Here is a 57,246-nt window from a genome sequence, read left to right on the forward strand (position 1 = left end):
TTATGCCATCGGCCGCGCCATGCAGCGGCATCAGCGCCTGTTCGCGGTGCTTGAGACCATCGACAACGGCAAGCCGATCCGCGAAAGCCGCGATATCGACGTGCCGCTGGCGATCCGCCATTTCATCCACCATGCCGGCTGGGCGCAGGCGCTGGACAGGGATTTCCCCGGCCATAGGGGTGTCGGCGTCGTCGGCCAGATCATCCCGTGGAACTTTCCGTTGCTGATGCTGGCCTGGAAGATCGCGCCGGCGCTCGCCGCCGGCTGCACCGTGGTGCTGAAGCCGGCCGAGTTCACGCCGCTGACCGCCATCCTGTTCGCCGAGATTTGCGAGCGTGCCGGCGTGCCGAAGGGCGTCGTCAACATCGTCCAGGGCGGCCCTGAGGCCGGCGTCGCCATCGTCAACCATCCCGGCGTCCAGAAGATCGCCTTTACCGGCTCTTCCGAGGTCGGCAAGATCATCCGCAAGGCCACCGCCGGCTCGGGCAAGAAACTGTCGCTGGAGCTCGGCGGCAAATCGGCTTTCATCGTCTTCGAGGATGCCGATCTCGACAGCGCCGTCGAAGGCCTGGTCGACGGCATCTGGTTCAACCAGGGCCAGGTCTGCTGCGCCGGTTCGCGGCTCCTGGTGCAGGAAGGCATAGCCGACGCCCTGATCGCCAAGGTCAAGACGCGGATGAGCCGGCTGCGCGTCGGCAGCCCGCTGGACAAGAACACCGATATCGGTCCGCTCGTCGATCTGACCCAGCTTGACCGCGTCAAGGGCCTGGTTGCCGAAGGCGCCAGACAGGGCGCTGTCTGCTGGCAGCCGGATGCCGCGCTGCCGTCCTCCGGCTACTACCATCTGCCGACGCTCGCCACAGGTGTTTCGCCGGCTAACATATTGGCGCAAGAAGAGGTGTTCGGCCCTGTTCTGGCGACCATGACCTTCCGCAACACCGAGGAAGCGATCGAGCTCGCCAACAACACGCGCTATGGCCTCGCCGCCTCGGTGTGGAGCGAGAATGTCAACCTTGCCCTGCACGTCGCGCCGCAATTGAAGGCCGGCGTGGTCTGGGTCAACGGCACCAACATGTTCGACGCCGCCTGTGGCTTCGGCGGCTACCGCGAGAGTGGTTTCGGTCGTGAGGGCGGGCGCGAGGGCATGTTCGAATATCTCACGGCAAAATTGCCGCTCGGCCCGGTCATCAAGCCGGCGACGATGTCGGCGCAACCGGTCGAGCAGGCCGACGGCGCGGCAATCGACCGCACGGCAAAGCTGTTCATCGGCGGCAAGCAGGTACGGCCGGACGGCAATTATTCGCTCGCCATCGCCACCGCCAAGGGCAAGCTTGCCGGCGAAGTTGGGCTCGGTAGCCGCAAGGATATCCGCGATGCCGTCTCCGCCGCCCGCGGTGCCAAGGCCTGGCCGGAGGCGACCGCCTATAACAGGTCCCAGGTGCTCTATTATCTGGCCGAGAACCTTTCCGGCCGCGCCGGCGAGTTCGCCGCCCGTCTCACCGAATTGACCGGCGCTACGCCCAAGGCCGCGCGGGAAGAGGTAGAACAATCCATCGAGCGCCTGTTCCTCTATGCCGGTCTGGCTGACAAATTCGAGGGCCGCGTGCACCAACCGCCCGCGCGTGCCGTGACATTGGCGCTGCACGAGCCGGTCGGCGTCGTCGGCATCGTCGCGCCGGATGCCTCGCCGCTGCTCGGCCTGATCTCGCTGATTGCACCCGCACTCGCGATGGGCAACACCGTGGTCGCAGTGCCGTCGGAGCGCTACCCGCTGCTGGCGACCGATCTCTACCAGGTCATCGAATATTCCGACATTCCCTCAGGCGCCATCAACATCGTCACCGGTCGCAGCGCCGAACTCGCCGGCGTGCTGGCCAAGCATGACGATGTCGACGGGCTTTGGGTGTTCGCCGATGCCGAGACCTGCGCCAAGGCGGAGGCCGCGTCCATCGGCAACCTCAAGCGCGTCTGGAGCGGCAATGGCCGCGGCATCGACTGGGCATCCGACCAAGCCGCCGGCGACGCCTTCCTGCGCCGCGCCGTCGAGGTCAAGAATGTCTGGGTGCCTTACGGCGATTGATGGCCTGCCGGTACCGTTCAGATCGTGTTCGTGCTTGACGCCCGGACAGATGTTCTTTAACGAGAAAAAACATCTTTATCAGTGAACGGTCGACGGCGCAGGCTGCACGATCACGCGTGACTGGCACATGACGCCTTGGCCAGCCGCAGGTAGACCCGGACTATCCCAGCGGACGAGGAGAACAGCATGGCGGATCTGGCAGGCAAGGTCGTTGTCGTCACGGCAGCGGCGCAAGGGATCGGCAAGGCGAGCGCACTGGCCTTCGCAAAAGCCGGCGCCATCGTCTACGCCACCGACATCAACGAGACGCTGCTGGCGGAACTCGCCAAGACGCCAGGGATCAAGACCCGCAAGCTGGACGTGCTCAACGACGAAGCCGTCAACGCCGCCTTTGCCGAGATCGGTGTCGTCGACGTGCTGTTCAATTGCGCCGGTTTCGTCCATTCGGGCTCGATCCTGGAGATGAAGGACGGCGACCTCGATTTCGCGCTGAACCTCAATGTCCGCGCCATGATCCGCACCAGCCGGGCCGTGCTGCCCGGCATGCTGGAACGCGGCGACGGATCGATCATCAACATGGCCTCGCTGGCCAGTTCCACCAAGGGCGTGCCCAACCGCTTCGTCTATGGCCTGACCAAGGCCGCGGTCATCGGCCTGACCAAGGCGATAGCCGCCGACTATGTCGGCAAGGGCATACGCTGCAACGCCATCTGCCCCGGCACGGTCGAGAGCCCGTCGCTGCAGGACCGCATGCACGCGCAAGGCGACTATGATGCCGCCCGCGCCGCCTTCATCGCCCGCCAGCCGATGGGCCGGCTCGGCACGCCGGAGGAAATCGCCGATCTGGCCGTCTACCTGGCCGGCGCCACGTACACGTCCGGGCAGGCCTACAATATCGACGGCGGCTGGTCGATCTGACTGCGGAAATCTTGCGTGGGCCGGACGATCTGGCCCGTTGCCGACGTTTAACAGGGGATCGAACAGTCTGAAAATCCCGCGCGCCGGCTATCTTGTATGGCGATCGCGCTTGTCCGTAGTCAGGTCGATGGGTACGGTCCGCCGGTTCCTTGAAGGAGCAATCGCCTTGGCGGAAAGTTTGCAAAAGGCCACGAGGCCGCAATCAGGAGAAGGATTTAGATGAAACTGCTGCGCTATGGCGAGGTGGGAAGCGAACGTCCCGGCCTGCTCGATGCGGATGGAACGATCCGTGATCTCTCCGCTCACGTCACCGATATCGGCGGCAAGGCACTCGATCCGGCATCGCTGGCAGCACTCGCCAAGCTAGATCCGAAGTCGCTGCCGGCGGTTTCCGGCAGCCCGCGCCTCGGCGCCTGCGTTGCCGGCACGGGCAAGTTCATCTGTATCGGCCTGAACTATTCCGACCACGCCGCCGAGACCGGCGCCACCGTGCCGCCGGAGCCGATCATCTTCATGAAGGCGAGCTCGGCCATTGTCGGGCCGGATGACGACGTGCTGATCCCTCGCGGCTCGGAGAAGACCGACTGGGAAGTCGAGCTGGCCGTGATCATCGGCAAAACCGCCAAATATGTCAGCGAGGCCGATGCGCTCGACTATGTCGCCGGTTATAGTGTTGCCCACGACGTCTCCGAACGCGCCTTCCAGGCCGAGCGGCAGGGCCAGTGGACCAAGGGCAAGAGCTGCGACACATTCGGCCCGACCGGCCCATGGCTGGTGACCAAAGACGAAGTGGCCGACCCGCAGAACCTCAAAATGTGGCTGACCGTCAACGGCAAGACGATGCAGAACGGCTCGACCAAGACCATGGTCTATGGCGTCAAATATCTGGTGTCCTATCTCAGCCAGTTCATGTCGCTGCACCCCGGCGACATCATCTCCACCGGCACGCCGCCCGGCGTCGGGCTGGGCATGAAGCCGCCGGTGTTCTTGAAGGCCGGCGATGTGGTTGAACTGGGCATTGAAGGCCTGGGGCAGCAGAAGCAGACGTTCAAGGCGGACGTTTAGGCAGTACATTTCGGGGTCGGCGCTGCCCCCTCATCCGGCCGCTTCGCGGCCACCTTCTCCCCGCTGGGGAGAAGAGACTGGCGTCGGCGCTGACAATCTCCTCTCCCCTCGGGGAGAGGTCAGCCGAGCGAAGCGGAGGCTGGGTGAGGGGGCTGCGCCGGCGTATCTACTTCAGCACCTTCCCATCCGCACCAAACCGATACGTCTTCGCCGGATCCGGCGTCGCATACAGCGTGGCACCCGGCTCGGCATCGTAAACACCAAAAATCCGCACGGTGATCAGCCCGGCCTTCTCGCAGTCGAGATAGAGGTTGGTGTCGGCGCCGAGATGCTCGGCGTGCACCACCGTTCCCTTCCAGGAGCCGGATTTCGGATCGACGGTCAGATGTTCCGGCCGCACGCCGATTGTCTTGGCGGTTTCGCCGAGACGGGCGCCGTCGACGAAATTCATCTTCGGTGAGCCGATGAAGCCGGCGACGAACTCATTTGCCGGCGAATTGTAGAGCTCCATCGGGCCACCGATCTGCTCGATTTTCCCTGCGTTGAGCACTACGATCTTGTCGGCCAGGGTCATCGCCTCGACCTGGTCGTGGGTGACGTAGATCATCGTTGCCTTCAGCCGGCGATGCAGCTGCGCGATCTCCAGCCTTGTGTTGACGCGCAGTGCGGCATCGAGGTTGGACAATGGCTCATCGAAGAGAAAAAGCTTCGGCTCGCGCACCACGGCGCGGCCGATGGCGACACGCTGGCGCTGGCCGCCGGAGAGTTCGGCCGGCCGCCTTTCGAGATAGGGCTCCAGCGACAGCATCGACGAGGCTATGCCGGTGCGGCGCTCGATCTCGGCCGCCGGCGTGCCGGCCTGCTTGAGGCCGAGGCCCATATTGTTCTTCACCGTCAGATGCGGATAGAGCGCATAGGTCTGGAACACCATGGCGATGCCGCGCTTGGCCGGCGGCGTGGCCGAAACGTCCGCGCCGTCAATGACGACGCGGCCCGAGGTCGAATCCTCCAGCCCGGCAATGACCCTGAGCAGGGTCGACTTGCCGCAGCCGGACGGCCCGACGAAGACAACGAACTCGCCGTCGTTCACTTCGAGGTTGATGCCCTTCAGCACCTCGACCGGCCCAAAGGCCTTCTTCACGTTCTCGATGTTCAGCGAGCCCACGGCTTCGTCCCTGTTCTAGAGTTTGACGGCGGCGCCGCTGCGCACGCTCTCGTCGGCTGCAAGGCAGACGGCGAGCGATTTGACCGCGTCGTCCATGTGTTTGGCGAGGTCCAGATCCTCGCGGATTGCCTTCAGCACGAAGGCCTGTTCGAGGTCGCAGAGGTCCTGATGGCCGGGTTCGCCTGCCATCGACAGCATTTCGTCGGCCTTGAGAAACTTGCCGTCCGCGTCGGTCGCCGCATTGTGCAGGCGGATGGTCGAGGTCTTGGTGTGGGTGTCGATGTCATCGGACTTCACACCTTCCTTCATGACGATCGACACGCAGCCATTGGGCGAGATGACGTCCTTCACGAAGAAGGCGGTTTCCGAAATCATCGGCCCCCAGCCGGCCTCATACCAGCCGACCGAACCGTCATCGAACAGCACCTGCAAGTGGCCGTAATTGTACATCGAGGGCGCGACCTCGTCGGTCAGCCGCACGCCCATGCCGCGCACTTCCACGGGCTTCGCATCGGTAATCTGCAGCATGACGTCGAGATAGTGCACGCCGCAGTCGACGATCGGCGAGGTCGTCTGCATCAACTGCTTGTGCGTCTCCCAGGTATGGCCCGAGGATTGCTGGTTGAGGTTCATGCGGAAGACGTAGGGGCCGCCGAGCTTGCGCGCTTCGGCGATGAGCCTGATCCAGGACGGGTGATGGCGCAGGATGTAGCCGATCACCAGCTTCCTGCCGTTGGCCTTGGCCGCCGCGACGACGCGCCTGGCATCGGCCACCGTCGTTGCCAGCGGCTTTTCGACGAAGACGTGGCAACCGGCCTCGAACGCCTTCACCGCATAGTCGGCATGGCTGTCGGAATAGGTGGCGATGCAGGCGACATCGGGCTTTTCGTCACGCAATGCCTCGTCGAAGGAGCGCCTGATGCCGTAACCCGACAGCCCGTCCGGCAGCGGCACGTCGGAGCGATTGATCAGCGCCGCGATCTGGAAACCTGGATTGGTATGGTAGGCCAGCGCATGGCTGCGGCCCATATTGCCGAGGCCGGCGACGACGACACGCAGGGGTTGGGCCATTTCAATTCGCCTTTTCTTGACTGCGGGCTGCGAGAGCCACCATCACCTGTGGCTCACATTCATCTGCGACCCGCAGGGCTGCTTCTTCGCTGTCACACCGGGACAAAAGTCGAAAGCCATAGGCATCAACTCCGTCCTTGATCAGTGAAAGCCTCTGATCATCAGGCAAGGGATGCTCAAGGTTGAGCGCCTGCTCGAACGCTTTCGACTGCTCGTCTTCCATCTGGGAATTGACGCGCCAACGAATGTGACAATTGTATTCCTTCGGCCGGCGCTCCGGCCCAAGCCGTGCAAACCAGACAGCAGCGTTGATATAGAATTGCGGACCCCAGGAAGACTTCTGAAGGTTCAGCACACAGATCGTCTCCGGCCACTCTCGGTAGAAATTTTTGGCGCGAACGCCCCGGAATCCATAGTGGCTCGCTGTCTCGACGAGGGCCTGTACGATAGCTTCTTCCCCGCCGCTCACTTCACCGCTCCGGAGGTGATGCCGCGGATCAACTGCCGCGAGAAGATGACGTAGAGGATCAGCACCGGCATGATCGCCAGCGACAGCGCCGCCAGGATAGCGTTCCAGTTGGTGACGAACTGGCCGAGGAACAGCTGGGCGCCGAGCGTCACCGTCTTGGTTTCTTCCGACGGCGCCAGGATCAGCGGGAACCACAGGTCATTCCAGATCGGGATCATGGTGAAGACGGCGACGGTTGCCATCGACGGCCTGACCAGCGGCAGCACCAGGCGGAAGAAGATGGTGTATTCCGACAGGCCGTCGATGCGGCCGGCATTCTTCAGATCGTCGGACACCTGCTTCATGAACTCCGACAGGATGAACACGGCAAGCGGCAGGCCTTGCGCGGTGTAGACCAGGATCAGCGCCGTCAGCGTGTTGACCAGCCCGCTCGCCACCATCAATTGCAGGATGGCGACGGTGCCCAGCCGGATCGGGATCATGATGCCGAGCGCCAGATAGAGCCCCATCAGCGAATTGCCGCGGAAGCGGTATTCCGACAGCGCAAACGCTGCCATGGCGCCGAACAGGAGCACGAAGAACAGCGAGGCGACAGTGACGACGAGGCTGTTCTGGAAATAGTGGAAGAAGTCGCCCTGGCCGATGACGGTGGTGTAGCCGATCAGGTCGAAGGTCTTTGGCGTCGGCGGCGTCAGCGGCGCGCCGAAGATGCCGGCGCGGGACTTGAACGAGTTCATGATCACCAGGATCACCGGAAACAGCGCGATCACCGTGTAGGTCAACAGGATCGCATGGGCGCCGATGGTGCGGGGCACGGAACGGGTGGCGGTGCTCATCTCTCGGCCCCTCAGAACTGGTAGCGACGCAGGCGCGTCTGGACGAGGAAGAGATAGACGCAGACGCCGCCGAGGATGATCAGGAACATCATCGTGGCGATCGCCGCGCCCATATTGGGGTCGCCGACCTGCAGCTGGAAGCCGAAGAAGGCGCGGTAGAGGAAGGTACCGAGAATGTCGGTCGAATAGTTCGGCCCGGCGAGCGCGCCTTGCGCGGTGTAGATCAGGTCGAAGGCGTTGAAATTGCCGACGAAGGTGAGGATCGAGATGATGCCGATCGACGGCAGGATCAGCGGCAGCTTGATCTTCCAGAACTGCGCCAGGCCGGTGATGCCATCGCATTCGGCGGCCTCGATCACCTCTTCGGGGATCGACAGCAGGGCAGCGTAGATCAGCATCATCGGGATGCCGACGAACTGCCACACCGAAATCAGGCTGAGTGCGGTGAGCGCATATTGCTCCTTGCCGAGCCATGGCGTGAACAGGCTTTTCAGGCCGACGAGATCCATCAGATGCGGCGCTACGCCCCACAACGGGGACAGGATCAGCTTCCAGGCGAAACCGACGATGACGAAGGACAGGATGGTCGGCACGAAGATCGCCGTGCGGTAGAAGGCCGCGAACCTCAGTCTCGGGCTGGACAGAAGCGCGGCCAGCATGACGCCGATCGGGTTCTGCACCAGCATGTGGATGATAAAGAACCAGGTGTTGTTCCTCAGCGCGTTCCAGAAACCCACCGACCAGTTGGGATCGCCGAACAGCATGCGGAAGTTTTCCAGCCCGACGAAGACCTGCTGCTGCTCGATGTTGCGGAACAGCGAGAGCTGCAGCGTGCCGGCGAGCGGCAGGATCATGATTGCCGTGTAGACAAGCACCGCCGGCGCCAGGAAGACGCCTATATGCCAGCGGAACGGTCTTTTCGCTCTGATATCTGCGGCCATGAGTTCGGTCCCCGCCGTCTCTCGGTTCCAAAGGGTATCGATCTAGATGATGCCTCGATGCACGGCCCGACCATTCCTGCCGATGCGGCAGGAACAAAGGCCTGCGACTGATCAGCTAGCCTTCCCCGAAGAGAGGGTAAGGCCGGGAGGCGGTGCCGACAATCGCAATCTGAATAGGCGCACTTTGAATGAGGTGGTCCGGAACCGGCCAGGCGTCAGCCGGCCGGTTCCATTACCTGAGCTCTTACTTGGCCGGATGGTACCAGCTGTCGAGGCCGGTCTGCAGCTTCTTGGCCGCCGCTTCCGGCGTATCGGTGCCGTTGATGACGTTGGCCGATTCAACCCAGGTCTCGTTCTCGAGGTTCGGCGTGCCGCGCGACAGGATCTGGTAGGTCGAGCGGATCGTCGACTTGCACTTGCCGCGCCAGGAGACGAATTCCTGCGCCAGCGGGTCTTCCATCTTCACCGGCGAGGAGTTCAGGCTGAAGAAGCCCGGCAGTGCGTTGGCGTAGATGGTGGCGAAATCCGGCGAGGCGACCCAGGACAGGAAGGTCTTGGCCGCATCGGCGTTCTTCGAAGCCGCATTCAGGCCCATGCCGATATCGGTATGGTCGGAGATGTAGCAGGTGTCACCGGCCTTCTCGACCGGCGGCGGGAAGGCGCCCATCTTGAACTGCGCCTGGGTGTTGAACAGGCCGATCTCCCACGAGCCGGCCGGGTAGATGGCGGCGCGGCCGAGCGTGAACAGGTTCTGGCTGTCCGGATAGGTCTGCGCCTCGAAGCCATCGCCGAGATAAGGCTTCCACTTGGCCAGTTCCTCATACGGCGCGACCCAGTCCTTGTCGGTCAGCTTCTGATCGCCCTTGATCAGCGCCGCGCGGCCGTCCTCGCCCTTCCAGTAGTTGGGGCCGATGTTCTGGTAGCCCATGGTCGCGGCTTCCCAGAGATCCTTGGTGCCCATCGCCATCGGGATGTAGGTGCCGTCGGCCTTGATCTTGTCGAGCGCGGCGAAGAACTCGTCGCGGGTCTCCGGCACCTTGATGCCGAGCTTGTCGAAGGCGTCCTTGTTGTAGATGAAGCCGTGGATGACCGAGGCCATCGGCACGCAGAAGCTCGCCTTGCCGTCGTCGGTCTGCCAGGCGGACTTGGCCACCGGCGAAAAGTTCTCCATGCCAGGCAGCGCCGAGAGATCGGCAAGGTTGCCCTTCTTGAACAGCTCAAGCGACTTGTCGAACGGGCGGCAGGTGATCAGGTCGCCCGCCGAGCCGGCGGCGAGCTTGGCGCCGAGCGCGGCGTCATATTCGGTCGGAGCCGAGGGTGCGAACACCACCTTGATGCCCGGGTTCTTGGCTTCGAAAGCCGGGATCAGCTTGTCCTTCCAGATGGCAAGGTCGTCGCCGCGCCAGCTTTCGATGTTGAGCGTTACGTCGTCGGCGTGAGCCAACCCGGCCGAGCCGAGAATGCTGGTGCCCAAAAGCAGTGCCGTCAGTAGTTTCGTTGTCATGCTCAGTCTCCCTGTTGACCTTTTTCAGGTTCGGTTTTGATGAGAACAGAGGCTTTTGAGCCCTTGCTCCCCTCTATAGCGGAAAGGGCCGGCCGCAACTTCTGGCCGGCCTCTTCCAGTATCTTCTGCGCCGCGTCAGTGCTGTCGGCGCCGGCGGCGAGCAGAATGGCGGTCTTGACCGCGCCGCCGCTCTTTTCGAGCAGGCGGGCCGCTTCGTCCGTGCCGCGGCCGCTCACGGCGGCGACGATGCGCGCCGCGCGGTCGCGCAGCTTGATGTTGTCGGCCATGAGATTGACCATGTAGCCGTCATGCACATGGCCGAGATGGATGGCGGTCAGCGTCGACAGCATGTTGAGCGCGATCTTCTGGGCAGTGCCGGCGCCCATGCGCGTGGAGCCGGCGATCAGTTCCGGCGGCGTTTCGAGCAGGATGGCGGTTTGTGCCTGGCGCAGCAGCGCAGAGTCCCTGTTGTTGGCGATGCCGATGGTGGCAGCGCCGCGGCGGGCAGCCTCCTGGATGGCCCGCACGGCATAGGGCGTCGTGCCGCTGGCGGAAATGGCGATCAGGCAGTCGCCCTTGCCGAGGCTGGCCTCGGCGACCGCTGCCGCGGCTTCCTCGGTATCGTCTTCCGGCCCGCCGGCCAGCGTGCGGAAAGCGTCGTCGCCGCCGGCGATCAGGATGGCGATGCGGTCGCGGTGAATGCCGAAGGTGCCCGGCAGCTCCAGCGCATCGGCCAGTGCCATCAGGCCTGAGCTGCCGGCCGCGGCGTAGGCAAGCTTGCCCCCGCTCTTCAGCCTGCCGGCGATGATCTCGGCGGCCCTGGCGATGGATGGAATGGCATGGCGCACCACCTTGGCGGCTTCGATCTGCGCATCGGCCAAATAGGAAAGGATGGCGTCCGGAGGCTGGATATCCAGCCCCTCGGCATTTTTGTGAAGCGCTTCGGTGCGCGTTTCGGCCATCCCGGTTCCTCCAATACCAGAACAATACCAAAAAAATACCACTTGTCCACACGCATTAACGAATTCGCGGGCCGGAAATCGCTGAGCCGCCGAAATACGCAGATTTTTCAATAAAATACGGCTTAAACTTTTTGAAACGGAAATTAACCCTTGGCTATTGGTATTTTATTGGTATTATCCGCCCGGAGGAGAAATCAACGTGAATTTCGTGCTCGGAATCGATGGCGGCGGCACCAGCTGCAGGGCCGCCCTGGCAACGGCGGACGGCACGGTGATCGGCCGCGCCAAAAGCGGCGCCGCCAACATCCGCACCGACCTGACCGGCGCCCGCTCGAACATCGTCGAGGCCGCCAGGCAGGCGTTCCTCGTCGCCGGGCAGGATCCGGAACTGATCCCGCGAACGCCCGCAATTCTCGGCCTTGCCGGCGCCAATGTCGGCACCTACCGGCAGCAGCTCGAGGCGATCCTGCCATTCAGCATCAGCCGCGTCGAGACCGACGCCGAAATCGCGCTGGAAGGCGCTGTCGGCTCCGGTGACGGCGCCATGGCGATCCTCGGCACCGGCACCGCCTATATGGCGCGCATACAAGGCAAATCGCGCGCCATCGGCGGCTGGGGCTTCCAGGTTGGCGACCAGGGCAGCGGCGCCCGTATCGGCCGCGACCTGCTCGAACAGACACTGCTTGCCTATGACGGCGTCCGCGCGGGCTCGCCGCTGACGCAGAGCATGCTGGCCGTCTTCCGCAACAACCCGGAGGATGTCGTCGAATTCACCACCAATGCCAAGCCCGGCGATTTCGGCGGCTTCGCACCCAAGGTGTTCGAACACGCCGAGAAGGGCGACAGCGTCGCCAACTGGATCCTCGACAGGGTGGTTGCCGATGTCGAAGCCTCGCTCGGCGCGCTCGATCTCGCCGACGACGCGCCGCTGTGCCTCCTCGGCGGGCTGGCGCCGCTCTACGCGCCGCGCCTGTCTGCCCGCTACCGGGCGCTGCTGAAGCCGCCGCTCGACGACGCGCTGGGCGGCGCGGTGCAGATGGCGGTTCGCCTTTTCGCCGGACACGCGGAGGCAACTCGATGAGCGAGGCCGCCGACCAGATCTTCGCCACGCTGAAACATCAGGCGCAAAGCGGCGCGCCGCTTTATCTGCAGCTGCGCAAGAGCATCGAGGACGCGGTCAATCGCGGCCTGATCGGGCCGGGCGACGCGCTGCCCTCCGAGCGCGACATCGCCACCAAGGCCGATATTTCGCGGGTCACCGTGCGCAAGGCGGTGCAGGACCTGGTCAAGGGCGGCATCCTGGTGCAGCGCCACGGCTCCGGCACCTTCGTGGCGCCGCGCATGGAGCGTGTCGAACAGTCGCTGTCGCGGCTGACCTCGTTTACCGAAGACATGGCGCGGCGCGGCATGGTGGTGCGTTCGGCATGGCTCGACCGCGGCCTTTACGCACCTTCGCCCGATGAAATGATGGTGCTCGGCCTGTCGTCGAACGAACTGGTGGCGCGCGTGGCGCGCCTGCGCATTGCCAACGACACGACGCTGGCGATCGAGCGGGCCTCGCTGTCGGCCAGCGTGTTGCCCGACCCGGCCGATATAGGCTCCTCGCTCTATGCCGCGCTGGAATTGACCGGCAATCGGCCGGTGCGGGCGGTGCAGCGCATTTCCGCCGCCAATCTCGGCGACAGCGACGCGCGCCTGCTCGAAGTGCCGCCAGGCATTGCCGGCCTGCACATCGAACGCATTTCCTATCTGGCGAGCGGCAAGGTGATCGAATTCACCCGCTCTATCTACCGGGGCGACGCCTATGATTTCGTCGCCGAACTGCGGCTGACAGGGCCGAGCGAAGAGGGCCGACCATGAGCACGACAGAGCCGACCATGTCGACAGAGATGACCCATATGCGGCGCGAGATCGAGGAGGTCCCGCAGGCCGTCGCCCGCCTGCTCGACGGCTCCGGCGCCGTGCTGACCGAAGCCGGGCGCGGCATCCGTGAACGTGACCCGCAGTTCGTCGTCACCGTGGCGCGCGGCTCGTCCGACCATGCCGCCACCTTCATGAAATACGCCGTCGAGCTGACCGCGGGCCTGGCCGTCGCATCGGTCGGGCCGTCGATCGCCTCGATCTATGGCCGCAAGCTCAGGCTCGCCGGCTCGGCCTGCCTGGCGATCTCGCAGTCGGGCAAGAGCCCCGACATCGTCGCCATGGCCGAAACCGCGCGGGCGGGAGGCGCGCTGACCGTCGCCATCACCAACACCGCCGATTCGCCGCTGGCGCGTGCCTCGGACTATGCGATCGACATCCTGGCCGGCCCCGAGCGCAGCGTCGCGGCCACCAAGACCTTCATCAATTCGGCCGTCGCCGGCCTCGCTCTGATGGCGCATGCCACCGGCGACGATGCGCTGCTGGCGGCGCTTGCCCGCCTGCCGGAGCATTTCGGCAAGGCGATCGCCTGCGACTGGATGAGCGTGCTCTCTGAGACGATCGAGAAGCAGAAGTCGTTGTTCATCCTCGGCCGCGGACCGTCGGCGGCGATGGCCAATGAGGCTGCGCTGAAATTCAAGGAGACCTGCGGCATGCATGCGGAAGCCTACAGCGCCGCCGAGGTCATGCATGGCCCGCTGGCGCTGGTCGGCCCCGATTTTCCGGTGCTGGCGCTGGCCGCGCGCGACGCGTCCGAACCGTCGATTGCCGAGGCCGCCGACAGCCTGGCGGCCAAGGGCGCGCCGGTGTTCGTCACCTCGGCACTTGCCCAACGCGCCGTGCGCCTGCCGCATGTCGCCACCGGCCATCCGCTGACCGATCCGCTGACGCTGATCGTCTCCTTCTACATGTTCGTCGAGGCGTTTGCCCGCCATCGCGGTCTCGACCCGGACACGCCGCGCAATCTTCGCAAGGTGACGGAGACCGTATGAGCAATCGCTTTGCCCTGACTGGCGCCCGGATTTTCGACGGCGACGATTGGCATGAAGGCCACGCGCTGGTCGTGCGCGACGGTCTCGTCGAGGCCATTTTGCCCACGGGCGCCGTCCCCTCGGACATCGCCCTCGTCGACGCCGGTGACGGCCTGCTGGTGCCGGGCTTCGTGGACCTGCAGGTCAATGGCGGCGGCGGCGTCATGCTCAACGACCATCCCGATGTCGCTTCCATCGAGACCATCTGCCGCGCGCACGCGCCCTTCGGCACGACGGCGCTGCTGCCGACGCTGATCACCGACACGCCTGCAATCACGGCCGCCGCTGTCGCCGCCGGTGAGGCAGCGGCGCGCCAGAAGGTGCCTGGCTTTCTCGGGCTGCATCTCGAAGGCCCGCATTTGTCGGTCGCCCGCAAGGGTGCGCATGATCCGGCGCTGATCCGGCCGATGACCGATGCCGATCAGGCGATGCTGATCGCGGCGCGGCAAAAGCTGCCGGTGCTGCTGACCACCATCGCGCCCGAATCCGTCGAGCCGGCTCGCGTCGCGGCGCTGACTAAGGCCGGCGTCATCGTCAGCCTTGGCCATTCCGACACCGGCTACGCCACCGCCAGCGCCTTTGCCGCGGCGGGTGCCTCGATGGTTACCCACCTGTTCAATGCGATGAGCCAGATCGGCAATCGCGAGCCTGGCCTGGCTGGCGCCGCCATCGACATCGGCACCTTGTCGGCCGGTCTCATCGCCGACGGCATCCATGTCGATCCGGCCACCATCAAGATCGCACTGCGCGCCAAGCAGGGGCCGGCCAGGATTGTTCTGGTCACCGACGCCATGGCGACAATCGGCACCGACATGACGTCGTTCACGCTCAACGGCCGTACCATCTATCGCAGGCATGGCAGCCTGCGGCTCGGCGACGGAACGCTGGCGGGCGCCGATCTCGACATGATCTCGGCCATTCGTTTCACCCACCGCGTCATCGGGGTCGAGCTTTCCGAGGCCTTGCGCATGGCTTCGCTCTATCCGGCGCAAGCAATCGGCCAGTCGCACCGGCTTGGCCGATTCGCCAACGGCACGGCTGCGGATATTGTCGCGCTGTCGGACGATCTCGACCCGAAGGGCGTCTGGATCGGCGGCGAAAAGGTTTTTGGAGCCGGCTACGGCACTGCGCATTGATATCGGCTGTCGTCGTGAAACCTTTTGATTTTGAGGTCGTTGTCGGAGCGTATGTCCGAGGCGAAACCCAAATTGAAACAGGCCGACGGCATCAAACCGCGCGGTGCCTTGAAGCCGCGACAGCAAGCGCCGCGTGACCACAGGCCGCGCCACGAGGATCTGCGCGAAAAAAAACCGCCGACTGCCGAAGCTGCCCCCGAGGTCGACGGCCAGCCGGGACCGCCACCGGAGGCTGTCGAGCCGGACCCGCAACTGACGCCCGAAGAAGCCGAGCAGGCGCGCCGGAAATACCTGCTGCGGCGTTTCTGGATCAGCGGGCGCGGCTACTGGGCCAGGCGGGGCGATGGGCTTGCCTGGCCGCTCACGATCGGGCTGTTGATCCTGATCTGCGTCAATGTCGGCTTTCAGTACGGGATCAACGTCTGGAACCGCTCCTTCTTCGACGCCATCGAGCAACGCAACGTCCACACCGTCTATGTGCTTAGCGCCATATTCCTGCCGCTCGTCGCTGGAAGCGCGGGCCTTGTGGTCGCGCAGGTCTATCTGCGCATGACGATCCAGCGCCGCTGGCGTTCCTGGCTGACCACCGCCGTCATCGCACGCTGGCTTGCCAATGGCCGCTACTACCAGTTGAACCTCGTCGCCGGCGACCACTCGAACCCCGAAGCCCGCCTCACGGAGGATCTGCGGATCGCCACCGAGTCACCCGTCGATTTCATCTCCGGCGTCCTCAATGCGTTCCTGTCGGCCTCGACCTTCATCGTGGTGCTGTGGACGATCGGCGGCGCGCTCACTTTGCCGATCGGTGGCGAAAACCTGACCATTCCCGGCTTCCTCGTCATCACCGCGGTCATCTATGCCGCCATCACCTCCACGTCGATGGTGGTCATCGGCCGGCATTTCGTCCGCCTCTCCGAGCAGAAGAACCAGGCGGAAGCCGAATTCCGCTACACGCTGACGCGGGTACGCGAAAACGGCGAGAGCATCGCATTGCTCGGCGGCGAGGAGGAGGAGCGTAGCGGCATCGACAGGAATTTCGGTCATGTGCTCAGGCAATGGGCGCTGCTGACGGGCCAGCACATGCGCACGGCGCTGGTGTCGCAGGGATCGAGCCTGTTTGCGCCGGTCGTGCCGGTCCTGCTTTGCGCGCCGAAATTCCTCGAAGGCTCGATGTCGCTCGGACAGGTGATGCAGGCTGCCTCCGCCTTCGCCATCGTGCAGGGCGCGTTCGGATGGCTGGTCGACAACTACCCGCGTCTTGCCGACTGGAACGCCTCGGCGCGACGCATCGCCTCGCTGATGATGTCGCTCGACGGGCTCGAGCGTGCGGAGCAGAGCGACGCGCTCGGACGCATCCAGCACGGCGAAACCGAAGACGGTGCGATGCTCAGCCTCGACGATCTCTCCGTCACGCTCGACGACGGCACCTCCGTGGTCAAGGAAACCGAGGTTGCGATCGAACCTGGCGAGCGTGTGCTGGTGGCTGGCGAATCCGGCTCGGGCAAGTCGACGCTGGTGCGGGCCGTTGCCGGCCTGTGGCCGTGGGGCGGCGGCAGCGTCAATTTTCATGCCGACAGGCGACTGTTCATGCTGCCGCAACGTCCCTACATCCCCTCGGGCACGCTTCGCCGCGCGGTCGCCTATCCCGCGGCCGCGGACAAGTGGACGATCAAACAGATCAAGGCCGCCCTGGACAAGGTCGGCTTGGCCTATCTTGCCGAAAGGATCAAGGAAGAAGCGCCATGGGACCAGACGCTGTCGGGCGGCGAAAAGCAGCGTCTCGCTTTCGCGCGCCTGCTGCTGCACCGCCCCGATATCGTCGTGCTGGATGAAGCAACCTCGGCGCTCGACGAGAAGAGCCAGGACGCCATGATGGCGACGGTGATCCGCGAATTGCCCGATGTCACCATCATCAGCGTGGCGCACCGTGCCGAGCTGGAAGCCTTCCACAGCCGCAAGATCACCCTCGAACGGCGCGAGGGCGGCGCCAAGCTTGTCAGCGACATCAACCTCGTGCCGCGCAAGCGCAACCTGCTGAAGCGCGCCTTGTGGGGCTCCGGCAGTCGGGTCGAAAGGGCGCGCAAGGAGTAAGGCGCCGCTGCCCCGGGCACCGCGCAACTATGATGCGTATATGTCCTTGTAGGTGTCGCGCAGCAGGTTCTTCTGTACCTTGCCCATGGTGTTGCGCGGCAGTTCATCGACGAAGATCACCCGCTTCGGATGCTTGTATTTCGCCACCCGTCCGGCGATGGCGCCGAGAATTTCGGCACCGGTGATCCGCGATGACGGCGCCCGCACGACGACGGCGGTGACGCCTTCGCCGAAATCCGGATGGGCAACGCCGATGACGGCGCTTTCGCTAACCCCGTCGAGCGCATCGATCTCGCTTTCGAGCTCCTTCGGGTAGATGTTGTAGCCGCCCGATATGATCAGGTCCTTGCCGCGGCCGACGATGTGGACATAACCGTCGGCGTCGATCGTACCGAGATCGCCGGTGATGAAAAAACCGCCGGCGCGGAATTCCGCCTTGGTCTTCTCCGGCATGCGCCAATAGCCGCCGAAAACATTTGGGCCCTTCACCTCGATCATGCCGACCTCGCCCTGCGCAAGCGCTGCGCCGCTGTCTGGATCGGTGATGCAAAGCGTGACGCCGGGCAAGGGGAAACCGACGGTGCCGGCGCGCCGCTCGCCCTCATAGGGGTTCGAGGTGTTCATGTTGGTCTCGGTCATGCCGTAGCGTTCGAGGATCGCGTGGCCGGTGCGCTCGCGCCAGGCCTTGTGCGTCTCGGCCAGCAGCGGCGCCGACCCGGAAATGAACACACGGATGTTTTTCGCCGCCTCATGGTCCAGCCCCTCATGCTGCAGCAGGCGCACGTAGAAGGTCGGCACCCCCATCAGGGCCGTGGCACGCGGCAGCAGCGAGGCGATGCGGGCCGGATCGAACTTCTGCTCGAACAGCATCGAGGCGCCGGCCATCAGGACGACGTTGGTGGCGACGAACAGGCCGTGCGTGTGGAAGATCGGCAATGCGTGGATCAGCACGTCGTCTCCGGTGAAACGCCAGTGCTCGACCAGCACGCGCGCGTTCGAAGCAAGGTTCTCGTGGCTGAGCATGGCGCCTTTCGAACGGCCGGTGGTCCCCGACGTGTAGAGGATTGCCGCGAGGTCATCCGGCCCGCGCGCCACGTCATGAAAATCCGTCGGCAGCCGCGAGGCCTGGTCGGTCAGCGATCCCCGGCCATCGCGGCCGAGCGTGACGGTGACGGCGCCCGTCTTTTCCGCCAGCGCGCCGATGTCGGCCGCTCTTGCCGGATCGCAGACGACCAGGCGTGGTTCTGCGTCGCCGAAGAAATACTCCAGCTCAGCCAGCGTGTAGGCGGTGTTGAGCAGCAGGAAGACGGCGCCGGCGCGCAGGCATGCGAGATAGAGCATGACCGCTTCCGGGCTCTTCTCGACCTGCACGGCAACGCGGTCACCGGGCTCGACATCCAGTTGCAGGAGCGCATGCGCAAACTGCGCCGAGCGGGCCAGCATATCGCCATAGGTGATCGAGCGGCCATCATCGGTTTCCATCAGCAAGCGCGCTGGCGCCGGCATCCGGAACCGGAACGCATCGAACAGATGATTGCTCATGAAGACTTCCCTGGGGTGCTGCGGCGCTGAGCATGCGCCTGTCGCGGCATGCCTCGGCGGCGAGAGTTCGCGGTTCTTGGCCGCGCCGTCAAGCCCGCCGACAGCGGTTCACGCCGGCCGCGCCGACGCAGGTTGCGTGCAAGAAACGAGCACAAGAGACCCGCCAGGAAACGACTGCTATCGCCGAGCGCGTTTGCCGGCGATTTCTTTCGTTTCCTCGTCCTGCTCGAAGCGCTTCATGCACATGGCCGCAGTCAACCGGTAGTGGTTGAGCAGGGCCTCGACGGCACCGTCGGCATTGCCGTCGAGGGCACATTCGGCGATCAGACGATGCTCGCCGAAATCGTCGCGCTGGACGCCTTCGCCATCATTGGCCATTTGCCGGTAGCGATAGGCGTGATCGGAGAGCTGGTCGCAAAAGCCCACCAGCCATTGCGACCGGCAGGCCGAAATCAGCACCCTGTGGAAGATGCGATGCAGCCTCTCCCAATCGGGATTGAGCGAGAAGAGATTCTGCGGTGCCAGACGTGACGCGCGTCCCAGGCGATGCAGCGCCAGCACGAGCTGTTCTTCCCATTCGGCGGTGCGGTGGGTGATGGATTCGCGAAGCGCTCGCTCCTCGAGCCAGCAGCGGGTGCGCGTCAGCTCCTCGAGTTCCGAGGCGCTGACCGGCATGATGAAGAAGCCGCGCTGGTCGTGCCGGCCGAGAAGCCCTTCCGAGGCGAGGCGATTGAGGGCTTCGCGGACAGGCGAGGCGCCGGCCCCATATTTGGAGACCACCCACTCGACCCGCAGCTTGCTCTCGGCTTCAAGGACACCGCCGAGAAGATCGTCCCGCAATTGCTGATAGACCGTAGTGGCAAGCGTGCTCTTCGGTCCGGCAGCGTCGTCGTTCAGATTGGCAGCTCCGTATGTCAAAGCGACTCCTTGTCCCCAGGACTTGTCCCGGGCGATTCGAGTCCGAAAGCATTCGCCTTCTCGTACTTGTACCATACAGCGCGAAGATTCGCCTGCTCAAGCAGAAGATCACGTTATTGTACTTTAGCACAAAGGAATATGCGGCATTTGGGAGTTCAATGCTGTAATTCCGTGCATTTTCACAACCTGCGGGCACTTAACATGTTTTGTATGCACGCAGGAGAACCTGTTCTTTTTGTTCTTTTGTATTCGTGCGAGATCAACTGTCTGCTTTGGGCATAGACGACGGAGCTGAAAACCGAATCAGGCAATCGCTCACACCCGATGCCGTTGCCCCAAAAGCTTCACAAACCCGCCCGGCACCAGAACCTTAGCCGGCATGCAGGGCTGACGCGGGAACACTGCTGGTCAACCGGCTGCCTTATCGGCTGCCGTCCTGATCGCCTGGATGTTCTGCCGATAAGCCTCGACGCTGCCGCCTTTGAAGATGGCGGCGCCCGCCACCAGCACGTCGGCGCCGGCAGCGGTGACCAGCGGCGCGGTTTCGGCTGAAACACCGCCGTCGATCTCGATTCGGATCGGCCGGCCTCCGATGAGGGCCTTGACCCGCTTCACCTTGTCGACGATCGCTGGGATGAAGGCCTGGCCGCCGAAGCCCGGATTGACGGTCATGATCAGGATCAGGTCGAGCCGGTCGAGCACGTATTCGACCACGCTTTCCGGCGTCGCCGGATTGAGCGACACACCGGCCTTCTTGCCAAGGTTCCTGATGGTCTGCAGCGAGCGGTCAAGATGCGGGCCGGCCTCGGCATGGACGGTCAAACCGTCGCAGCCGGCCTCGGCGAAAGCGGCCAGATAGGGGTCGGCCGGGGCAATCATCAGATGGCAGTCGAAGAAGGCCTTGGTGCGGTTGCGGATCGCCTTGATCACTGGCGGGCCAAAGGTGATGTTGGGCACGAAATGCCCGTCCATAACATCGAGATGTATCCAGTCGGCGCCGGCTGCCGCTACCGCTTCGACCTCATCGCCGAGTTTGGAAAAATCCGATGCCAGCACCGATGGTGCAATCAGGGTCTTTCTGCTCATGGATGCGGCCTTTCCGAGTGTCCTTCTCGTTGGCCACCCTATCGACTGCCTAATGCGCCGCAGCCGACTTGTCGAGGGTGCAGGCGCGGTCGACGCGCAGGCTGGGACGCGTGCCGTTATCCGCGATCATGGTGCGGCCAATTCCCGCTTGTCCCCACAGCTGCGAAGAAAACCCCGCCGGATTGCTCCGGCGGGGTTTCTGGTCTCGTGTCGAGCAGGTGGTTATTGCTGCTGGAGCTTCAGGATTCTGTCTGGAACCTGGTCCTGCCGCTGTTCGACTTGCGGCCTGCGCCGTGGCAGCACCTGCTGCAGCAGCAGGCCGGGGTTCAGCTCCAGCGACGGTTGTCCGCGGACCGCCCGGCAGTTCGGGTAGCGCCCGATCGTGCCTTCCGGGCAGCGCCTCCTGATGATCGGCTGGCACTGGCCATCGATCATCTGCGAGCCCGGTGCGCATTCCACCTCCTGCCTGCGGCATGCGCCGTTGATCACCTCGGTGCCGCGCGGGCAGACACACTCGCCGCGCTTGTTGTGGACCTGGCCGCGTATGTCGCATTGCTCCTGCGTCGGCTGCTTGCGCCGGCAGGCATTGCCCCGCACCTCGGTACCCCTCGGGCAGACACAATTGCCGTCGGCGTCGTGGACCTGGCCACGGATGGTGCACTGGTCAGGCCTTGGCCGGATCGGGCGGCAGGCGCCGTTTCTGACCTCGTTGCCTTGCGGGCAGACGCAGTCTCCGTCCGCGTCGTGGACCTGGCCACGGATGATGCACTGCTCAGGCTTCGGCCGGATCGGACGGCAGGCGCCATTGCGCACCTCGGTCCCTCGCGGGCAGACACAGTCTCCATCGGCATCGTGGACCTGGCCACGGATCGTGCACTGCTCCGGCTTTGGCTGGATCGGGCGGCAGCCATTGCCCCTGATCTCGGTTCCCCTGGGGCAAACACAATCGCCATCCGCATTGTGGACCTGGCCACGGATAGTGCACTGCTCGGGCTTGTCGGTCCTGACGCACCTGCCGTTCTCGAGCCCGGTTCCGCGTGGGCAGACGCAGCGTCCGTCCTCGGTGCGGATCTGGCCCTCGAGCAGCACACAGCGTTTCGGCTGTTCCGGCTTCGGCACGATACCACCGCCCGGCGAGCACTGGCCGTTGCGGTAGGTGGTGCCTTCGGGGCAAACGCAGCGGCCGGCATCGTTCATGACGAAGCCTTGCGAGCATTCCTTCCTCGTCTCCTGGCTAATGGTGAAGGGATGGCAGGCATAGGCCTTGCCGCGATCGCCCTGCACATTGATCTGATCGCCGCCAAGCACGTCGCCACCGCCCTGCACCCGTGTGTCGGGAGACAGCACGCCGACGCAATTCTGGCCGCTGACATTGCCCTGCAGATTGGCCAGGCGGCCGTCGTCGGGAATGACCACGGTGACATGGTGTACCCGGCTTTCGCCGGCGCCGAGCGTCAGGTTGGCAATGCAGGACGCAGGCAAGGTTGCCGGTTCCGGCGAGCAGCCGAAGGGCGGATCGATCGAGGTGATCTCAACGCCTTCCAGCCTGCCGAGCCCCTCCACGCCGATCGCATCGCCGATGCGGACCGGCCCGGAGAAGGCGGTCGCTCCGTCATTGGTGATGGTGATCTCGAACGAGCAGGGTTGGCCGAGCCTGCATTCGCGGTCGCCGGTCTTTTCGACACGGATGGTCGAAGAACCGCCGCCCTTGGCGCAGGCCTGGCCAAAGGGATAGACGACGTCGTCGCTCGGCGCAGGCCCATAGGAGCCGCGCGCGCAGTTTTCGAACGCGCCATTCGCCGAGACCGTCACGTCGAAGTGGCGGCTGGTTCCAGGTGTCATGACGGCACCGGGAATCTGGCACGACAGCGCATTGGCCGGAACCGGTCCGCACGCCCATTCCGCGCCGTCGGGGGTGACGGTCTGGATCTGGACGGGCGCGCCGCCGGCCACCAGCGTGGCGGCATCGTTGACCCGCACCGGACCGTTGGGGGCAGCGGTGCCAAGGCTGATGACGGTGATGCGGCAAGAGACGACCGCGGCACCGGCGAGCGAGCCGTTGCACACCTTGGTGATGCGCAGGGTCGGCTTGCCGCCATTGGGATGACGGAAGCGTTCCTTGGCGCAGGCCTTGTTGTTGGTGAGGTCGTTTTCACCGGGGATGGGCTTCACCTCAGCGCAATTCTCGACAGTGTCCGACTGGTAGCCGGCCGGCATGACCGCCTTCACGAAGATCGGCGTCGAGGCGCCCGCAGGCAGCGAGATGCCGGCATTGTCGCAACGGAACTGGCCGGGGCCGTTCGGTCCGCATGTCCAGGGCGGGCTCGGCCCGAAGGTCGAGGAGGACGGCGCGCCGCCCGGATAGCTGTCGATCACCGTCAGCGGTCCGTTATAGGTCGATGTGCCGTTGTTGATGATGTCGATCACGAAGGTGCAGATGCCGTCGGCCGAGCAGACCGGGACGCGGGCACGCTTCTTCAGGATCAGGTCGACCTTCTTCTCCACCAGCGGCCGGCAGTCGCGGTCACGGTCGCCGCGCCGGCAGATCGGGATCGAGGCACAGCCGCGATCGTTCGACTGGCTGCCGAACAGCGGCTTGCCGCTGGCGCCATAATTGTAGGTGGCGCAGTTGCGTAAAGCACCGCCTTGCCAGCCTCCGGCCGGCTTGAAGCCGAGTTTGAGGTCGACGGAGGCCCCCGGATTGAGCGTGGTCACCGGATAGGTGCAGGTCATCGGGGTGGTTCCGGGTACGCAGACCCAAGGTGGATTTGGCCCTGAATCGAGCGTCGAGCCGGCCGGCAGCGTCACCTCGTCGAGCACGATCTTGCCGTGGTAGGCTCCGGTGCCGACATTGGTGACCCTGATGGTGAAGTCGCAGCCGCCGCCCATCGTGCAACGCGTCACGTCGGCGCGTTTCTCGACCTTGAGGTCCGGCTCCTTGTCCCTGGGCGGGCACCTCTGGTCACGCGGGATGACGATGTCGATCGTCTGCGTGCAGCACAGGCCCCAGCCTTCCTTCGGACCGGCATAGGTTTCGATGCCGGTGACGATGAGGTGGATGACGTCGCCGGGCGAGGCACCGACGATCTTCCAGTTGAGCACACCGCCGCCCGCCGGCACCAATTGGGTATCGGGGATGATGTTGATGCCGGGCGTGCTCGTCGACACCTGCACCCACTTGCCGCCCATCTCCGGGCCGACCGGCATGTGATAGATGAAGGCGCCGCCGCCGGGCACGCAGTCGACCGTACCGCGTTCCACCTTGAAGCATTCCTTGCCGGGAGGTGGCGGTGGCGGATTGCACTTGGTGACGTCGATCTTGATCGAGGTCTTCACGCCGGTCTTGAAGTCACCGTCGTCGGGCTTGCTCGGATCCTGCGATGGGATGATGGTCCCGGTGCCCGGTCCGGCCGTCACCTTGATCATGCCCTGGTTGTCGACGATCGTCGGCGCGGGAAATGCCGCACGATCGATCTTGGCCGTGATCGCGAAGTTGATCACACGCTCGTTGGCAGCGCCGACGCCGTCGACATCGGACGTGGAGATGCGGAAATCGGAAACCGTGGCAGTATCGTTCGGATTTGCCGAAGTGCTGATCGTTGCACCCGGCAGTGGTCCGCCGGACGAATCCGTGCCGTCGCCGGACACGTTGACGTTGATGATCGCAAGGCCGTGCGGAAGCTGGTCCTTGAAGTCGATCCTGACCTTCTTCAGCCTGGCCTCGAGGCTCGGGTCGGCAAGGCCCTGCGGATCGCCGCGCAAGCCGAAGCTCAGCGAGTAGACGACGTAATCGCAGCCTCTTTGAACGCCTGTCTTGGTGAAGAAAGGCACCACCTGGTCAGGCCTCGGAGTGACGACGCGCGAACTGTCGAGATCGAGCTTCAGCTCCGGGGTGATCGAGGCAGCGTCTTCTGCAAAGCCTTGCACCGGGGTGAACATGGCGACCGCGATACCGGCCGCCATCAGCCAGCGCGCGCCGCGCCTGGCGTATGACAGGGGTTTCATGATCGTCTCCATGACGGTTGTTTGGGCGTTCGTTGCGAGCGGGGAGAGTGCGAGATTTTTCATCTTCCCCTCCTCAACGTTCGCAGCTGGCGGCTGGGGTTCTGAGCGGCAAAGTCATCTTGCAGCAAGGGTAATAGCCACCCTTGTCCTTGTCGGACTTCCTGTAGAAGCAGAGCCCGACATCGACTGTGTCGCCCGGATAGTGGCCGGTGATGTCGATCGTGTAGGGCTTGCCGGGCGCATGCGACTGGGATGATGTCACCCCGACGCCTGGCGTCCTGGACTGGACCTTGATCGAATCGCCGCCGAAGCCGGCATGGTCATGGAGATAGAGATCGGCCTCGAGGCCGGAAGGCGTGCAGTAATACTGGACGTCGTCGACGTCGAGACATGGAGGCAGGTTGCCGGGTGGTGGGAAATCCGGCGGGTAGAAGGGGGGCAGGTAGCCGCCCGGGATTTCCTCGTAATAGCCGGCGCGGCCCTCGCAAGGGTGCCAGACGGCAACATCGCCGACATGGCCCTCGACCTCCGGGTCTTCGAAATAACCGTCGAAGTCGACGAACCATGAGCCGAAGGGCGGCACATTGGCCGGCTTGACCAGCTCTTTCGGCGTGATCTGCACACCGTGTACGGCCAGCGGCCCGCCGGCTGCGAGCTGTTCGGCGAGTGAAGGATTGTCGCGCAGCTTGTCGCCCGTGTTGACCAGCGTCTGCGTGCAGACGGAGCTGTCGAGATTGCCGTCGGCATCATAGCCATATTGCAGATCAAGACCGCCGGCCGACTGCCGGTTGCCTTGGGGGAAGCCGACCGCATATTCCTGCGGCACTTCGACCCAGAGCGATTCCGTTTCCGGATCGTCCGGGTTCTCCCGGAAGTAGCGGATGACCTCGCCTTTACCGGAATCGGCGAACTGGCTGTAATCGTAACGGTTCTCGACCGGACCGCGCTGGGCCAGGTACATGAAGCCGCTATTGTCGAAGGCGATATCGGTGACGGCGTAGTCCTTGTCGGCCCTGACCGTCAGTTCCCAGCGCGCGTCACCGGCAAAACTGCCGTCGCGAGCGATGCCCACCGACCAGATTTCCGACTTTTCGCCGACCGAATAGTAGAGCCGGCCGCCATGGTAGGAGACACCCCAGACGCGGCGCTCGTCCTGCGTGTAGCCCCAGCTGTCGGGGTCTTCGCTATCGAAGGCGGCACCTTGTATGTCCATCACCGAACCATCGTCGGCGACGGGAGCGAGCCCATGCGTGGGCCGGCCGGCAACGCCGTGATCGAAGCTGTCGATCAGTCTGCCTTCGGCGTCGATGCGATGGATCAGGCCGGTGTCGAGATCGGACGCGAAGAACTCGCGGTGAGTGGCGTCGAAAGTGAGATTGCCGATGCCGGGACCGCTGTTGGTGTCGATGTCGGCGAATTTGGAGACCTGGCCGGTGATGCCGTCGATCTTCCAGACGGTGCCCGGCCCACCACCGTTTTCGGTGCCGAACTGGCCATCCATGAAGGTGGCGCCGGCAACGCCGCGGCGCTGCCTCTCGGGGCGGCCGTCATCGTCGGCATCCGGGGTGACGATACGGATGCCGTGCAGCGAGGTGGCGCCGGCATAGAGATTGGGAATGCCCGATGGAACGCCGTCGCGCACGCCGTCATCATAGGTGACGCCGAACACCTGGCCGATCTGCTCCGCCGTCACCTCGAAGGGCGGCGGCGTGTTGACCAGCTGGCCGGAGGCTGGGCCGCCCAGATGCGAAACGTCGAACACGCGCAAGGTGGCGCGCGTGGGGTCGATGAAGGTTTCGTCGACCGGATCGACGCCGGGCGGCAGGCCCTCTTTTTCGGAATCAGGGGGGTCGAAATTGGGAATGATGGTGCCGGAGAATCCGGTCACCGCCATCGAGCCGGGATAGATGATCCGGGTTTCCTGCGCCTGCGCGGCGCCCAGCCACAGGCCGAGTGCCAGCGCCAGCAACCCGCCTGGATGCACAGCACGGCGCAAGCCGCCATCAAGAGACGACACGAACGAGCCGCGGATGCGAGACATGACACTACCCCCCGTAGTCGACGGGAGAACGTCGGGGCTGGCCGCGCAAATCAGGGCAAGGCGCGGCGGTCCGGCTCGTTCTTCCCTGATCGAATTGTCTGCTTTCCTCAAGACGACGATACGCCTGGTCTTACGCAGGGTCAACGGAATCAGCGGAAAGCCCAGCGCATCGACCCCGTCCCGAAGGCGGTGGTCGCGCCGAGCTCCTGTTGTTCCCGGAGACCTCAGAGCCTCTGGGTTATTGGTCATGGGGGCTTCCTTTCCGGGCCGCACCATGCGGCACCTGGAGATCAGTCGCGGGCGGAGATGGAAAGGTTCATGGAAGGCCTGCGCAGAATGCTTGCGCGCGATGCCGCCTGTTCTTATATACGCGCCAAGCCGTTCGGCGCCGGAATGCCGGTTGCCGGAACGGGATTTCTTGTGAACAGGGGCTTTCGTCGGAACGCCTGTACGGGTCCTGAGAGCCTGCTTAGCGGAGAGACTAGAGAAATGGCAAAAGTAATCGGTATCGATCTCGGCACCACCAACTCCTGCATCGCCATCATGGATGGCAAGGAGCCCAAGGTAATCGAGAATGCGGAAGGCGCGCGCACGACGCCTTCCATCGTCGCCATCTCGGGCGACGACGAACGTCTGGTCGGCCAGCCGGCCAAGCGCCAGGCGGTCACCAATCCTGAAAACACCATCTTCGCGGTCAAGCGCCTGATCGGCCGCCGCTATGACGATCCGGTGACGGAGAAGGACAAGAAGCTTGTCCCCTACAAGATCGTCAAGGGCGACAATGGCGATGCCTGGGTCGAAGCCGGCGGCAGGAAGCAGTCGCCCTCGCAGATTTCGGCCATGATCCTGCAGAAGATGAAGGAGACGGCGGAAGCCTATCTCGGCGAAAAGGTCGAGAAGGCGGTCATCACCGTTCCGGCCTATTTCAACGACGCCCAGCGCCAGGCGACCAAGGATGCCGGCAAGATCGCCGGCCTTGAAGTGCTGCGCATCATCAACGAGCCGACCGCGGCAGCGCTTGCCTATGGCCTCGACAAGAAGGAAGGCAAGACCATTGCCGTCTATGACCTTGGCGGCGGCACGTTCGACATTTCGGTGCTCGAAATCGGCGATGGCGTGTTCGAGGTCAAGTCGACCAATGGCGACACCTTCCTCGGCGGCGAGGATTTCGACATGCGCCTGGTCGAATACCTGGCGGCCGAGTTCAAGAAGGAACAGGGCATCGACCTGAAGAACGACAAGCTTGCCCTGCAGCGCCTCAAGGAGGCGGCTGAAAAGGCCAAGATCGAGCTGTCGTCGACCACCCAGACCGAAATCAACCTGCCCTTCATCACCGCCGACGCGACCGGGCCGAAGCACCTGACGCTGAAGCTGACGCGCGCCAAGTTCGAGCAGCTGGTCGACGACCTCGTCCAGCGCACGATTGCCCCTTGCAAGGCGGCGTTGAAGGATGCCGGCCTGAAGGCGGGCGAGATCGACGAAGTCGTCCTGGTCGGCGGCATGACCCGCATGCCCAAGATCCAGGAAATCGTGAAGCAGTTCTTCGGCAAGGAGCCGCACAAGGGCGTCAATCCGGATGAGGTCGTCGCTCTCGGCGCCGCCATCCAGGCCGGCGTGCTGCAGGGCGACGTCAAGGACGTGCTGTTGCTCGACGTGACGCCGCTGTCGCTCGGCATCGAGACGCTGGGTGGCGTGTTCACCCGCCTGATCGAACGCAACACGACGATCCCGACCAAGAAGAGCCAGGTGTTCTCGACGGCCGAGGACTCACAGTCGGCAGTGACCATCCGGGTCTTCCAGGGTGAGCGCGAAATGGCCGCCGACAACAAGGCGCTCGGCCAGTTCGACCTGGTCGGCATTCCGCCGGCGCCGCGCGGCGTACCGCAGATCGAGGTCACCTTCGACATCGACGCCAACGGCATCGTCAACGTTTCGGCCAAGGACAAGGGGACCGGCAAGGAGCACCAGATCCGCATCCAGGCATCGGGTGGTCTTTCGGACGCCGACATCGAGAAGATGGTCAAGGACGCCGAGGCCAATGCCGAGACCGACAAGAAGCGGCGTGCGCTGGTCGAGGCCCGCAACCAGGCCGAAGCGCTGCTGCATTCCTCGGAGAAGTCGCTGAAGGAATATGGCGACAAGGTTTCGGAAGGCGAGCGCACGGCGATCTCCGACGCGATCGCGGCGCTGAAGACCGCGACCGAAGGCGACGACGCGGCCGACATCGAAGCCAAGAGCCAGGCGCTGGCCGAGGCTTCTATGAAGCTTGGCCAGGCCATGTACGAGGCTTCGCAGAAGGAAGCGGCGGAAGCCGACGCCAAGGCGGACGCCGCCAAGGACAGTGACGTTGTCGACGCCGATTTCGAGGAAATCGACGAGGACGACGACAAGAAGAAGTCGGCCTGAACCGTTTGACGGCAAGATAAAGCGAAAAGCCCGGCGAAGGCCGGGCTTTTTTGCAACCCCTTGCAGAAAAACAGCGGGCCTTGCTGAAAAAATGCAGGCAAAGCCGCGTCGACACTGGCATCCCCCTTCCATCGCACCTAAATCGAAGCGTCAGTGCCGGCAAGAGACGCAACAATGCTTCAAGACGTTGAGCATCCGGACAGCGGGAAAAAATGAAAGCTGATTTCTACGAGACGCTGGGCGTGCAAAAAGGCGCCGATGAGAAGGAGCTCAAGAGCGCTTTCCGCAAGCTCGCCATGCAATTCCATCCCGATCGCAACCCCGGCGACCATTCCTGCGAGCACAAGTTCAAGGAAATCAACGAAGCCTACGAGACGCTGAAAGACCCGCAGAAGCGCGCGGCCTATGACCGCTTCGGCCACGCCGCCTTCGAACAGGGCGGCATGAATGGCGGGGCCCAGGGCTTTGGCGCCGGCGGCTTCGCCGACATTTTTGAGGACATTTTCGGCGACATGATGGGCGGGCGCCAGCGCCGCTCGTCGGGCGGCCGCGAGCGCGGCGCCGACCTGCGCTACAACATGGAAATCACCCTGGAAGAGGCTTTTGCCGGCAAGACCGCACAGATCCGGGTGCCGGCGTCGATCTCGTGCTCTGAATGTTCGGGCAGCGGCGCCAAGCCCGGCACCCAGCCCGTCACCTGCTCGATGTGCAACGGCCACGGCAAGGTGCGCGCCACGCAAGGTTTCTTCTCGATCGAGCGGACCTGCCCGCAATGCCAGGGGCGCGGCCAGACGATCAAGGATCCGTGCCCGAAATGCGCCGGCCAGGGCCGCGTCACCGAGGAGCGTTCGCTGTCGGTCAACATCCCGGCCGGCATCGAGGACGGCACCCGCATCCGCCTTGCCAATGAGGGCGAAGCCGGCCTGCGCGGCGGGCCCTCGGGTGACCTCTATATTTTCCTGGCGGTCAAACCGCACGAGTTCTTCCAACGCGACGGCGCCGATCTCTATTGCAAGGTGCCGATCTCGATGACGACGGCAGCCCTTGGCGGCTCCTTCGAGGTGACGACGCTGGACGGCACGCAGACCAAGGTCAAGGTGACCGAAGGCACACAGAACGGGCGCCAGTTCCGCCTCAAGGGCAAGGGCATGCCTGTGCTGCGCCAGCCCAATGTCGGCGACCTCTACATCCAGACCGCGGTGGAGACGCCGCAGAACCTGACCCGGCGCCAGCGCGAACTTCTGGAGGAGTTCGAACAGCTCTCCTCGCAGGACAATTCGCCTCAATCGAGCGGCTTTTTCGCCCGTATGAAGGATTTCTTCGAGTCTTTCGGCGAGCGTTGATGCACTTTGGCCCGCGTAAGCCGATTTGCCACGCGTAAATCCTTGAATCGCGTCACCCCTTGAGACGCGACGAAAATTATCTTATCCACGACATGCGTCCGGCCGCGCCTTGCCTAGCACCGCTCAGGTGCTAAGTAACTTTGCGGGGAGCGCTGAGGAGAGCTTGCATGACACGTGGCCCTGGACTGCGGAAGGCGCTTGTCGAAAAGTTCGACGACGAACTCAAATTCTTCAAGGGCTGGATCGACAAGCCGAAGACGGTTGGCTCGATCGTGCCGACCAGTTCGATCACCGCGCGCAAGATGGCCTCGATCGTCAATCCTAAATCCGGCCTGCCAGTGCTCGAGGTCGGTCCCGGTACCGGCGTCATCACCCGCGCTATCCTCGCCCAGGGCGTACGCCCCGAAAACCTTTACGCTGTCGAATATTCCACGGATTTCGTTCGTCACCTGCGGCGGCTCTATCCCGGCGTCAACGTCATCGAGGGCGACGCCTTCAACCTCAACGCCACGCTTGGCGACAAGAGCGGGATGATCTTCGACTCCGTCGTTTCGGGCGTGCCGCTGCTCAACTTTCCGGTCGCCCAGCGCATCGCCTATATCGAGAGCCTGCTCGACCGCATCCCGGCCGGACGGCCGATCGTGCAGCTGACCTACGGACCGATGTCGCCGATCCCGGCCGGCCGCGGTGACTACACGGTCAAGCATTTCGATTTCATCCTCCGCAACATTCCGCCGACGCAGCTGTGGATCTATCGCCGCGAAGCGCACTAGTGAGAAGGGAATAAGGCAATAGGGGAGTAAGAGAGTAGGGATGAAGGGTTCCATTTCCAGGCTATTTTCTACTCCCATATTCCCTACTGCCCTATTCCCCTATCCAGCCGTTGATTTGAGCCGTCCTTGGCTGTACCTGTCCGGGAACAAGGGTGGCCAATGGCAGTGATCCCGAAAATCCTCGTCTTCGCCGGCTCGGTGCGCAGCGGCGCCTATAGCGGCAGGGCCGCCGACGTGGCGCAAAAGGAACTCGCCATGCAAGGTGCCGAGGTGACCCGCATCTCGCTCGCCGAATACCCCCTGCCGATCATGGACGAGGATCTGGAAAAGGAAAAAGGCGTTCCCGAAAACGCCCAGAAACTCGGCCGTCTCATCATGGCCCATGACGGGCTGCTGATCGCCACGCCCGAATATAACGGCTCCATTCCGCCGCTGCTCAAGAACACGATCGACTGGGTGAGCCGGGTGCGCAGGGATGGTGGCCGGCCAGTCAGGCCGCTGGCCGGCAAGGTCGTTGGCCTTTGCTCGTCCTCCAACGGGCACTTTGCCGGTATCCGCTGCATCAACCATCTGCGCGCGGTGCTGGTGCGTTGCCAGATGGAGGTGGTGACGCCGGAATGCTCGGTGCCCGACGGCGGTGACGCCTTCGACGAGGATGGAAATTTCCGTGACGAAAGACTGCACAAATCGATGGAGCACCTATGCCGCACGCTGATCGAGACCTCGCGCCTGCTGTCCACCCGGATCGAGGCATGATCGCCAATAGCATGCGCGACCGGCTCATCGTCGGCCTCGACGTGCCGACAGTGAAGCAAGCCGAGCAGGCAGTGCGCGAACTCGACGGCATCGTCTCCTTCTACAAGATCGGCTACCAGCTTGCCTTCGCCGGCGGGCTCGACTTCGCCAGGGAGCTGGCCAGCGGCGGCACCAACGTCTTCCTGGACATGAAGCTGCTCGACATCGACCACACGGTGGCCAAGGGTGTCGAGAACATCGTCAAGATGGGCGTGACCATGCTGACCATCCACGCCTATCCCAAGGCTATGCAGGCCGCCGTAGAGGCGGCCAGAGGCAGCGACCTTTGCCTGCTTGCCGTTAGCGTTCTGACCTCGATGGACGAGCAGGACATGATCGACGTCGGCTATGAGTACGATCCGCATACGCTGGTGCTTAGGCGCTCGGAACAGGCGCTGCATGCCGGCATGGGCGGCATCGTCTGCTCGGCCGCGGAGGCCGAGGCGGTGCGCCGGATCGTGGGACCCGACATGGCGGTGGTGACGCCCGGCATCCGGCCGGCGGGCAGCGACCATGGCGACCAGAAGCGCGTGGTGACGCCAGGCCAGGCGATTCGCAACGGCGCCAGCCACCTCGTCGTCGGCCGTCCGATCATTGCTGCGGCCAACAAGCGGGAAGCGGCCGAAGCCATCCTCGACGAGATGCGCTCGGCCTGAGATTTCCAGGAACAAGTTCGGAGGCCAAGAAAATGCCCAAGGGATACTGGATCGCTCGTGTCGATGTGCGCGACGCGGAAGGCTACAAGGACTATGTCGCCGCCGCCAAACCTGCCTTCGAGCGCTTCGGGGCGAAGTTCCTGGCGCGCGGCGGCGAGTACGAAAAGGCCGAAGGCCCCGGCCGCGCACGCAATGTCATCATCGAGTTCGAATCGCTGGCTGCCGCACACGATTGCTACCATTCGCCGGAATACCAGCGCGCCGCCGCCATTCGCCAGAAGGTTGCCGATGGCGAGATCGTCCTGGTCGAGGGCGCCTGAGGTCCCCTGCATGCATAGTTCCGGTTTTAGCCGGAGACGTGCTCAAAATCGGATAGAGCCTGGCGGCGTTTGAAGCCTCGCAGGCTCATTTTACATATCTTTGCTCCGCGATTTCACGGTGATCTGCCTGGCGCAGTTGCCAGGTGCGGAGCCGTGCCGACGAGCGGTCATTCAACGCCGGTCGGATTGCCGATTGACATGCAGGTATTTACCTGCATATTATGCCTTACAACAGAGTGAGGCAGATGGACGCCGACAAGGTTTTCAAAGCGCTGGGCGACCCGACACGCAGAAGGCTGCTTGACCTTCTGTGCGAGCAGAACGGGCAGACGCTCAGTCAGCTTTGCGATCATCTGGACATGGCCAGGCAATCCGCCACCCAGCACCTCGACCTGCTGGAGGCGGCCAACCTGGTGAGCACGGTCAAGCGCGGCCGCGAAAAGCTGCATTTCATCAATCCCGTGCCGCTGCACGAAGTCTACGAGCGCTGGGTACGGAAATTCGAACGGCAGCGGCTCAGCCTGCTGCACGACCTGAAGCAAGAACTCGAAGGAGAAGACCAATGACCAGGGAAACGACCAGCTTTGTCTACGTGACCTATATCCGCTCGACGCCGCAGAAGGTGTTCGAGGCCATAATCAAGCCCGAGATCGCAAAGCGCTACTGGGGCCACGAGAACGTCTCCGAATGGACGCCGGGCTCGAAATGGGAGCACATCCGCGCCAATGACGAACGGACCGTCGAACTCGTCGGCAAGGTCGTCGAGATTTCGCCGCCGACCCGCCTCGTCATCACCTGGGCGAACGCTTCGCAGGCGGACGATCCGTCAAAAACCAGCCGCGTGACGTTCGCCATCGAGGAATACGACACCATGGTGCGGCTGACCGTCAGCCATGACGAGCTCGAGGCCGGCAGCGGCATGGCGAAGGGCGTCAGCCAGGGTTGGCCGGCGGTGCTGTCCAGCCTGAAATCCTTCCTCGAAACCGGCAGCGGCATCGATATTTTCGCCAAGCCGAAGTCGGCCTGATGTTGCGACCTCGAGCAGACTCAGACCCGTGGAGAATAACGATGACCAAGCGCTATACCGGCGGCTGCGCATGCGGCGCGATCCGTTACGAAACCAACGACGAGCCGATCTTCCAGAACCACTGCCAGTGCAGCGATTGCCAGAAGCGCTCAGGCACCGGCCACGGATCCTACCTGACCTTCGGCCAGCGTGCCGATATGGCCATTACCGGGGAGGTGAGCACCTGGCGCGTGGCGGGCGCCAGCGGCAATGAAAAAATCCACACCTTCTGTCCAACCTGCGGAACGCCGGTCTTTCTGATATCCGTCGCCATGCCGGAATTCATAGCGGTCCATGCGGCCAGCCTCGACGATCCGGAACAGTTCAGCCCACAGATGGTGACTTACACGAGCCACGGCCATGCCTGGGACAAGATGGATCCCGCCTTGCAGGCGGTCGAGCGAATGCCGTAGTGAAACGCGTCCGCCGGTCGGCCCGCGATCTGCCGTGGCGCCTTCAGGCGCGATGCTCTTGGCCGATCAGCCGGCTCGCCGCTGTCTCGGCTATGGCATCGGCAAGCTCGAGGCTCCATTGCTGGCGGCAATAGGCGCGGAAATCGAAGCAGGGCAGGCCGGGGCAGACCTCGAACTCGATGAGGTGGACGGTGTTGTCGGCCTCGACCCTGAGATCGATGGAAAACACGTCGCGCAGGCCGAGCCCGCTCATCAGCCGCCCGGCGATCGCACGAATCCTGGCGTCGGCGGCCGGCTGGCTGTCGGCGACCGCGACGAGCTCCGGCTCGGCGTAATGTCCCGCCGCTTTCGCTGCCTCGCCAGTGTCGCCGTAGAGCGCCAGGCTGTCGGCCATGGTCTGGAAATCGGCGCCTGAATCGACAAAGGCCACGCCAAGCACTTCGACTCCCGCGCCCGGCATCAGGCTAAGGAAACTGGCGCGCACGTTGCGGCCGGCGACGTAGGGCTGGACGACGACATCGTCGCGATAGGCCGAAAAGACGCGCCGGCTGAGCTCCAAAGCGTGGGCGAGATCGCTGCAGCGCGACTCCGGCCAGATGCCGATCTTGGCGCCGAGCCGGTTGGGCTTGACGAACCAGCCGGCGGGCGAGGCCGGCGGCTCGACCAGCCATTGGCCGTCACGCGCGAGCCCAGCCTGTGGCACCGGCAGGCCGAGCGCGCCGAGCACGGCGCCGGAGCGGAACTTGTCCTGGCAGAGCGCGAACAACGCATCGTCGGCGCCGATTGTCTTGAAACCGCCCAGTCGCGCCAAAGCGGGCGCCGCGCCGCCGCGGAAATAGGCGATGCCGTCGGTCAGCGTCCAGACCAGCGTTGTGCTGGGATGCTCGCCGGCGAGCACGCTGGCAGCGTCGTCGAGCGCCACCGGCGCGAACGACAGGCCGCGTGCCTGGCAGGCACGGCCAAGCACGTCGAATTCAGGAGCGAGATCGGTCGACTGCGCCAGATAGGACGCGATTTCGGTTGCGCGCTGCGGCGCATGGCCGTCGGCGACCAGACGGTCGAAACAAGCCTTTTCCGGCTCATGGACGAGTATCAGTTTCGGCTTACGGCTTGGCATGAGATGAACGATCCCCGGCGGTACGATCACCTACCATCGCATGGTCGAGACGTCAGGCTCTCGCGAAACCGACACGGTGCGGGCGGTGGCGTGACAACGCACCGTCCGACCGTAGAATCCAGTTCGATCAGGCGATCAGCACGCGCGGCTCGAAGCGGCCGTTGACGGGAATATCGAGCAGAAAGGTCATGCCGCCCTGCAGATCCAGCAGACGCTGCTTCTCATCCTTGCCCGACCAGGCGGAGGTGACCGCCAGCCGGTCGGCCTTGGCGCCGACGAAGGCTGGGCAGGATGGCTGCGTCACCGGCATGGCGACCGTGCGGACGAGCTTGCCGTCGGGTCCGTAGGCTTCGATGACACTGCCGCCCCAGACGGCGTTCCACAGGATGCCGTCGCGGTCGAGCACCGACCCGTCGACATAGCCCTTGGCCGAGCGGTGGTCGACGAACAGCTTGGGCTCACCGGCAGGCAGACCGGTCGCCGGGTCGCAGGCGACGCGCATCAGCAGCCCGGTCGAGGTGTCGGTGTAGTAAGCGATCGCGCCATCCTCGGTAAAACAGATCGAATTGGAGACGGTGATGTCCGAAAACAGGCGGCGCAGTTCGCCCTTGAAAAACCAGTAGATCGAACCCGCGCCTTTTTCCTCGCCCTTGCCCATGGTGCCCATCCACAGGGCACCACAGGGATGGACGCGGGAATCGTTGGAGCGCGTGACCGGATTGTCGGCCTCGACAGGCGTGTGCAGCGTCAGCTTGCCGGTCGCGACATCGCGGACATAAAAGCCGGTCTCGGCGGCGATCAGCTGGCGCTTGTCGTCGATGACGGCGATGGCGCTCGCCATTTGGCCAAGCTCATGGACGGTGGTCGCGCCGCCGGACAGCCGCTTTTCCAGAAGCTGGCTGTTGACGATGTCAAACCAGTAGAGCGTATCGGTGGCGGGATCGTAGCTCGGCCCCTCGCCGAGCTGGCAGACGTGATCGGAAAAAACCGAAACGATCGCTTCGCTCATCCTGCTTCTCCGAACACCGCATCCCAGGCCGCGACGGCAGCTTGCGCACGCGCGGCCACCTCGTCGACGCTCATGCCCGGCTTGAACAGGCTGGAGCCCAGACCAAAGGCGGTCACGCCGGCAGCCTTGTAGCCGGCAAAATCTTTTTCAGAGACACCGCCGACGGCGCCGACCAATGTCTGCGCCGGCAACACCGCGCGCATCGCGGAAATGCCGCCGGCGCCCAGCACGCTCGCCGGGAAGAATTTCAGGGCCGAGGCGCCGAGCTTGATCGCCAGGAAGGCTTCGGTCGGCGTGAACACGCCGGGCATCGTAACCATGCCGTAATGCATGGCGCGCGCCATCACCTCGGCATCGATATTGGGACTGACCAGCAGCCGCCCTCCGGCCTGGTGCAAGCCATCGACATCGGCCGGCGTCAGCACCGTGCCGGCGCCGACCAGCGCCGTTTTCGGCAGCACTTGGACGATGCGGGCGATCGACGAGAACGGTTGCGGCGAGTTGAGCGGCACTTCGATCGCCTCGATGCCGGCGTCGAACAGCGCCTGGCCCATGGCCATCGCCTCGGTGGGCTTGAGCCCGCGAAGGATGGCAACCAGGCCGCGCTTGAGTTTTGGAAACGGTGCGGTCTGGCTCATCGGGCAACTCCAATTCTGGCGATCATGCCGTTCTCGCGCGCCGCCTCGACGAGACCGGCACGCACTGCCTCGTCGGCGTCGACGGCCCGGACCTCAAGCCCAGCAAGACCAAGTGCGGCCTGGTAGAGTGCGGCCAGCGCGCCGGAGGCAATCAGCACCACGGGTTCGGCACCGGCGCCATGCCGGCGGCTGGCGGAGGCGATCTCGCCGCCGATCAAAAGGCCGGACAGGCAGGCGGCGGCATCGTCGGCTTTCAGATCCTGCAGCAGGCCGGCGGCGCGGATGGAAAACAGCCGCGAGGTGACATCGCCGCCTTCGCCCAATGCGGTTTCGCACCAGCGGCGGAAGAACGGATTGTCCGATGTGACCGGCTTGGGGTGCTCGCCGAGCGAGTGGCGCAGGATCGAATGCGCGGCAAGCACGGAAAACAGCTCACCGGTCGGCCAGGTGCCGAAGCCGGTAACGGCGCCATCCTCGACCAGCACCCATTTCGAATGGGTGCCGGGCATGCAGACCAACTGGCGCCCCCTGGCCGGCAGGCCGGCGCCGGCAAGCTGGGTTTCCTCGCCGCGCATGACGTCGGGCGCGTCAGTCAGCCGCTGGGCCAGACCCGGAACGATGCGGATGTCACGGCTCTGTCCGGGCACGCTGGCGGCGCCCGCAAGGATGGCGGTAAGCGGCGCCGGCACGGTGACATAGGGCGCTTCGAGCCAGCCCTGGCGGGACCCGGCCATGCCGCAGATGATGACGGGCAGCGCCGCTGGTGCTCCCATCGCCGCCAGATGCCCTTCGAGGATGGTCGAAAAGCCCTTTTGCTGCGCGGTGATCAGGCCGTCATCGCCGCGGCGTTCGGCAAGCATCTTGCCTTGCCCGTCGATCAGCCAGACCCGCATGCGGGTCGTGCCCCAGTCGACGGCGGCGACCGCCGGTGCGTTGCCGGCTTGGCTCACAGGAAACCTCCATCGACGATCAGCATCTGCGCCGTCAGCATGCGCGAAGCGTCCGAGGCCAGGAACAGCACCGTGCCGACGATGTCGTCGGGCTGCATCACCTGTTTTATGCACTGCTTGGCGACATGGGCGGCAAGCCCCTGTTCGGTCACCCAGAGCTCCTTCTGCCGCTCGGTGATCACCCAGCCGGGCGCGATGGCGTTGACGCGGATGCCGTCCACACCGAGCTTGCCGGCCAGCCCCTTGGTCAGACCGAGGATACCGGCCTTGGCGGCCGTGTAGGACGGCATGTCGGGGTGGTTGATCAGATAGGACGTCGAGGTGAAGTTGATGATCGAGCCGCCGCCGGCCCGCTTCATGCCCGGCGCCACCGCTTGCGCGGTGAAGAAATGCGGCCTCAGATTAATGGCTTGGTTGTTGTCCCAGAACTCGACCGTCACGTCTTCGACGGCGTGGCGTTCGTCCCAGGCCGCATTGTTGACCAGCACGGTGACATCGCCGTGCGCCTCGGCAGCCTTCGCGGCGGACGCCCGCAGGGCCTCGACATCGCGCAAATCGGTCTTGAGGTAGAGCGGCCGGCGGCCGAATTCTTTCTCGATGCGGTCGGCAAGAGCTGTGCTTGGGCCGTCGGCGATGTCGATGAAGGCGACATTGGCGCCCTGGCGCACAAAACCCTCGGTCAGTGCCGCGCCAATTCCGGAGCCGCCGCCGGTGATCAGCACCGAGGCTCCTTCGAGGTCGGCAAAATGCGCCGATGGCATCATCGTTGTTGTCTCCCAGCGCATGACCCCGAAAATCGGATCGATTTTCGGAAAGGGATCATGCGCAAATGTTAAATGCTACAGCGTCCTTTGCGCGTCTTGAAAGACGCGCGGCGCTGTAGCGTGATCGGCGCGCATCCTAGCCGCGCAAGGCGCGCGGGCAAGGGCGAACCGCCGAATTTCAGGGCTTATGTCAGACAAAACGACAATGCGCCGCACCGGATGCGCACGGCAGCACCGTCGGGGTTGGGGATTGCGGAGGGTCGCCGATCAGATCGCCTTGGCGCGCAGGGCGCCGCGGAAGGAATCGCGGAGATAGCCGAGCGTGGCGTCGGCATCGACCGGCTTGCCGAACAGATAGCCCTGTCCGCCGGCGCAGCCAAACTGGACCAGGCGATCGGCCTGCGCTTCCTGCTCGATTCCTTCGGCGACGACGTCCATGCCGAGCCCTTCGCACATTGCGAGGATAGCGCGGATGATGTGTTCCGACGGCCTGTCGTCGAGAATGGAGGAGACGAAGGCGCGATCGATCTTGAGCTTGTCGAAATGGAATTCGCGCAAGCGGCCGAGCGAGGACTGGCCGGTGCCGAAATCGTCGAGCGAGACGCGGATGCCGACGCGGCGCAGATCCTCGACGATCTGAGCGGCCGAGGCCGGGTCGTTCATCAGGCCGGTCTCGGTGATCTCGATCTCCAGCCGGCGCGGATCGAAGCCGGTGCGGTCGAGGATCGCCAATATGTGCAGGCCGGTGTTCTGGTCGACGAGCTGCGAGGGTGACAGGTTGAACGACAGGAACAGGTCCTTCGGCCAGCTTCTGGCGGCCTCCGTCGCCTTGCGCAGCACCAGCTGCGACAACGGGCCGATGATGCCGCGCTCCTCGGCGATGGGAATGAAGACGGTCGGCGGCACGGAACCCAGGTCGCGGTCGGTCCAGCGCGCCAGCGTCTCGAAGCCGATGGTGCGGCGCGTGGCGAGATCGACGATGGGTTGGAAATGCGGCTCCACTTCGCCGGCCGAGACAGCCCGGCGCAGCGCCTGTTCGATGCGGGTGACGCGCTTGGCCGCTTCTTCCATCTCACGGGTGTAGACGACGACGCGGCCACGGCCGGAACGCTTGGCGTGGTAGAGTGCCGTCTCTGCCTTGTTGATGAGGATTTCCGTGGTCTCGTCGCCCGAATAGAACAACGAGCAGCCGACCGAGGCCGAAAGCCTGGCGGTGCGTTCGCCGACATCGTAGGGCGCCGACAGGATCTCGATCAGCATGCGCGACTTTTCGGCCGCAGCGTCCTCGCTGAATACCATCGGATAGAGAAAAGCGAATTCGTCGGCGCCGATGCGGCAGACCGTGGAATAGCCGTCCATAGAGGCGCGCAGCCGCATCGCGACCTGGATCAGGATGTCGTCGCCGGCCTTGTGGCCGAACAGATCGTTGATCGGCTTGAAGCCGTCGAGGTCGAGAATCCCGACGGTAAAGGGCGCGGGATCGTCGGCTCGGTCGGCGATCAGCCGATCGACCTTGTCGAAGAAGCGGCGATGGTTGCCAAGCCCGGTCAACGGATCGGTGAATGCCAGATCCGTGCTCTCCCTGTTTGCCTGACCGGTGCCAAACGAAGTTTGCATCGGTGTCCCTGTTTTGTGACTTCGGAATTTATTTTCAGACTGGCAGCAAACCCTTTAGGAAACGTATCGCGAAATCGATTTTCCATGGGCAACCGCGACCTGTTTCGAAGGATCGATGTGAGGTGTGCATTCGGGCTCAAGGAACAACGAGGACGCGCAGCCTGGCTCCTGTCACGGAATGACCGGCAGGGCCGAGCTTGCGACTTGCTGATGCCAATCTTCAAAAGGTCGCGATTGGCAGACGGGCAGTGAGCCTGTACAGGCAGGACAGTCGCCCATCCGAGCCGCCGGAGACCCGCCATGAAGCTGAAAATCGCCGTCCAGATGGACCACATCTCCACCGTGTCGATCGCCGGCGACACCTCGTTCGCGCTGTCGCTGGAAGCGCAGCGGCGTGGCCATGAGCTGTTCCACTACACGCCGGATCGGCTGTCGTTGCGCGACGGCAAGGTGTTTGCCCGCATTGAGGAGATGCAGGTGCGCGACGAGAAAGGCAGCCACTATTCGCTGGGCGAGAAGGTGCGCACCGATTTGTCGGAGATGGACGTCGTCCTGCTGCGCCAGGATCCGCCCTTCGACATGAACTACATCACCACCACGCACATCCTGGAGCGCATCCACCCGAAGACGCTCGTGGTCAACGACCCGGCCTGGGTGCGCAACAGCCCGGAAAAGATCTTCGTCACCGAATTTGCCGACCTGATGCCGGACACGCTGATCACCAAGGATCCACTCGAAGTTGCCGCCTTCCGCAAGGAGTTCGGCGACATCATCGTCAAGCCGCTCTACGGCAATGGCGGCGCCGGCATCTTCCATCTGCTGGAGGGCGACCGCAACCTGGCCTCGCTGCTGGAAATGTTCGGCCAGATGTTTCGCGAACCCTATATCGTGCAGCGCTATCTCAAGGACGTGCGCAAGGGCGACAAGCGCATCATCCTGATCGACGGCGAGCCGGTCGGCGCCATCAACCGGGTGCCCGCCGAACATGATTCCCGCTCCAATATGCATGTCGGCGGCCGCGCCGAAAAGACCGAGCTGACCGAACGCGAACGCGAGATCTGCGCCCGCATCGGGCCTTCGCTGAAGGAGCGTGGCTTCATCCTGGTCGGCATCGACGTCATCGGTGACTACATGACCGAGATCAACGTGACCTCGCCGACCGGCGTGCGCGAGGTCAAGCGCTTCGGCGGCGCCGACATCGCCAGCCTGTTCTGGGACGCGGTCGAGGGGAAGCGGCGCAAGTAAGCCGCTTTCATTTCGTATTAACCATGTTCCGCTTTTGCAACCGGGCGCAATCCGGCTGCAACTTACACGCTTGCTTGTTCCTGTAATGTTCTTGATTTGACCGGAGAATTGTGATTGTCTCCCCGAAGGGCCATTCTTGGCCAATCGCAGGGGTTGCGGCCGGGGGCATAAAAATGGTGGCGCGGGTTCGCACGGTCGCTTTCCAGGGTATCGAGGCCGTGCCGGTCGACGTGCAGGTGATGATCGCGCCCGGCAAGGTCAACATGCACATCGTCGGCCTGGGCGACAAGGCGGTGGCCGAAAGCCGCGAGCGGGTGCAGGCGGCACTGCATGCTTCCGGCCTGTCGATGCCGTCGAAGAAGGTCACGGTCAATCTGGCGCCCGCCGACCTGCCCAAGGAGGGCAGCCATTACGATCTGCCGATCGCGCTTGGCCTGATGGCGGCATTGGGCGCCATTCCGGGCGACATGCTGGCTGGCTATGTCGTGCTTGGAGAATTGTCGCTCGACGGCACGATCGCCGCGGTCGCCGGCGCCTTGCCGGCGGCGATCGGCGCCAATGCCGAGGGCAAGGGCCTGATCTGCCCGTTCGCCTGCGGGCCGGAAGCGGCCTGGGCGGGCAAGGATTTTGACATTCTGGCGCCGCGCAGCCTGATTGCCATCGCCAATCATTTTCGCGGCACGCAGGTGCTGTCGCGCCCCGAGGCCGGCATCCACGCCGCCGCGCTGGATTTGCCCGACCTCGCCGACATCAAGGGCCAGGAGACCGCCAAGCGGGCGCTGGAAGTGGCGGCCGCCGGCGGGCATAATCTTCTCATGATCGGCCCGCCGGGCTCGGGCAAATCGATGCTGGCGCAGCGGCTGCCGTCGATCCTGCCGCCGCTGGCGCCGAAGGAATTGCTCGAAGTCTCGATGATCGCCTCGGTGGCGGGAGAGCTCGGCGAAGGCAAATTGACCGATCGGCGGCCGTTCCGCGCGCCGCACCATTCGGCCTCGATGGCGGCAATGGTTGGCGGCGGCATCCGCGCCCGGCCGGGCGAGGTGTCGCTGGCCCATCACGGCGTGCTGTTCCTCGACGAGTTTCCCGAGTTCACGCCGCAGACGCTCGATGCGCTGCGCCAGCCGTTGGAGACCGGCGACTGCATGATCGCGCGGGCCAACCATCGCGTCACCTATCCAGCGCGTATCCAGCTGGTGGCGGCGATGAACCCGTGCCGCTGCGGCATGGCCGGCGAGCCTGGTTATCGCTGCCTGCGCGGCGAGCGCTGCCGCACCGACTATCAGGCGCGCATTTCGGGCCCGCTGCTCGACCGCATCGATCTCAGGATCGAGGTGCCGGCGGTCTCGGCCAGCGACCTGATCCGGCCCGACCGGGCGGAGAAAAGTGCCGATGTGGCGATGCGCGTGGCACGCGCCCGCACCATCCAGCGCGAGCGCTTCGAGCGGCTCGGCGCCACCCGCGCCACCACCAACGCGCATTGCGCGCCCTCGGTCATCGAGGAGATCGCCATGCCGGACGCCGCCGGCCTGTCGCTGCTCAAGGACGCCAGCGAAAAGCTCGCCTTTTCGGCGCGAGCCTATCACCGGGTGCTGAAGGTGGCGCGGACACTCGCCGATCTCGACGCCAGCGAAACCGTCGGCCGCATCCATCTGGCCGAAGCGATTTCCTACCGCATGAGTTCGGAGCGGGTGGCACAGGCGGCGTAGGTCTCGCCGCCCGACAAGCCCACCTCGCCAAATTGCCTTCCGCGATCACGCCATAACCGTCATCCGACGAATCGGCCATCTCCGCACTGCGGCGGACCTGATTGTCCGCTTGGTCGACGTCCTCACCACCCAACGGCCCCCACCGACCGGGCGCCGGCCGTTTCTCCGTCTTCGGGGGCGTGGACGTCATCGCATCGGACCAAAGTCTTGGTCTCCGCATTGGGAATTCCTTATTTAGATAATGTGAATATGATTGCGGTCGGGGAGCCCGCTATGTTCGTTGACTACTACGAAGTTTTGGAAGTCAGCCCGAACGCCAACTCGGAAACGCTGGAGCGCATATTTCGCTATTTTGCGATGCGCTATCATCCCGACAATCGCGAAACCGGCGATGAAGCCCGCTTCAGTGAAATCGTGGAAGCCCACAACACGCTCAAGGATCCGGTCAAACGCGCTCAATACGACATCGCGTATAGGGACCATGCCGGCCTTCGCCGCGAATTGACCGAGGAAGCCAGCAACAGCAAAGGCATCGAGCGGGATGTCGTGATCCAGGCCAGGCTGCTGTCGCTGCTTTACGCGAAGCGCCGGCACGACGTCAGCAATCCCGGGATCGGGGATGTGGAGCTCGAACGCCTGTCAGACTGTCCGCGAGAGCATCTCGAGTTTCATCTCTGGTATCTAAAAGCGAAGGGCTGGATAGCAAGAGTGGAAAACGGGACGATCGCGATTACGGTGGAAGGCGTCGATAGGGTCAACTCCGAACACCGTCGCGATCCCACCATCCGGCTCCTGGACCATACAGCTTCCTGACGCCTCACCTCCGGAGGAAGTCAGGCCGAAGACCTGCCGCCCCATTCACGGCAGGGACTGGCCTCTTCAGCCCTGCTGCGCCTTCAGTTCCAGCCGCCGCGCGTGCAACACCGGCTCGGTGTAGCCGTTGGGCTGGGCGCGGCCCTTGAATACCAGGTCGCAGGCGGCGAGGAAGGCTATCGACTTGTCAAAGTCGGCCGCCATCGGCTCGTAGAGCGGGTCGCCCTCGTTCTGGCGGTCGACGATGTCAGCCATGCGCTTCATCGTCGCCATCACCTGGTCCTCGCTGCACACGCCGTGGTGCAGCCAGTTGGCGATGTGCTGTGAGGAAATCCGCAGCGTGGCGCGGTCTTCCATCAGGCCGACATCGTTGATGTCAGGCACTTTCGAGCAGCCGACGCCCTGGTCGATCCAGCGCACGACATAGCCAAGAATGCCCTGCGCGTTGTTGTCGAGTTCTTTCTGGATATCCTCGGGCGACCAGTTCGGTCGCACGGCAACGGGCACCGACAGGATGTCGTCGAGCCTGGCCTTGGGCCGGTTCTTCAGCGCCGCCTGCACGGCGTGAACATCGACCTTGTGATAGTGCGTGGCATGCAGTGTCGCCGCCGTCGGCGACGGCACCCAGGCGGTGTTGGCGCCGGCCTTGGGGTGGACGATCTTCTCCACCAGCATCGCAGCCATCAGATCCGGCATCGCCCACATGCCCTTGCCGATCTGGGCGTGGCCGGCCAAGCCGCATTCCAGCCCGATGTCGACATTCCACGCCTCGTAGGCGGAAATCCAGGCGGCCTGCTTCATGTCGCCCTTGCGGATCATCGGGCCGGCTTCCATCGAGGTGTGGATCTCGTCGCCGGTGCGGTCGAGAAAGCCGGTGTTGATGAACACGACGCGCTCCTTTGCGGCGCGGATTGCCTCCTTGAGGTTGACGGTGGTGCGCCGCTCCTCGTCCATGATGCCCATCTTGATGGTATTTTTCGCCATGCCGAGCAGCGCTTCGACGCGGTCGAAGATCTCGACGGCGAAAGCGACTTCCTCCGGCCCATGCATCTTGGGTTTCACGACATACATCGAGCCGGCTCGGGAATTGGCGCGGCGGCCGTTCGGCCCGACATCGTGCAGCGCGATCAGCGCCGTCATCGCCGCATCCATGATGCCTTCCGGAACCTCATTGCCGTCGCGGTCGAGGATCGCCGGGCTGGTCATCAGGTGGCCGACATTCCTGACCAGCATCAGCGAGCGGCCGGGCACGGTCAGCGTGCCACCGGCGGGCGCGGTGTAGGCGCGGTCGGGATTGAGCTTGCGGACAAAACTCTTGCCGCCCTTGGTGATCTCTTCCGCCAGGTCACCCTTCATCAGGCCGAGCCAGTTGCGGTAGACGACGACCTTGTCTGGCGCATCCACCGCCGCGACTGAATCCTCGCAGTCCTGGATGGTGGTCAGCGCCGATTCCAGGATCACATCGGCGATGCCCGCCGGATCGGTGCGGCCGATCTGGTTGTTGCGGTCGATCACGATCTCGATGTGCAGGCCGTTGCGCACAAGCAGCACGGCATCGGGATTGGCGGCATCGCCGCGATAGCCGACGAATTGCCTGGGGTCGGCCAGCGTCGTCGAGCCGGCGCCGGCGCTCAGCCGCAAGGCACCTTGCGCCAGCGACAGGCCATTGACGCCGGCCCATTTGCCGGACGTGAGCGGGGCAGCCTCGTCGAGAAAGGTCTTCGTCCAGGCGACGACCTTGGCGCCGCGTGCCGGATTGAAGGCTTTGCCCTTTTCGGCGCCATCCGTTTCGGGGATGGCATCGGTGCCGTAGAGCGCATCGTAGAGCGAACCCCAGCGAGCATTGGCAGCGTTGAGCGCATAGCGCGCATTCATCACCGGCACGACCAGCTGCGGTCCGGCAACATCAGCAATTTCCGAGTCGACATTGTCGGTCGACACGCTGAAGGCCGGGCCTTCGGGAACGAGGTAGCCGATCTCTTTCAGGAAGCCCTTGTAGGCCTCCATGTCGACCGGCGCGCCGTGATCGCGATACCAGCCATCTATCTGTTCCTGGATGGCGTCACGCTTTGCCAGCAGCGCCCGGTTCTTCGGCGCCAGATCATGGACGATGGCCGAAAAACCGTTCCAGAAGGCGTCCGCTTCGATCCCCGTGCCCGGCAGCGCTTCCGTGGCCACGAACTCATGCAGCTCGCGGGCAATCCGCAATCCGGCGATCTCGATGCGGTCGGTCATCAGGCTACTCCAGATGAAAGGCTTTGCGGGCCTTTGGCATGTCAGGTTTGCCGGGTCAATTCAGCTTAGGGTGAAGGTGGCGTATTTCGCCGCGTCGCTCAAACCGCAATCCTTGGCCTACCCGAGGCCACGGCCACGACATGCGCCTCGATGAACATGCGCTGGGCCTCGACGGTCGAGACCCGGAATTCGGTGGCGACGTCGATCTCGGCGCTGTCGGTGCCGGCATCCCTGGCGCGCTCCGCGACGATGGCGCGGACATCGGCCTCGGCCGCCGCGATCGCCGCTGCCTCGTCGAGGAAATCGCGTACGGTCTCGCCCGAGGCGAGACGAAACAGCCCTTCTATGGGCTGGCTGACCCGCGCCTCGGCCGAAACCCTGACCTGGCCGACGACGGCGCCGAGCGCGTTGGCGACATCGGTATCCCTGGGCACCACGCAGTCATTGCCGATCAGCTCGGCCAAGCCGGCATAGTGCAGCGGCGCCGAGGCGCCGAGGCCGATGACCGGGCGGTCGAGCGCAACGCTCAGGCGGGCGATGCCGGGATGCGCGTCGACTGCGCGCTGCACCAGGGCGTGCGCCACTGTCGCGGCGCCATCGAGCCCATCCTCGGCAAAGGCGGTCTCGAGGATATATTCGGCCGACCAGCGCGTCAGCGTCACCAGCACCCGTTCCGAGATCGCTTCCGGCGAAGCGGCAATGTTCTGGCCACGGCCGTCACGCTTGCGGGCGAACAGTTCGGCCCCGAGGCGCGCCGCGATAGGGTCCCAGTTCGCCTGCTTGCCCAGCACGTGGGCGGCGTCCGACGGGGTGAAGCCGGCGACATGCACCAGCCCGCGCGACACCAGCCGGTTCAGCGTCGCGTTCTGCGCATTCGAGGTCAAAAGCCTGTCGACGGCGAGCGGCACGGCACCGATGGCCTCGTAGAGCCTGGCTTCGGCGCCGGTCAGGCCGGCGGCGAGCCGGTCCGGCACGCCGGTGCGCACCGCGAAGCGGCCGTCCATGCGGCCGGGATTGGGTGCCCGCAGCTGGCGCTCCAGCTCTGAAATCACCGCTACGCCATGCGCCATGCCGGCCAGCGCCAGCGGCACCAGGCGGCGCGGCCCGAGCAGGATCTTCGGGTTGAGCGCGCCATCCTCCAGCGCCACTTCGGAATCGCCGCCGAGGCCGAAGGTGCGCATGGCGACGGCCTCGACCATGGTGCGGAAGCCGCCGACGGTGGCGCCTTCCGGATCTAGCCTGGGACGGCCGCCGTCGAGCACGGCGACGTCGGTGGTGGTGCCGCCGATGTCGGACACCACAGCATTGTCGAGCCCGGTCATGTGGCGGGCGCCGACCAGGCTGGCGGCCGGGCCGGACAGGATGGTCTCGATCGGTCGCTGGCGGGCAAAAGCGGCTGAAACCAGCGCGCCATCGCCGCGCACCACCATCAGCGGTGCTGCGATGTTGCGCGCCTCGAGAAAGCCTTCGGTCGCTGCCACCAGCCGGTCGACCATCGAGATCAGCCTGGCGTTGAGCAAAGTGGTCAGCGCCCGGCGCGGGCCGCCGAGCTTGGCCGACAGCTCGTGGCTCGATGTGACCGGCAGGCCGGACTTGTCGCGGATCAACTCGCGGGCGGCGATCTCATGCGCCGGATTGCGGGTGGCGAAGTAGGCGCAGACGGCAAAGCCGGACACCGAGGCGCCGAGTTCCGGCAGCGCCGCTTCCAGTCCGGACAGATCGAGCTTGGCGGCATTGCCATGCACGTCGTGGCCGCCCGGACAAAAAACCACCGGATCGGTGCCGAGCGCGGCCTTCAGCCCGTCGCGGGCGAGGTCGCCCTCGGAAAAGCCGATCATCACCAGCGCGACGCGGCCGCCCTGGCCCTCGACGAGCGCGTTGGTGGCAAGCGTCGTCGACATCGACACCAGCTTGATATCAGCCGGATCGGTTCCGGCTTTCTGCAGCACAGCGTCGACGGCGCCGGAAATGCCGACGGCAAGATCATGCCTGGTGGTCAGCGCCTTGGCCTTGGCCAGCACCTTGCCCTTGTTCGGCCCTTCTTGCGGGCCTTCCGTTTCAGACCACAACACGGCATCGGTATAGGTGCCGCCGGTGTCGATCCCGAGGAACAACGGTTTTGGCTTGGTCTTGGCTGTCATTTTTGGCGGCGGTCCGGCTGGGGAGTCTGTCTGCCCCTGCCTTTAGCCGATGCGGGCGGGTCGATAAAGCTGCGAGCGCTGGGCCAAGGCGGAGATTGGCAGCGTTGGCCGAAGCGCCAACCTACCCGACAAACCCCACTTTCTTGTGCGTGCCATCGCAGAACGGCTTGTTGGCGGAATGGCCGCAGCGGCAGAGGAAGGCGCGTTGTGTACGGTCGACCGTATGGCCGGTTCCGGTGACGATCTCGAGATTGCCCTCAAGCTTGAGCGGGCCATTGGTGGTCGGCGTCACTTTCAGCGGACCATTTCTCGCTTCGAGCGCCGGCGTGTCCTTCAGCTGCGGCTCGCCGGTGGCGGCAAAACCGGATTTGTTGTGGCTGCCGTCGCAGAACGGCTTGTTTTCCGAAGCGCCGCAGCGGCAGAGCGTGGCACGATAAGAAGTCTCGCCGTCGAGAACGATTTCGGCGTGTACCGCCAGCGGGCCGTTTTCCCGCAGCCGCACCGTGTTGACCACTGGTGCTTGCTCCTGCGGCCCGCCATCCTTCCTGACATAGGTGATGGCGCCCGACGGGCAGCTTTCGGCGATGGCGACGATCTTCTCGACGCTGGCCGCCTCGGGATGGATCCATTGACCCGGCGCGTTGGGCACGAAGACGTGCGGATCGCCGAGCACGCAGTTGCGCGAATGGATGCAGCGCTTGCCGGAAAACCCGACGTCGATCTTGTCGCTTTCGACCATGCCGGCCATAGCTGAGCTCCTTTTGCCTGAAGCACGTCGCGTCTGAACAGTTCGAGGCGGCGCGCGCTGCGTATTTGCACAGGCTATGGCTCCAGCCCGAAGACCGTCAAGCTGGCAAACCGGTCAGGGGACCAGTTCGATCTCCTCGGTCTCGCCGCCGCTGCAGGTGTAGCAGCAATCCTCACATTTTTCCTTGTTGCCGGGGCCGACGCCCCAATAGGTGCCCTCGTCACCATCGACCCAGGCGCCGTAACAGATCGATTCCCCGGCGTTGCAGGATATCGGCAGCTGCTTGGTCTCGCCGTCGTCGAGGTAGAAGTCCTTGTCATCGCCCGGCCAGACATAGTCGCGGTCCTGGCTGTAGAGTTCGACGCGCATGGCGTTGGGGTGGCCGTTCTTGATGGCAAAGGTGACATCGTCGGCACGCGCCGCCGGCACGAGCAGCATGAGGAGAGACAGCGGGGCCAGCACGCGGCGCGCATAGACATGAAACATGAGTGACCCCCTGAATAAGCGGCCCACCCGGCCGCGTGGCGACCATCGCACGCAGCGCTGAATCGCGGAAGTGGACCGGACGAGCCGATCCCTGACTTAATTTGGGTCCAACGAAAACTTCCGCGCTCTACGGCACCAGATCGATCGTCTCTGTCGAGTGTTCGACGCAGATGAAGCAGCAGGTGTCGCAAGGCTGGTCATTGTCCGGCCCGACGCCGGCCGAGAGGCTGTCATTGCCGTCGGCCCAGGCGCCATAGCAGATATGTTCGCCCTGATTGCAGGAGAACGGCACGGATTTCTGCGACCCTGGGGCGATCAGGAACACCTTGTCGTTGCCCGGCCAGACCGTCTCGCGGTCGCGGCTGAACAGCTCGACCGCGACTGCTTCCTTGCGCAGGTTCTTGACGAAGAAGGCCATGTCGGCGGCCTGCGCCGAGGCGGTGAAGACCAGCGCCGCCAGTGCAACCATACGAAACAGCGTCACGGCCTGGATCTCCCGAATCACAGCGGCAGAATCGCACGCCTGCCCGCAACTAGGAAGGTGCGGAACCCTGCGTCGCGATCTCATGCCCCAGCCGCACCGTTTCACGCACCAGCAGGTCGAGATCCTCGCGCCGTGTGCGATGATTGGTGATCGCCACGCGCAACCAGTGCTCGCCATGCACCGTGGTGTCCGAAAGGGCCGCAATGCCCTGTTCCTGCAGCCGCAGCATGATCTCCGTGTTGAGCGCCTTCAGAGCCTCGCCTGTCAGACCGGGCTGATAGCGGAAGCAGACGATGTTGACGGTCGGCGATGCCGCCAGCTGCAGCCGCGGCGCGGCCTCGATCAAGCCGGCAAGATAGACGGCCTGGGCAATGTTCTGGTCGATCAGGCGGCCGAATTTCTCGACACCGTGCTCCTTCAGCGCCATCCACACCTTCAGCGCGCGAAAACCGCGCGACGTCTGCAGGCCGTAGTCGTGCAGCCATTCGCCGGAAGCGAGGCCGCGCGGCGTCGATTCCAGATATTCCGGCGTCACCGCGAAGGTCCCGCGATGCGCGGCGGCATCCCTGACCAGGGCGCAGCCGACTTCGAACGGCGCGTGCAGCCATTTGTGGGGATCGAGCGCGACCGAATCCGCCCGTTCGATGCCGGCGACGCGATGGGCATTCTCAGGCGCAATGGCGATCAGCGCGCCGATGCAGCCGTCGACATGGAACCAGAGGCCTTCCTCATGTGACAGCTTCGCAAGCGCCTGCAAATCGTCGATCGCCCCGGTGTTGACGGTGCCCGCCGTACCGATGACGCAGGCCGGCTTGAACCCTGCCGCGCGGTCCTCTGTGATCGCGGCACGCAAGCCGGCGATATCGATGCGCAGCCCGGCATCGGTCGGGATGCGGCGCAGTGCCCGGTTGCCGAGGCCAAGTGCCTCCATTGCCTTGCGGTGGCACGAGTGGATCTGCTCCGAGCCGTAGAAGCGCAGCGGCTTTTCGATGGCGGCGACACCATGCTCGCGCACGTCGATGCCGGCCCTGACGTTGCGCGCCACGGTCAGCCCGATGATGTTGGCCATCGAGCCGCCGCTGACCAGCGTGCCGCCGGCAGAAGCGGGAAAGCCCAGCATCTCCTTGCACCAGTTCACCACCTGGCTGTCCATCAGCCCGGCGGCGTGGTTGCCGCCGCCGAGGTTCGAGCCCTGGATTGCCGCCAGGAAATCGCCGAGCGCACCGGTGAAATTGCTCGACCCCATATACCAGGACCAGAAGCGCGGATGAATGTTGCCCATTGGATAGGACATCACCGTGCGGGACACCTCAGAATAGACCGCATCCAGCGGCGCCGGTGAGCGCGGCAGCGGCGCCGAGAAGGCCCCTCTCACATCGGCCGGCATCTCCCGCCAGACCGGGCGGTCGCGCACATCGCGGAGGTAATCGACCGCATCGTCGATGACCCGGTGCGACAGGGCCTGCACATCGGCCCAATCCAGGGGGTCGAGCGTTTCCTCGGCCAACAGGCCTAGGTTATCTTGCACGGCGTCCATACCAGATCTCCCGTCAAGCCGCCGGGAACTGGCAGCCGGGCGTCGAGCGCGACAGGGCGGTCTCGTCGGCATCCATCTCGGCCTCGATGCCGTCGAACAGCGGCGTCGACATGTAGCGTTCGCCGGTGTCGGGCAGCATGCACAGGATCACCGCGCCAGCCGGCGCCTTCTCAGCGACCTGCCGCGCCACGGCGAAGGTCGCGCCGCCGGAAATGCCGGTGAAGATGCCCTCTTTGCGCGCCAATTCCCTCGCCCATTTGATGCCCTCGGGCCCGGCGATCGGCATCACCTCGTCATAGAGGCTGGTGTCGATCGCCTCCTGCAGCACGTTGGGGATGAAATCCGGCGTCCAGCCCTGGATCGGGTGCGGCTCGAAGGCTGGATGGCTGGCGGCGGGAGCACCATCGACGCCGCGCTGCTGGACCTTGCCGCTGCCGATGAGCTGCGCGTTGGCCGGCTCGGAGAGCACGATGCGGGTTTCCGGCCGCTCGCGGCGCAGCACGCGCGCCACGCCCACCACCGTGCCGCCGGTGCCATAGCCGGTGACGAAGCAATCAAGCCGCGAGCCGGCGAAATCATTGACGATCTCGCGCGCCGTCGTTGCCTCGTGGATGGCGGCGTTGGCGGTCGTCTCGAATTGGCGGGCAAGGAACCAGCCATTGGCCTCGGCCAGTTCCACCGCCTTCTTGTACATGCCGAAACCTTTTTCGGCGCGCGGCGTCAGCACCACCTTGGCGCCCAGCATGCGCATCAGCTTGCGGCGCTCGACCGAAAAACTGTCGGCCATCGTGACGACCAGCGGATAGCCCTTTTGCGCGCAGACCATGGCGAGGCCAATGCCGGTGTTGCCGCTGGTCGCCTCGACCACCGTCTGGCCCGGCTTCAGCGCCCCGCTGCGCTCGCCCTCCTCGATGATGTTGAGCGCCAGCCGGTCCTTCACCGAGGCGCCGGGATTGAAATACTCGGCCTTGACGTAGATCGTCGCGTGGGACGGTCCGAGATTGTTGATGCGAACCACCGGCGTGTCGCCGACGGTGTCGAGAATGCTGTCGAACAGGCGGCCGCGCCCGGCCGTGGTTCTGATCTTCTGTTGCTGCAACATCTTGGTCTCCTTGATTGTCATCGCGTTTTGTCTTCACGGGCGGGTTACAAACCGGCGGGCTGGGCGGCGAGGTTTGGTGACCTTGCCGCGCTAGGACTGACATGCCGCACAGCGGCAATGCCCGTATCCGGCGCTGATATCCGCTGCCGGATGCGCCGTGTCGTGTTTGGTGATACAGGAGAGGCCGACAGGCCAGCGTGGGAGCAGGCGTGGAAACGCACGTGGAATCCACTCGATCGAGGCCGGACGGCGACATGCCGGTCCTTTCCGTGCGCCTGCTCGGACCGCTGATGATCTCCCGCGACGGCGCTCCGGTTGCCCTGCCCGCGTCACGCAAGCTGCGCGCGCTGCTCGCCTATCTGGCGCTGGCGCCGCATCCGGTCAGCCGCAGTCGCCTGTGCGAGTTGTTGTGGGATGTGCCGAACGACCCAAGGGGCGAACTGCGCTGGTGCCTGAGCAAGCTGCGCGGCGCGCTTGACATGCCGGCCCGGCGCCGGGTCTCCACCCAAGGCGATACGGTCGCACTCGATCTCGACGATTGCCTGGTCGATGTGCTGGAGGTCAGCCGCGCCGCCGCGCAAGGGATCGGCACGCTTGACGTCGAGCGCTTGCGCGTGCTGGCCGGACTGTTTGCCGGCGATTTCCTCGACGGGCTGGAGCTCGAGCGCAGCCCGCATTTCAACAGCTGGCTGATCGCGCAGCGCCGCCGCTTCAGCGCTTGCCACGCCGCCGTGCTGGAACGCCTTGTCGCGAGCCTGCCGGCTTATAGTGCCGAGGCGATCGCCCATCTCGACACATGGGTGGAACTGGCGCCGTTCGACACGTGCGGACATCTGGCGTTGCTGTCCAATCTGGCCGGGCGCGGCGAGGTCGGCGCGGCCGAAGAGCATCTGGCCGCGGCGGAACGATTGTTTCGGTCGGAGGAGCTCGATTTCGCACCGCTTCGCGCGGCCTGGCGGGCGATCCGTGACCGACAGTCGGGCACCTCGCTTCGAACGGCCTGCCTGTCCACGCTATCGCCACTGGTGGCTACCATGCCCACCGCACCCGGCCCGGTCGAGCCCAGCCACGCTTCGCTGGCGGTGATGCCGTTTGTCGAGGAGAGCGGCGGCACGCGCGGCGGATTGGCCGACGGTTTCACCCACGACATCATCACCCGCCTGGCCAAGCTCAGGGATTTCTTCGTCATCGCGCGCGGATCGGTGTTTGCGCTGGCAGAGCAGAACATCGCGCCCGAGGATGCCGGCCGCCGGCTGAATGTCGACTATGTCGCCACCGGCACGGTGCGCAGCCCGTCCGGCCGCCTCATCGTCAGCGTCGAGCTGATCGAGGTGCGCAGCGCCAGGATCGTCTGGGCCGAGACCTTCGAGCGCAGGCCCGATGACATCTTTTCCGTGCTCGACGACATCGGCAACAGCATCGTCTCCTCGATCTCGGCCGAGATCGAAACGGTCGAGCGCAACCGCGCCATGCTGAAGGCGCCCAGCTCGCTCAACGCCTGGGAGGCCTACCATCGCGGCCTCTGGCACATGTACCGCTTCACCCAGGCCGAAAACGAGCAGGCGCGGCATTTTTTTGCGCAGGCCTTGCAGCTCGACCCGACCTTCGCCCGCGCCTATGCCGGCCTGTCCTTCACCCACTGGCAGAACGCCTTCCAGCGCTGGGGCGACCGCGACCGCGAATGCGCGCTGGCGTTCGAGAGCGCCGGACACAGCCTGCTGGTCGACGACCACAATCCGGCCGCGCATTGGGCGATGGGCCGGGCGCTGTGGCTGCGCGGGGAGCAGGACGGCTCGCTGCTCGAACTCGAGCGGGCGGTCGATCTCAGCCCCAACTTCGCGCTCGGCCACTACGCTTTGTCCTTCGTGCATTCGCAGTCGGGCGACCCGCGAGCGGCGATAGGCTCTTCCGATCACTCGCGCCATCTCAGCCCGTTCGACCCGCTGCTGTTCGGCATGCTGGGCGCACGCGCCATGGCGCATGTCCGGCTCGGCCAGTTCGAGGAGGCGGCCGAATGGGCGCTGAAGGCGGCGGCGCGGCCCAACGCCCACGCCATCATACTGGCGATCGCCGCGCACTGCCTGGCGCTGGCCGGACGGCTCGACGAGGCGCGCGGCTTCGCCGCCGCCATCCGCAAGACAAGGCCGGACTATTGCGCCGACGATTTCATCGGCACCTTCCGCTTCGAACCGGATGCCGTAGCGCTGTTCCGGCAGGGCGCCAGCCGCATCGGGCTCAACTGAAGCCTGGATCGCCATCTTGGGGATCGCATGGGAATTTCGCCTCAAATCCGCCGGGTTAACGAAGTCGGAAGGAGTTGTTTAACCGTTAGCTTCTATGTCACGGCCCGGGGGGCCGACAAAGTGAGTATGATGAGCAACAGCCCCGACAAGCGCAATGAATGGCGCGCCATATTTTACGTGCAGGCTCGCGTTGCCATCCTGTTTGTCCCGGTGGTTGCCAGCCTGCTGATCATAGCGGCGCTTGCCGGAAACGAACGCAAGTCGGTTCCCAGCATGATCGACCCGACCGTCACCGGCTCCGTGCGGTAGGCGCTATCGGTCGGCGTTAGCCCTCTCGGGGAGAGCGCCTTCTGAAGAAAAAGAAGGTCGAAGGAAAGGCCCTCCCGATCAACGAGGGAAGGCGCTATGCGCTTTTCCTGGGAAACCACTTCACACTTTCCCGGACTTGCTCCAGGAGAGCGTGCTTTCCGGCAGCATTCGCTTGAGCACGTCGTCCTTGCGGATGAAATGATGCCATAGCGCCGCGGCTGCGTGCACTCCGGCGAGGATGAGGATCGAATTGGCGCACAGGCTGTGCAGTTCCCTGATGAACCGGGCCGTGTCGCGGTCGGGCGATACCGGGGCCGGGATGGTGAAGAGGCCGAAGAAGCTCAAGGCGTCGCCCCTGTACCAAGTCAGCAGGATGCCGAGAGCCGGAATGGTCACCAGCAGCGCATAGAGCAGCAGATGCGCGATCTTGGCCGCCCATCGTTCAAGCTCCGACATTTCCGTCTGCAGCCCTGGCGTTCCCAGTATCAGGCGCAGGCCGACGCGGATGACGACCAGCGCAAACAACAGCAGCCCGAACGAAATATGGAACCACCAGACGAGCGCGCGGCCGGGATCGCCGCGCGGAAAAAGTTCTTCCACATAGGTCAAGCCATAAAGGCCGATGACCAGCAGAAACACCGCCCAGTGAATGGCTTTTTGTGCGCTTGTATAGGTGAGGTGCATGCGAGCCTTCCAGTTTTGAATGTTTCTAAACTAGCCGCGATCATGTCAAAGCTTTGTCGGGCTCGGATGATCGTGAGCTGGCAGGACACTGGAACGGGTAAGCTGTGAGTTTGCGGACAGTCGGGCATCGAGCGCGTAATGCTGGACAAAGAAAAGCCCGGGCGAACCGGGCTCTTCTTCGGCGTCTCCAGGGCGCTCAAACAAAGCGCGGGATCGGACCGTTCTGCGGGGTCACATCGTCGCCGAGGTCGACAAACACCTCGTCGACATAGCACCATGCCCAGCCTTCGGGTGGATCGTAGCCCTCGATGATCGGATGCTTGGTGGCGTGGAAATGCTTGGTGGCGTGGCGGTTGGGCGAGTCGTCGCAGCAGCCGACATGGCCGCAGGTACGGCACAGCCGCAGATGCACCCATTTCGACCCGCTCTTCAGGCATTCCTCGCAGCCGAGCGCGCTCGGCGTGACCTTCCTGATGTCGCGCGTATGTCTGCATTCATCCATCATGGTCTCCCGGCCATTCGAAATGTGTCGGCGTTGCCGCGCGCGAGGTAGGCATGCAGAGCCGCGACCACCTGGGCGCCTTCGCCGACAGCCGCCGCGACCCGTTTGACCGAACCGGCGCGGACATCGCCTATGGCGAACACGCCGCTGCGGCTCGTCTCCATCTGCGCCGATCCTATGTCCGATCCGGTGCGCACGAAACCCCTGGCGTCCAGCGCGACATCGCAGTTGGCCAGCCAATCGGTGTTCGGATCGGCGCCGATGAAGAGAAAGAGATGGCGGATCGGGCGCGTCGTTTCCGCGCCGCTGGCGCGGTTGCGCCAGCGCACCATGGCAAGATTGCCCTCTTCGCCCTCCAGCGCC

Annotated in this window: 50 protein-coding genes (2 of these 50 running past the window's edge); 22 read left to right on the forward strand and 28 right to left on the reverse strand. The window is 64.5% G+C overall.

All coding sequences use genetic code 11. The features are described from left to right. From AC0L2D_RS12665 to AC0L2D_RS12675, 3 genes are all read left to right on the forward strand, one after another. Positions 1–2,080, forward strand: partial view of an aldehyde dehydrogenase family protein gene (locus AC0L2D_RS12665; RefSeq protein WP_473541193.1) — the 3' portion only. 293 nt of this gene lie to the left of the window's left edge; 2,080 of the gene's 2,373 nt are visible here — the last part of the coding sequence; its start codon lies beyond the left edge, outside the window; its stop codon occupies positions 2,078–2,080. Between the two features lie 186 nt (positions 2,081–2,266). Continuing rightward, positions 2,267–2,998 (forward strand): SDR family oxidoreductase, encoded by a 732-nt coding sequence (locus tag AC0L2D_RS12670; protein ID WP_013528567.1) that lies wholly within the window; start codon positions 2,267–2,269, stop codon positions 2,996–2,998. 219 nt (positions 2,999–3,217) lie between these two features. Then, entirely contained in the window at positions 3,218–4,063 is an 846-nt protein-coding gene (locus tag AC0L2D_RS12675; protein WP_013528568.1) for a fumarylacetoacetate hydrolase family protein, read from the forward strand. Positions 4,064–4,229: 166 nt separating this feature from the next. On the opposite strand, the gene AC0L2D_RS12680 is transcribed toward AC0L2D_RS12675, so the two are convergent. The 7 genes from AC0L2D_RS12680 to AC0L2D_RS12710 form a co-directional block, all read right to left on the reverse strand. Further along, on the reverse strand, positions 4,230–5,228 hold the full coding sequence (locus AC0L2D_RS12680; RefSeq protein ID WP_473541194.1) for an ABC transporter ATP-binding protein: 999 nt from the start codon (positions 5,226–5,228) through the stop codon (positions 4,230–4,232). Between the two features lie 15 nt (positions 5,229–5,243). Continuing rightward, a complete protein-coding gene (locus AC0L2D_RS12685) occupies positions 5,244–6,299 on the reverse strand; it encodes a Gfo/Idh/MocA family protein (RefSeq protein WP_224674745.1) in 1,056 nt (351 codons plus the stop codon). Position 6,300: 1 nt separating this feature from the next. Beyond that, complete coding sequence (locus AC0L2D_RS12690; RefSeq protein ID WP_013528571.1) at positions 6,301–6,768, reverse strand: DUF4304 domain-containing protein; 468 nt, start codon at positions 6,766–6,768, stop codon at positions 6,301–6,303. Next, positions 6,765–7,604, reverse strand: coding sequence for a carbohydrate ABC transporter permease (locus AC0L2D_RS12695; RefSeq protein ID WP_027161160.1), 840 nt, complete (start codon positions 7,602–7,604; stop codon positions 6,765–6,767). The genes AC0L2D_RS12690 and AC0L2D_RS12695 overlap by 4 nt, the downstream gene beginning before the upstream one ends. 11 nt (positions 7,605–7,615) lie before the next feature. After that, entirely contained in the window at positions 7,616–8,545 is a 930-nt protein-coding gene (locus AC0L2D_RS12700; protein WP_473541195.1) for a carbohydrate ABC transporter permease, read from the reverse strand. Positions 8,546–8,789: 244 nt separating this feature from the next. Further along, on the reverse strand, positions 8,790–10,049 hold the full coding sequence (locus AC0L2D_RS12705) for an ABC transporter substrate-binding protein (protein ID WP_013528574.1): 1,260 nt from the start codon (positions 10,047–10,049) through the stop codon (positions 8,790–8,792). 2 nt (positions 10,050–10,051) lie between these two features. After that, a complete protein-coding gene (locus tag AC0L2D_RS12710) occupies positions 10,052–11,011 on the reverse strand; it encodes an N-acetylmuramic acid 6-phosphate etherase (protein WP_013528575.1) in 960 nt (319 codons plus the stop codon). A 199-nt stretch (positions 11,012–11,210) separates the two neighbouring features. Here AC0L2D_RS12710 and AC0L2D_RS12715 point away from each other — a divergent pair, with 199 nt between their 5' ends. Genes AC0L2D_RS12715 through AC0L2D_RS12735 form a run of 5 tightly spaced genes read left to right on the forward strand, consistent with a single transcriptional unit; the run spans position 11,211 to position 17,189 of the window. After that, positions 11,211–12,092, forward strand: coding sequence for a glucosamine kinase nucleotide-binding domain-containing protein (locus tag AC0L2D_RS12715; protein ID WP_473541197.1), 882 nt, complete (start codon positions 11,211–11,213; stop codon positions 12,090–12,092). Next, positions 12,089–12,871, forward strand: a complete 783-nt coding sequence (locus tag AC0L2D_RS12720) for a GntR family transcriptional regulator (protein ID WP_473541198.1) — start codon at positions 12,089–12,091, stop codon at positions 12,869–12,871. Before AC0L2D_RS12715 ends, AC0L2D_RS12720 begins: the two co-directional genes overlap by 4 nt. Positions 12,872–12,888: 17 nt before the next feature. Then, positions 12,889–13,923, forward strand: a complete 1,035-nt coding sequence (locus AC0L2D_RS12725; RefSeq protein WP_024502148.1) for an SIS domain-containing protein — start codon at positions 12,889–12,891, stop codon at positions 13,921–13,923. Beyond that, the gene (nagA, locus tag AC0L2D_RS12730) at positions 13,920–15,098 is read left to right on the forward strand and encodes an N-acetylglucosamine-6-phosphate deacetylase (RefSeq protein ID WP_013528579.1); all 1,179 of its coding nucleotides are present in this window, start codon (positions 13,920–13,922) and stop codon (positions 15,096–15,098) included. The genes AC0L2D_RS12725 and nagA overlap by 4 nt, the downstream gene beginning before the upstream one ends. Positions 15,099–15,149: 51 nt before the next feature. After that, positions 15,150–17,189 (forward strand): ABC transporter ATP-binding protein/permease, encoded by a 2,040-nt coding sequence (locus AC0L2D_RS12735; protein ID WP_013528580.1) that lies wholly within the window; start codon positions 15,150–15,152, stop codon positions 17,187–17,189. Between the two features lie 27 nt (positions 17,190–17,216). Here AC0L2D_RS12735 and AC0L2D_RS12740 read toward each other — a convergent pair whose 3' ends face one another. The 5 genes from AC0L2D_RS12740 to AC0L2D_RS12760 form a co-directional block, all read right to left on the reverse strand. Next, complete coding sequence (locus AC0L2D_RS12740) at positions 17,217–18,731, reverse strand: malonate--CoA ligase (protein ID WP_473541200.1); 1,515 nt, start codon at positions 18,729–18,731, stop codon at positions 17,217–17,219. 177 nt (positions 18,732–18,908) lie between these two features. After that, entirely contained in the window at positions 18,909–19,649 is a 741-nt protein-coding gene (locus AC0L2D_RS12745) for a GntR family transcriptional regulator (RefSeq protein WP_024502152.1), read from the reverse strand. 408 nt (positions 19,650–20,057) lie between these two features. Continuing rightward, positions 20,058–20,735: a ribulose-phosphate 3-epimerase gene (gene rpe, locus AC0L2D_RS12750; RefSeq protein WP_027161168.1), complete on the reverse strand. Its 678-nt coding sequence runs from the start codon at positions 20,733–20,735 to the stop codon at positions 20,058–20,060. Between the two features lie 222 nt (positions 20,736–20,957). Then, complete coding sequence (locus tag AC0L2D_RS12755) at positions 20,958–24,803, reverse strand: DUF7929 domain-containing protein (RefSeq protein ID WP_473541201.1); 3,846 nt, start codon at positions 24,801–24,803, stop codon at positions 20,958–20,960. Between the two features lie 10 nt (positions 24,804–24,813). After that, on the reverse strand, positions 24,814–27,057 hold the full coding sequence (locus AC0L2D_RS12760) for a hypothetical protein (RefSeq protein WP_473541202.1): 2,244 nt from the start codon (positions 27,055–27,057) through the stop codon (positions 24,814–24,816). Between the two features lie 213 nt (positions 27,058–27,270). On the opposite strand from AC0L2D_RS12760, the gene dnaK reads away from it, so the two are divergent. The 9 genes from dnaK (at position 27,271) to AC0L2D_RS12805 (ending at position 34,553) form a co-directional block, all read left to right on the forward strand. Then, the gene (gene dnaK, locus AC0L2D_RS12765) at positions 27,271–29,187 is read left to right on the forward strand and encodes a molecular chaperone DnaK (RefSeq protein WP_024502156.1); all 1,917 of its coding nucleotides are present in this window, start codon (positions 27,271–27,273) and stop codon (positions 29,185–29,187) included. Between the two features lie 212 nt (positions 29,188–29,399). Next, positions 29,400–30,530: a molecular chaperone DnaJ gene (gene dnaJ, locus AC0L2D_RS12770; RefSeq protein ID WP_013528587.1), complete on the forward strand. Its 1,131-nt coding sequence runs from the start codon at positions 29,400–29,402 to the stop codon at positions 30,528–30,530. 167 nt (positions 30,531–30,697) lie between these two features. Further along, positions 30,698–31,303, forward strand: coding sequence for a phospholipid N-methyltransferase PmtA (gene pmtA, locus AC0L2D_RS12775; RefSeq protein ID WP_027161171.1), 606 nt, complete (start codon positions 30,698–30,700; stop codon positions 31,301–31,303). 159 nt (positions 31,304–31,462) lie between these two features. Then, positions 31,463–32,059 (forward strand): NADPH-dependent FMN reductase, encoded by a 597-nt coding sequence (locus AC0L2D_RS12780; protein ID WP_063169676.1) that lies wholly within the window; start codon positions 31,463–31,465, stop codon positions 32,057–32,059. Next, a complete protein-coding gene (gene pyrF, locus AC0L2D_RS12785) occupies positions 32,056–32,754 on the forward strand; it encodes an orotidine-5'-phosphate decarboxylase (protein ID WP_013528590.1) in 699 nt (232 codons plus the stop codon). The genes AC0L2D_RS12780 and pyrF overlap by 4 nt, the downstream gene beginning before the upstream one ends. A gap of 32 nt (positions 32,755–32,786) precedes the next feature. Then, on the forward strand, positions 32,787–33,074 hold the full coding sequence (locus AC0L2D_RS12790) for a DUF1330 domain-containing protein (protein ID WP_063169675.1): 288 nt from the start codon (positions 32,787–32,789) through the stop codon (positions 33,072–33,074). Positions 33,075–33,319: 245 nt separating this feature from the next. Then, the gene (locus AC0L2D_RS12795; RefSeq protein ID WP_024502159.1) at positions 33,320–33,640 is read left to right on the forward strand and encodes an ArsR/SmtB family transcription factor; all 321 of its coding nucleotides are present in this window, start codon (positions 33,320–33,322) and stop codon (positions 33,638–33,640) included. Beyond that, complete coding sequence (locus AC0L2D_RS12800) at positions 33,637–34,101, forward strand: SRPBCC family protein (protein WP_013528593.1); 465 nt, start codon at positions 33,637–33,639, stop codon at positions 34,099–34,101. Before AC0L2D_RS12795 ends, AC0L2D_RS12800 begins: the two co-directional genes overlap by 4 nt. Before the next feature lie 41 nt (positions 34,102–34,142). Continuing rightward, a complete protein-coding gene (locus AC0L2D_RS12805; RefSeq protein ID WP_013528594.1) occupies positions 34,143–34,553 on the forward strand; it encodes a GFA family protein in 411 nt (136 codons plus the stop codon). Between the two features lie 43 nt (positions 34,554–34,596). On the opposite strand, the gene AC0L2D_RS12810 is transcribed toward AC0L2D_RS12805, so the two are convergent. The 6 genes from AC0L2D_RS12810 to AC0L2D_RS12835 all read right to left on the reverse strand — a co-directional run bounded on the left by AC0L2D_RS12810 (position 34,597) and on the right by AC0L2D_RS12835 (position 40,648). Continuing rightward, a complete protein-coding gene (locus tag AC0L2D_RS12810) occupies positions 34,597–35,670 on the reverse strand; it encodes a D-alanine--D-alanine ligase family protein (protein WP_063173490.1) in 1,074 nt (357 codons plus the stop codon). Positions 35,671–35,797: 127 nt separating this feature from the next. Further along, the gene (locus AC0L2D_RS12815; RefSeq protein WP_473541205.1) at positions 35,798–36,679 is read right to left on the reverse strand and encodes an SMP-30/gluconolactonase/LRE family protein; all 882 of its coding nucleotides are present in this window, start codon (positions 36,677–36,679) and stop codon (positions 35,798–35,800) included. Continuing rightward, complete coding sequence (locus AC0L2D_RS12820; RefSeq protein WP_013528597.1) at positions 36,676–37,317, reverse strand: 2-dehydro-3-deoxy-6-phosphogalactonate aldolase; 642 nt, start codon at positions 37,315–37,317, stop codon at positions 36,676–36,678. The genes AC0L2D_RS12815 and AC0L2D_RS12820 overlap by 4 nt, the downstream gene beginning before the upstream one ends. Beyond that, on the reverse strand, positions 37,314–38,267 hold the full coding sequence (locus tag AC0L2D_RS12825; protein ID WP_473541206.1) for a 2-dehydro-3-deoxygalactonokinase: 954 nt from the start codon (positions 38,265–38,267) through the stop codon (positions 37,314–37,316). The genes AC0L2D_RS12820 and AC0L2D_RS12825 overlap by 4 nt, the downstream gene beginning before the upstream one ends. Further along, on the reverse strand, positions 38,264–39,031 hold the full coding sequence (locus AC0L2D_RS12830; protein ID WP_063169668.1) for an SDR family NAD(P)-dependent oxidoreductase: 768 nt from the start codon (positions 39,029–39,031) through the stop codon (positions 38,264–38,266). Before AC0L2D_RS12830 ends, AC0L2D_RS12825 begins: the two co-directional genes overlap by 4 nt. Positions 39,032–39,298: 267 nt before the next feature. Beyond that, the gene (locus AC0L2D_RS12835) at positions 39,299–40,648 is read right to left on the reverse strand and encodes a putative bifunctional diguanylate cyclase/phosphodiesterase (protein WP_013528600.1); all 1,350 of its coding nucleotides are present in this window, start codon (positions 40,646–40,648) and stop codon (positions 39,299–39,301) included. A gap of 300 nt (positions 40,649–40,948) precedes the next feature. On the opposite strand from AC0L2D_RS12835, the gene gshB reads away from it, so the two are divergent. The 3 genes from gshB (at position 40,949) to AC0L2D_RS12850 (ending at position 44,412) form a co-directional block, all read left to right on the forward strand. Beyond that, the gene (gene gshB, locus AC0L2D_RS12840) at positions 40,949–41,893 is read left to right on the forward strand and encodes a glutathione synthase (RefSeq protein ID WP_473541207.1); all 945 of its coding nucleotides are present in this window, start codon (positions 40,949–40,951) and stop codon (positions 41,891–41,893) included. A 173-nt stretch (positions 41,894–42,066) separates the two neighbouring features. Further along, positions 42,067–43,599: a YifB family Mg chelatase-like AAA ATPase gene (locus tag AC0L2D_RS12845; RefSeq protein WP_473541208.1), complete on the forward strand. Its 1,533-nt coding sequence runs from the start codon at positions 42,067–42,069 to the stop codon at positions 43,597–43,599. Between the two features lie 273 nt (positions 43,600–43,872). After that, positions 43,873–44,412 (forward strand): J domain-containing protein, encoded by a 540-nt coding sequence (locus AC0L2D_RS12850; RefSeq protein ID WP_013528603.1) that lies wholly within the window; start codon positions 43,873–43,875, stop codon positions 44,410–44,412. Positions 44,413–44,478: 66 nt separating this feature from the next. On the opposite strand, the gene AC0L2D_RS12855 is transcribed toward AC0L2D_RS12850, so the two are convergent. The 7 genes from AC0L2D_RS12855 to cysK all read right to left on the reverse strand — a co-directional run bounded on the left by AC0L2D_RS12855 (position 44,479) and on the right by cysK (position 53,145). After that, positions 44,479–46,647, reverse strand: a complete 2,169-nt coding sequence (locus AC0L2D_RS12855) for a malate synthase G (RefSeq protein WP_473541209.1) — start codon at positions 46,645–46,647, stop codon at positions 44,479–44,481. A gap of 98 nt (positions 46,648–46,745) precedes the next feature. After that, positions 46,746–48,788, reverse strand: a complete 2,043-nt coding sequence (locus tag AC0L2D_RS12860) for a hydantoinase/oxoprolinase N-terminal domain-containing protein (RefSeq protein ID WP_473541210.1) — start codon at positions 48,786–48,788, stop codon at positions 46,746–46,748. Positions 48,789–48,909: 121 nt separating this feature from the next. Continuing rightward, positions 48,910–49,536 carry a CDGSH iron-sulfur domain-containing protein gene (locus AC0L2D_RS12865; protein WP_013528606.1) on the reverse strand — a complete coding sequence of 209 codons (627 nt, stop codon included), beginning with the start codon at positions 49,534–49,536 and terminating at the stop codon, positions 48,910–48,912. Positions 49,537–49,650: 114 nt separating this feature from the next. Beyond that, positions 49,651–50,022: a hypothetical protein gene (locus tag AC0L2D_RS12870; RefSeq protein WP_473541212.1), complete on the reverse strand. Its 372-nt coding sequence runs from the start codon at positions 50,020–50,022 to the stop codon at positions 49,651–49,653. A gap of 127 nt (positions 50,023–50,149) precedes the next feature. After that, complete coding sequence (locus AC0L2D_RS12875) at positions 50,150–50,506, reverse strand: hypothetical protein (RefSeq protein ID WP_024502169.1); 357 nt, start codon at positions 50,504–50,506, stop codon at positions 50,150–50,152. A gap of 49 nt (positions 50,507–50,555) precedes the next feature. After that, entirely contained in the window at positions 50,556–52,043 is a 1,488-nt protein-coding gene (locus tag AC0L2D_RS12880; protein ID WP_473541213.1) for a pyridoxal phosphate-dependent decarboxylase family protein, read from the reverse strand. Positions 52,044–52,056: 13 nt separating this feature from the next. Next, positions 52,057–53,145, reverse strand: a complete 1,089-nt coding sequence (gene cysK, locus AC0L2D_RS12885) for a cysteine synthase A (RefSeq protein ID WP_473541215.1) — start codon at positions 53,143–53,145, stop codon at positions 52,057–52,059. Between the two features lie 254 nt (positions 53,146–53,399). On the opposite strand from cysK, the gene AC0L2D_RS12890 reads away from it, so the two are divergent. Continuing rightward, positions 53,400–55,388, forward strand: a complete 1,989-nt coding sequence (locus tag AC0L2D_RS12890) for a transcriptional regulator (RefSeq protein ID WP_473541217.1) — start codon at positions 53,400–53,402, stop codon at positions 55,386–55,388. Positions 55,389–55,517: 129 nt separating this feature from the next. Further along, a complete protein-coding gene (locus tag AC0L2D_RS12895; RefSeq protein ID WP_023814179.1) occupies positions 55,518–55,697 on the forward strand; it encodes a hypothetical protein in 180 nt (59 codons plus the stop codon). A gap of 120 nt (positions 55,698–55,817) precedes the next feature. Here the strand turns inward: AC0L2D_RS12895 and AC0L2D_RS12900 are convergent, their stop codons facing one another. The 3 genes from AC0L2D_RS12900 to AC0L2D_RS12910 form a co-directional block, all read right to left on the reverse strand. Then, positions 55,818–56,381 carry a cytochrome b gene (locus tag AC0L2D_RS12900; protein WP_473541219.1) on the reverse strand — a complete coding sequence of 188 codons (564 nt, stop codon included), beginning with the start codon at positions 56,379–56,381 and terminating at the stop codon, positions 55,818–55,820. Between the two features lie 196 nt (positions 56,382–56,577). Beyond that, positions 56,578–56,886, reverse strand: a complete 309-nt coding sequence (locus AC0L2D_RS12905; protein WP_063173483.1) for a UBP-type zinc finger domain-containing protein — start codon at positions 56,884–56,886, stop codon at positions 56,578–56,580. Beyond that, positions 56,883–57,246: the final stretch of an FAD-dependent oxidoreductase gene (locus AC0L2D_RS12910; protein WP_473541221.1), read on the reverse strand. It continues 1,322 nt past the right edge of the window; only the last 364 of its 1,686 coding nucleotides appear in the window; its start codon lies beyond the right edge, outside the window; it ends in the stop codon at positions 56,883–56,885. Before AC0L2D_RS12910 ends, AC0L2D_RS12905 begins: the two co-directional genes overlap by 4 nt.

Source organism: Mesorhizobium sp. WSM4833, from assembly GCF_055811095.1.

Bases quoted from the DNA above. Each gene is read 5' to 3' on its own strand.
- AC0L2D_RS12670 (WP_013528567.1), top strand. From the start codon at position 2,267: ATGGCGGATCTGGCAGGCAAGGTCGTTGTCGTCACGGCAGCGGCGCAA.
- AC0L2D_RS12675 (WP_013528568.1), top strand. From the start codon at position 3,218: ATGAAACTGCTGCGCTATGGCGAGGTGGGAAGCGAACGTCCCGGCCTG.
- AC0L2D_RS12685 (WP_224674745.1), bottom strand. From the start codon at position 6,299: ATGGCCCAACCCCTGCGTGTCGTCGTCGCCGGCCTCGGCAATATGGGC.
- AC0L2D_RS12695 (WP_027161160.1), bottom strand. From the start codon at position 7,604: ATGAGCACCGCCACCCGTTCCGTGCCCCGCACCATCGGCGCCCATGCG.
- AC0L2D_RS12700 (WP_473541195.1), bottom strand. From the start codon at position 8,545: ATGGCCGCAGATATCAGAGCGAAAAGACCGTTCCGCTGGCATATAGGC.
- AC0L2D_RS12705 (WP_013528574.1), bottom strand. From the start codon at position 10,049: ATGACAACGAAACTACTGACGGCACTGCTTTTGGGCACCAGCATTCTC.
- AC0L2D_RS12710 (WP_013528575.1), bottom strand. From the start codon at position 11,011: ATGGCCGAAACGCGCACCGAAGCGCTTCACAAAAATGCCGAGGGGCTG.
- AC0L2D_RS12720 (WP_473541198.1), top strand. From the start codon at position 12,089: ATGAGCGAGGCCGCCGACCAGATCTTCGCCACGCTGAAACATCAGGCG.
- AC0L2D_RS12725 (WP_024502148.1), top strand. From the start codon at position 12,889: ATGTCGACAGAGATGACCCATATGCGGCGCGAGATCGAGGAGGTCCCG.
- nagA (WP_013528579.1), top strand. From the start codon at position 13,920: ATGAGCAATCGCTTTGCCCTGACTGGCGCCCGGATTTTCGACGGCGAC.
- AC0L2D_RS12735 (WP_013528580.1), top strand. From the start codon at position 15,150: ATGTCCGAGGCGAAACCCAAATTGAAACAGGCCGACGGCATCAAACCG.
- AC0L2D_RS12740 (WP_473541200.1), bottom strand. From the start codon at position 18,731: ATGAGCAATCATCTGTTCGATGCGTTCCGGTTCCGGATGCCGGCGCCA.
- rpe (WP_027161168.1), bottom strand. From the start codon at position 20,735: ATGAGCAGAAAGACCCTGATTGCACCATCGGTGCTGGCATCGGATTTT.
- AC0L2D_RS12755 (WP_473541201.1), bottom strand. From the start codon at position 24,803: ATGAAAAATCTCGCACTCTCCCCGCTCGCAACGAACGCCCAAACAACC.
- AC0L2D_RS12760 (WP_473541202.1), bottom strand. From the start codon at position 27,057: ATGGTGCGGCCCGGAAAGGAAGCCCCCATGACCAATAACCCAGAGGCT.
- dnaK (WP_024502156.1), top strand. From the start codon at position 27,271: ATGGCAAAAGTAATCGGTATCGATCTCGGCACCACCAACTCCTGCATC.
- dnaJ (WP_013528587.1), top strand. From the start codon at position 29,400: ATGAAAGCTGATTTCTACGAGACGCTGGGCGTGCAAAAAGGCGCCGAT.
- pmtA (WP_027161171.1), top strand. From the start codon at position 30,698: ATGACACGTGGCCCTGGACTGCGGAAGGCGCTTGTCGAAAAGTTCGAC.
- AC0L2D_RS12780 (WP_063169676.1), top strand. From the start codon at position 31,463: ATGGCAGTGATCCCGAAAATCCTCGTCTTCGCCGGCTCGGTGCGCAGC.
- pyrF (WP_013528590.1), top strand. From the start codon at position 32,056: ATGATCGCCAATAGCATGCGCGACCGGCTCATCGTCGGCCTCGACGTG.
- AC0L2D_RS12790 (WP_063169675.1), top strand. From the start codon at position 32,787: ATGCCCAAGGGATACTGGATCGCTCGTGTCGATGTGCGCGACGCGGAA.
- AC0L2D_RS12795 (WP_024502159.1), top strand. From the start codon at position 33,320: ATGGACGCCGACAAGGTTTTCAAAGCGCTGGGCGACCCGACACGCAGA.
- AC0L2D_RS12800 (WP_013528593.1), top strand. From the start codon at position 33,637: ATGACCAGGGAAACGACCAGCTTTGTCTACGTGACCTATATCCGCTCG.
- AC0L2D_RS12805 (WP_013528594.1), top strand. From the start codon at position 34,143: ATGACCAAGCGCTATACCGGCGGCTGCGCATGCGGCGCGATCCGTTAC.
- AC0L2D_RS12810 (WP_063173490.1), bottom strand. From the start codon at position 35,670: ATGCCAAGCCGTAAGCCGAAACTGATACTCGTCCATGAGCCGGAAAAG.
- AC0L2D_RS12815 (WP_473541205.1), bottom strand. From the start codon at position 36,679: ATGAGCGAAGCGATCGTTTCGGTTTTTTCCGATCACGTCTGCCAGCTC.
- AC0L2D_RS12820 (WP_013528597.1), bottom strand. From the start codon at position 37,317: ATGAGCCAGACCGCACCGTTTCCAAAACTCAAGCGCGGCCTGGTTGCC.
- AC0L2D_RS12830 (WP_063169668.1), bottom strand. From the start codon at position 39,031: ATGATGCCATCGGCGCATTTTGCCGACCTCGAAGGAGCCTCGGTGCTG.
- AC0L2D_RS12835 (WP_013528600.1), bottom strand. From the start codon at position 40,648: ATGCAAACTTCGTTTGGCACCGGTCAGGCAAACAGGGAGAGCACGGAT.
- gshB (WP_473541207.1), top strand. From the start codon at position 40,949: ATGAAGCTGAAAATCGCCGTCCAGATGGACCACATCTCCACCGTGTCG.
- AC0L2D_RS12845 (WP_473541208.1), top strand. From the start codon at position 42,067: ATGGTGGCGCGGGTTCGCACGGTCGCTTTCCAGGGTATCGAGGCCGTG.
- AC0L2D_RS12850 (WP_013528603.1), top strand. From the start codon at position 43,873: ATGTTCGTTGACTACTACGAAGTTTTGGAAGTCAGCCCGAACGCCAAC.
- AC0L2D_RS12855 (WP_473541209.1), bottom strand. From the start codon at position 46,647: ATGACCGACCGCATCGAGATCGCCGGATTGCGGATTGCCCGCGAGCTG.
- AC0L2D_RS12860 (WP_473541210.1), bottom strand. From the start codon at position 48,788: ATGACAGCCAAGACCAAGCCAAAACCGTTGTTCCTCGGGATCGACACC.
- AC0L2D_RS12865 (WP_013528606.1), bottom strand. From the start codon at position 49,536: ATGGCCGGCATGGTCGAAAGCGACAAGATCGACGTCGGGTTTTCCGGC.
- AC0L2D_RS12870 (WP_473541212.1), bottom strand. From the start codon at position 50,022: ATGTTTCATGTCTATGCGCGCCGCGTGCTGGCCCCGCTGTCTCTCCTC.
- AC0L2D_RS12880 (WP_473541213.1), bottom strand. From the start codon at position 52,043: ATGGACGCCGTGCAAGATAACCTAGGCCTGTTGGCCGAGGAAACGCTC.
- cysK (WP_473541215.1), bottom strand. From the start codon at position 53,145: ATGTTGCAGCAACAGAAGATCAGAACCACGGCCGGGCGCGGCCGCCTG.
- AC0L2D_RS12890 (WP_473541217.1), top strand. From the start codon at position 53,400: ATGCCGGTCCTTTCCGTGCGCCTGCTCGGACCGCTGATGATCTCCCGC.
- AC0L2D_RS12895 (WP_023814179.1), top strand. From the start codon at position 55,518: ATGAGCAACAGCCCCGACAAGCGCAATGAATGGCGCGCCATATTTTAC.
- AC0L2D_RS12900 (WP_473541219.1), bottom strand. From the start codon at position 56,381: ATGCACCTCACCTATACAAGCGCACAAAAAGCCATTCACTGGGCGGTG.
- AC0L2D_RS12905 (WP_063173483.1), bottom strand. From the start codon at position 56,886: ATGATGGATGAATGCAGACATACGCGCGACATCAGGAAGGTCACGCCG.